The organism is Streptomyces sp. NPDC047982 (genome assembly GCF_043204165.1).
Classification (GTDB): domain Bacteria; phylum Actinomycetota; class Actinomycetes; order Streptomycetales; family Streptomycetaceae; genus Streptomyces.
In genome coordinates this window covers 230686-284066 of sequence record NZ_JBIDBS010000008.1, presented here as the reverse complement: position 1 = coordinate 284066, position 53381 = coordinate 230686, and the positions used below count along the sequence as shown (strand labels likewise).

The 53381-nt window shown below is 72.0% G+C and carries 46 protein-coding genes and 2 pseudogenes (1 of these 48 running past the window's edge); 18 read left to right on the top strand and 30 right to left on the bottom strand.

The annotated features are described in order from the left end of the window. Positions 1–662 precede the first annotated feature (662 nt). The 4 genes from proC to ACGF2V_RS13260 form a co-directional block, all read right to left on the bottom strand. A complete protein-coding gene (gene proC / locus ACGF2V_RS13275) occupies positions 663–1472 on the bottom strand; it encodes a pyrroline-5-carboxylate reductase (RefSeq protein ID WP_362629291.1) in 810 nt (269 codons plus the stop codon). Between the two features lie 115 nt (positions 1473–1587). Next, complete coding sequence (locus tag ACGF2V_RS13270) at positions 1588–2418, bottom strand: class I SAM-dependent methyltransferase (RefSeq protein ID WP_362629294.1); 831 nt, start codon at positions 2416–2418, stop codon at positions 1588–1590. A gap of 120 nt (positions 2419–2538) precedes the next feature. Beyond that, on the bottom strand, positions 2539–3120 hold the full coding sequence (locus tag ACGF2V_RS13265) for a hypothetical protein (RefSeq protein ID WP_392911921.1): 582 nt from the start codon (positions 3118–3120) through the stop codon (positions 2539–2541). A 95-nt stretch (positions 3121–3215) separates the two neighbouring features. After that, a complete protein-coding gene (locus tag ACGF2V_RS13260) occupies positions 3216–3548 on the bottom strand; it encodes an SH3 domain-containing protein (protein WP_389043255.1) in 333 nt (110 codons plus the stop codon). A gap of 151 nt (positions 3549–3699) precedes the next feature. On the opposite strand from ACGF2V_RS13260, the gene ACGF2V_RS13255 reads away from it, so the two are divergent. Then, positions 3700–6024: a serine/threonine-protein kinase gene (locus tag ACGF2V_RS13255; RefSeq protein WP_362709702.1), complete on the top strand. Its 2325-nt coding sequence runs from the start codon at positions 3700–3702 to the stop codon at positions 6022–6024. A 207-nt stretch (positions 6025–6231) separates the two neighbouring features. On the opposite strand, the gene ilvD is transcribed toward ACGF2V_RS13255, so the two are convergent. The 3 genes from ilvD to ACGF2V_RS13240 form a co-directional block, all read right to left on the bottom strand. After that, complete coding sequence (ilvD, locus tag ACGF2V_RS13250; protein ID WP_362709752.1) at positions 6232–8082, bottom strand: dihydroxy-acid dehydratase; 1851 nt, start codon at positions 8080–8082, stop codon at positions 6232–6234. 111 nt (positions 8083–8193) lie between these two features. Continuing rightward, positions 8194–9027 (bottom strand): sugar phosphate isomerase/epimerase, encoded by an 834-nt coding sequence (locus ACGF2V_RS13245; RefSeq protein ID WP_362629303.1) that lies wholly within the window; start codon positions 9025–9027, stop codon positions 8194–8196. A 454-nt stretch (positions 9028–9481) separates the two neighbouring features. Then, positions 9482–10531 carry a Ppx/GppA phosphatase family protein gene (locus ACGF2V_RS13240; RefSeq protein WP_362709705.1) on the bottom strand — a complete coding sequence of 350 codons (1050 nt, stop codon included), beginning with the start codon at positions 10529–10531 and terminating at the stop codon, positions 9482–9484. 40 nt (positions 10532–10571) lie between these two features. On the opposite strand from ACGF2V_RS13240, the gene ACGF2V_RS13235 reads away from it, so the two are divergent. After that, the gene (locus ACGF2V_RS13235; protein ID WP_362629309.1) at positions 10572–11465 is read left to right on the top strand and encodes a hypothetical protein; all 894 of its coding nucleotides are present in this window, start codon (positions 10572–10574) and stop codon (positions 11463–11465) included. Between the two features lie 192 nt (positions 11466–11657). Here the strand turns inward: ACGF2V_RS13235 and ACGF2V_RS13230 are convergent, their stop codons facing one another. Continuing rightward, on the bottom strand, positions 11658–13586 hold the full coding sequence (locus ACGF2V_RS13230) for a hypothetical protein (protein WP_362709708.1): 1929 nt from the start codon (positions 13584–13586) through the stop codon (positions 11658–11660). Between the two features lie 326 nt (positions 13587–13912). Between ACGF2V_RS13230 and radA the strand changes: the two genes are divergently transcribed. Both radA and disA read left to right on the top strand, forming a co-directional pair. After that, a complete protein-coding gene (gene radA / locus ACGF2V_RS13225; protein ID WP_362629315.1) occupies positions 13913–15325 on the top strand; it encodes a DNA repair protein RadA in 1413 nt (470 codons plus the stop codon). Between the two features lie 80 nt (positions 15326–15405). Continuing rightward, on the top strand, positions 15406–16530 hold the full coding sequence (gene disA / locus ACGF2V_RS13220; RefSeq protein ID WP_362629318.1) for a DNA integrity scanning diadenylate cyclase DisA: 1125 nt from the start codon (positions 15406–15408) through the stop codon (positions 16528–16530). Positions 16531–16721: 191 nt separating this feature from the next. On the opposite strand, the gene ACGF2V_RS13215 is transcribed toward disA, so the two are convergent. Then, on the bottom strand, positions 16722–17525 hold the full coding sequence (locus tag ACGF2V_RS13215; protein ID WP_362629320.1) for a hypothetical protein: 804 nt from the start codon (positions 17523–17525) through the stop codon (positions 16722–16724). A 177-nt stretch (positions 17526–17702) separates the two neighbouring features. Between ACGF2V_RS13215 and ACGF2V_RS13210 the strand changes: the two genes are divergently transcribed. The 6 genes from ACGF2V_RS13210 to cseC all read left to right on the top strand — a co-directional run bounded on the left by ACGF2V_RS13210 (position 17703) and on the right by cseC (position 23291). After that, on the top strand, positions 17703–18362 hold the full coding sequence (locus tag ACGF2V_RS13210) for a phosphatase PAP2 family protein (RefSeq protein ID WP_362629323.1): 660 nt from the start codon (positions 17703–17705) through the stop codon (positions 18360–18362). 362 nt (positions 18363–18724) lie between these two features. Beyond that, positions 18725–19627, top strand: coding sequence for an A/G-specific adenine glycosylase (locus tag ACGF2V_RS13205; protein ID WP_362629326.1), 903 nt, complete (start codon positions 18725–18727; stop codon positions 19625–19627). A gap of 191 nt (positions 19628–19818) precedes the next feature. Next, positions 19819–20451 (top strand): SigE family RNA polymerase sigma factor, encoded by a 633-nt coding sequence (locus ACGF2V_RS13200; RefSeq protein ID WP_362629329.1) that lies wholly within the window; start codon positions 19819–19821, stop codon positions 20449–20451. Continuing rightward, complete coding sequence (locus tag ACGF2V_RS13195) at positions 20439–21215, top strand: hypothetical protein (RefSeq protein ID WP_362629332.1); 777 nt, start codon at positions 20439–20441, stop codon at positions 21213–21215. The genes ACGF2V_RS13200 and ACGF2V_RS13195 overlap by 13 nt, the downstream gene beginning before the upstream one ends. A 10-nt stretch (positions 21216–21225) precedes the next feature. Continuing rightward, entirely contained in the window at positions 21226–21927 is a 702-nt protein-coding gene (gene cseB, locus ACGF2V_RS13190) for a two-component system response regulator CseB (protein WP_362629335.1), read from the top strand. Beyond that, a complete protein-coding gene (gene cseC / locus ACGF2V_RS13185) occupies positions 21816–23291 on the top strand; it encodes a two-component system sensor histidine kinase CseC (RefSeq protein ID WP_389043661.1) in 1476 nt (491 codons plus the stop codon). Before cseB ends, cseC begins: the two co-directional genes overlap by 112 nt. 124 nt (positions 23292–23415) lie before the next feature. On the opposite strand, the gene ACGF2V_RS13180 is transcribed toward cseC, so the two are convergent. Further along, entirely contained in the window at positions 23416–24105 is a 690-nt protein-coding gene (locus ACGF2V_RS13180; RefSeq protein WP_362629341.1) for a M23 family metallopeptidase, read from the bottom strand. 560 nt (positions 24106–24665) lie between these two features. Continuing rightward, complete coding sequence (locus tag ACGF2V_RS13175; RefSeq protein WP_362630406.1) at positions 24666–27194, bottom strand: ATP-dependent Clp protease ATP-binding subunit; 2529 nt, start codon at positions 27192–27194, stop codon at positions 24666–24668. Between the two features lie 460 nt (positions 27195–27654). Between ACGF2V_RS13175 and ACGF2V_RS13170 the strand changes: the two are divergent. Beyond that, positions 27655–28265: pseudogene (locus ACGF2V_RS13170) on the top strand (SCO3374 family protein). On the opposite strand, the gene ACGF2V_RS13165 reads toward ACGF2V_RS13170, so the two are convergent. From ACGF2V_RS13165 to ACGF2V_RS13120, 10 genes are all read right to left on the bottom strand, one after another. Next, positions 28244–28579, bottom strand: a complete 336-nt coding sequence (locus ACGF2V_RS13165) for an Lsr2 family protein (protein ID WP_362630409.1) — start codon at positions 28577–28579, stop codon at positions 28244–28246. The pseudogene ACGF2V_RS13170 and the gene ACGF2V_RS13165 sit on opposite strands and share 22 nt — an antisense overlap. 144 nt (positions 28580–28723) lie before the next feature. After that, positions 28724–29281 (bottom strand): amino-acid N-acetyltransferase, encoded by a 558-nt coding sequence (locus ACGF2V_RS13160; protein ID WP_362630412.1) that lies wholly within the window; start codon positions 29279–29281, stop codon positions 28724–28726. A gap of 9 nt (positions 29282–29290) precedes the next feature. Then, a complete protein-coding gene (locus tag ACGF2V_RS13155; protein WP_392911939.1) occupies positions 29291–29935 on the bottom strand; it encodes a BlaI/MecI/CopY family transcriptional regulator in 645 nt (214 codons plus the stop codon). 203 nt (positions 29936–30138) lie between these two features. Continuing rightward, complete coding sequence (locus ACGF2V_RS13150; RefSeq protein ID WP_362630416.1) at positions 30139–30318, bottom strand: hypothetical protein; 180 nt, start codon at positions 30316–30318, stop codon at positions 30139–30141. Positions 30319–30402: 84 nt separating this feature from the next. Next, positions 30403–30993 (bottom strand): hypothetical protein, encoded by a 591-nt coding sequence (locus ACGF2V_RS13145; RefSeq protein ID WP_362709757.1) that lies wholly within the window; start codon positions 30991–30993, stop codon positions 30403–30405. Between the two features lie 139 nt (positions 30994–31132). Next, positions 31133–31930 (bottom strand): type III pantothenate kinase, encoded by a 798-nt coding sequence (locus ACGF2V_RS13140; protein ID WP_362630419.1) that lies wholly within the window; start codon positions 31928–31930, stop codon positions 31133–31135. Beyond that, a complete protein-coding gene (gene nadC, locus ACGF2V_RS13135) occupies positions 31930–33030 on the bottom strand; it encodes a carboxylating nicotinate-nucleotide diphosphorylase (RefSeq protein ID WP_362709712.1) in 1101 nt (366 codons plus the stop codon). The genes ACGF2V_RS13140 and nadC overlap by 1 nt, the downstream gene beginning before the upstream one ends. Beyond that, complete coding sequence (locus tag ACGF2V_RS13130) at positions 33027–35012, bottom strand: L-aspartate oxidase (protein WP_362709715.1); 1986 nt, start codon at positions 35010–35012, stop codon at positions 33027–33029. Before ACGF2V_RS13130 ends, nadC begins: the two co-directional genes overlap by 4 nt. Beyond that, complete coding sequence (gene panC, locus ACGF2V_RS13125; protein ID WP_362630435.1) at positions 35009–36043, bottom strand: pantoate--beta-alanine ligase; 1035 nt, start codon at positions 36041–36043, stop codon at positions 35009–35011. Before panC ends, ACGF2V_RS13130 begins: the two co-directional genes overlap by 4 nt. Before the next feature lie 101 nt (positions 36044–36144). Beyond that, positions 36145–37110, bottom strand: a complete 966-nt coding sequence (locus ACGF2V_RS13120) for a DUF2520 domain-containing protein (RefSeq protein ID WP_362709717.1) — start codon at positions 37108–37110, stop codon at positions 36145–36147. A 197-nt stretch (positions 37111–37307) separates the two neighbouring features. Here ACGF2V_RS13120 and ACGF2V_RS13115 point away from each other — a divergent pair, with 197 nt between their 5' ends. After that, positions 37308–38564: a beta-eliminating lyase-related protein gene (locus ACGF2V_RS13115; protein ID WP_362630429.1), complete on the top strand. Its 1257-nt coding sequence runs from the start codon at positions 37308–37310 to the stop codon at positions 38562–38564. Between the two features lie 36 nt (positions 38565–38600). On the opposite strand, the gene ACGF2V_RS13110 is transcribed toward ACGF2V_RS13115, so the two are convergent. Beyond that, positions 38601–38852 carry a hypothetical protein gene (locus ACGF2V_RS13110; protein ID WP_362709720.1) on the bottom strand — a complete coding sequence of 84 codons (252 nt, stop codon included), beginning with the start codon at positions 38850–38852 and terminating at the stop codon, positions 38601–38603. Between the two features lie 104 nt (positions 38853–38956). Here ACGF2V_RS13110 and ACGF2V_RS13105 point away from each other — a divergent pair, with 104 nt between their 5' ends. After that, positions 38957–40057 carry a DUF5937 family protein gene (locus ACGF2V_RS13105; RefSeq protein WP_362626458.1) on the top strand — a complete coding sequence of 367 codons (1101 nt, stop codon included), beginning with the start codon at positions 38957–38959 and terminating at the stop codon, positions 40055–40057. 113 nt (positions 40058–40170) lie between these two features. On the opposite strand, the gene ACGF2V_RS13100 is transcribed toward ACGF2V_RS13105, so the two are convergent. Together ACGF2V_RS13100 and ACGF2V_RS13095 are read right to left on the bottom strand one after the other, a co-directional pair. After that, positions 40171–40881, bottom strand: a complete 711-nt coding sequence (locus ACGF2V_RS13100) for a response regulator transcription factor (RefSeq protein WP_362626446.1) — start codon at positions 40879–40881, stop codon at positions 40171–40173. Positions 40882–40939: 58 nt separating this feature from the next. Further along, complete coding sequence (locus ACGF2V_RS13095) at positions 40940–41137, bottom strand: hypothetical protein (protein WP_362709722.1); 198 nt, start codon at positions 41135–41137, stop codon at positions 40940–40942. Between the two features lie 34 nt (positions 41138–41171). Between ACGF2V_RS13095 and ACGF2V_RS13090 the strand changes: the two are divergent. After that, positions 41172–41423: pseudogene (locus tag ACGF2V_RS13090) on the top strand (NUDIX hydrolase); the annotation flags it as partial. A 47-nt stretch (positions 41424–41470) separates the two neighbouring features. Here ACGF2V_RS13090 and ACGF2V_RS13085 read toward each other — a convergent pair. Next, positions 41471–42670, bottom strand: coding sequence for a sensor histidine kinase (locus tag ACGF2V_RS13085; RefSeq protein ID WP_362626441.1), 1200 nt, complete (start codon positions 42668–42670; stop codon positions 41471–41473). A 131-nt stretch (positions 42671–42801) separates the two neighbouring features. Here ACGF2V_RS13085 and ACGF2V_RS13080 point away from each other — a divergent pair, with 131 nt between their 5' ends. Both ACGF2V_RS13080 and ACGF2V_RS13075 read left to right on the top strand, forming a co-directional pair. Then, entirely contained in the window at positions 42802–43845 is a 1044-nt protein-coding gene (locus ACGF2V_RS13080; protein WP_362709725.1) for an SAM-dependent methyltransferase, read from the top strand. Positions 43846–44080: 235 nt separating this feature from the next. After that, a complete protein-coding gene (locus ACGF2V_RS13075; protein ID WP_362626436.1) occupies positions 44081–45223 on the top strand; it encodes an NADH-quinone oxidoreductase subunit D in 1143 nt (380 codons plus the stop codon). Between the two features lie 177 nt (positions 45224–45400). Here the strand turns inward: ACGF2V_RS13075 and ACGF2V_RS13070 are convergent, their stop codons facing one another. The 4 genes from ACGF2V_RS13070 to ACGF2V_RS13055 form a co-directional block, all read right to left on the bottom strand. Then, on the bottom strand, positions 45401–46414 hold the full coding sequence (locus tag ACGF2V_RS13070; RefSeq protein WP_362626433.1) for a hypothetical protein: 1014 nt from the start codon (positions 46412–46414) through the stop codon (positions 45401–45403). 140 nt (positions 46415–46554) lie between these two features. Next, on the bottom strand, positions 46555–47547 hold the full coding sequence (locus ACGF2V_RS13065) for an ABC transporter substrate-binding protein (RefSeq protein WP_362626430.1): 993 nt from the start codon (positions 47545–47547) through the stop codon (positions 46555–46557). Between the two features lie 192 nt (positions 47548–47739). After that, positions 47740–48420, bottom strand: coding sequence for an ABC transporter permease (locus ACGF2V_RS13060; protein WP_362709728.1), 681 nt, complete (start codon positions 48418–48420; stop codon positions 47740–47742). Between the two features lie 3 nt (positions 48421–48423). Then, positions 48424–49128 (bottom strand): ABC transporter permease, encoded by a 705-nt coding sequence (locus ACGF2V_RS13055; protein WP_362626424.1) that lies wholly within the window; start codon positions 49126–49128, stop codon positions 48424–48426. Positions 49129–49359: 231 nt separating this feature from the next. On the opposite strand from ACGF2V_RS13055, the gene ACGF2V_RS13050 reads away from it, so the two are divergent. Further along, a complete protein-coding gene (locus ACGF2V_RS13050) occupies positions 49360–50616 on the top strand; it encodes a betaine/proline/choline family ABC transporter ATP-binding protein (RefSeq protein ID WP_362709731.1) in 1257 nt (418 codons plus the stop codon). Between the two features lie 230 nt (positions 50617–50846). Here the strand turns inward: ACGF2V_RS13050 and ACGF2V_RS13045 are convergent, their stop codons facing one another. Continuing rightward, positions 50847–51968, bottom strand: coding sequence for an alpha/beta hydrolase-fold protein (locus ACGF2V_RS13045; RefSeq protein WP_362626418.1), 1122 nt, complete (start codon positions 51966–51968; stop codon positions 50847–50849). A 138-nt stretch (positions 51969–52106) separates the two neighbouring features. Between ACGF2V_RS13045 and ACGF2V_RS13040 the strand changes: the two genes are divergently transcribed. Next, positions 52107–53381: the 5' portion of a phosphatidylglycerol lysyltransferase domain-containing protein gene (locus tag ACGF2V_RS13040; protein ID WP_362626416.1), read on the top strand. Its footprint extends 567 nt past the window's final position; the window shows 1275 of its 1842 coding nt (coding positions 1–1275); it begins with the start codon at positions 52107–52109; its stop codon lies off the right edge, out of view.

Genomic DNA, 53381 nt, shown 5'->3' with positions numbered 1-53381 from the left:
CCAGGCTTTCCTCCGGGCATTTTCCCTTCGGTCTTGCGTTTCCGACTCTATCAGACTCTTTCGTGTCCGATTCCCGGTCGAAGCGGGTCCGCCTTCCAGTTCCACGCTTTCGCGTTTCCCTTTCCGGCGAGTCCGACTCTATCAGATCCTTTCGGGCCTGATTCCCAGTCGGCGGGATTTGCGATCGGGGCCGTCAGGCCCTTCAAGCAAGCGAGACTTTAGCGGAATCACGGGCCTCGACGCTAATCGGGGTTCGCGTTCCTCGGAGCGCGGATTCCTCATTTCACACATACACACAAACAGCACGGCGGCAGGTGCCGTCGACCGAATGTGGTTACTGCGGAATGGCTGTCCGGGGACCGACCAGGTCGGCGCTCGCTTCGGACAACTCGGAGCACCTTACGGATGTGGGAGCGGAGTGTCAACCTCCGGCTGGTCAAGGCGAGGAGGAAGGCCCGGCGGTAGTCACGCGGGCTCGTGGAGAGGTGGGGCGCGACGTACACCTTCGAACTGGTCGGGCCGTTTGGGGTGGCAGCTGGGGGCGGACGAGTTGGCGTGAACCCACCGCCGTGTCGTTGCACGGCGGTGGGTTCGCGGCGGTCGCGCGCGGCGCGGAGCTGATCGAGGCGGCCGGGCGGCCGTCGCCGTCGCCTGACGCGGGTTCAGCCGTTGCCCGAGGCGAGCTCGCGGCTGCGGTCGCGGGCGGCTTCGAGGGCGGCGATGAGCGCGGCGCGGACGCCATGGTTCTCCAGTTCGCGGATGGCGCTGATGGTGGTACCGGCCGGGCTGGTGACGGCCTCGCGGAGCTTGACCGGGTGCTCGCCGCTGTCGCGGAGCATCACCGCGGCGCCGATGGCGGCCTGGACGATCAGTTCGTGAGCCTGGGCGCGGGGCAGGCCGAGCAGGATTCCGGCGTCGGTCATCGCCTCGACGAGGAAGTAGAAGTATGCGGGGCCCGAGCCGGAGAGGGCGGTCGCCGCGTCCTGCTGGGACTCCGGGACCCGCAGGGTCTTGCCGACGCCGCCGAAAATCGCCTCGGCGGCGGCGAGGTGTTCGGGGGTGGCGTGGCTGCCCGCGGAGATGACGGACATGCCCTCGTCGACGAGGACGGGGGTGTTCGGCATGACGCGTACGACGGGGGTGTTCGCGGCGAGGCGGTCCTCGATGAACGCGGTGGTGATGCCCGCGGCGGCGCTGATGACCAGGCGGTCGGCGGTGACGTGCGCGGCCAGTTCGTCGAGGAGCCGGCCCATGTCCTGGGGCTTCACCGCGAGGATGAGGATGTCGGCGCGCTTGGCGGCCTCGGCGTTGCTGACGGAGTCGACGCCGTAGCGGTCGTGCAGTTCCCGGGCGCGTTCGGAGCGGCGGGTGGTGACCAGCAGGTCCGCCGGATGCCAGCCCGCCCGGATCATGCCGCTGAGGAGGGCCTCCCCGATCTTGCCGGTGCCGAGAACGGCGACTGTCTGGGTCATGTGGTTCACCCTCCGGGCTGTGCTCGCGGTGCTCGTCGCGTTCGTTCGTCGGTTCGCGGTGGTCGAGCTGGTCGTGGTGGTCCTGGCGCCATCCTCGCACCGTGGGCGGGGTTCGTTACGGGCGGACGGCCACGCTCAGGTCGACCACGTAGCTCTCCTCGACCGTGCGATCCGGGAAGATCTCCGCGAGCCGGTCGCGTTCCTCGTCGAGGAAGCGCCGCGCGGCCCCGTCGCCGAGGACGAGGAAGGCGGAGTGGCTGCCGAGGTTGGCGAGGTGGGTGTCGAGGGAGACCCGCCGCGTCCAGCCCACCGAGCGGTCCACGAAGCGGAGTCCGGGCGGCAGGTCCCGGGAGGGGACCGGGGATCCGTGCGCGCTGTCCTCGGCGCCGAAAAAGCGGCGCAGGCGAACGTCCTGCTCGGCGATCCACGGGACGGATCGGTCGGAGACGTTCCACCAGAGGGCGAGCGCGCCACCGGGGCGCAGGACGCGCAGGGCCTCGGGAACGGACAGGCCCGGGTCCGTCCAGTGCCAGGACTGGGCGTACGTGATCAGGTCGGCGCAGGCCGTGGCGATGGGCAGGCGGTTTCCGTCGCCGCGCACGACCGGGACGTGCGGGAGCGTCCGGTGCAGTTCGCCCGCCATGCCGGGGCCGGGTTCGACGGCGAGGACCCGGGCTCCCCGGTCGAGGAGCAGCCGGGTGGCGATGCCGGTGCCGGCGCCCACGTCGACGGTACGGGCGCCCCGCAGGGGGCGGCCGGCCAGTTCCTCGACGGCATCGAAGAGGGCGGCCGGATATCCGGGGCGGGCCGCTTCGTACTGGGCGGCGGCACGGTCGAAGGAGAGCGCGCGGGGCGCAGTGGCGCCCTCGCCGGTGCCTGCGGAAGTGCCCTCAAAGGTGCCTGTGGGCCGGTCCGTGGAGGTATGTGCGGTGTCGGAAGGCGGCATGGGGGAATCGTGGTCCATCCTGGCGTCGCCCGCCGGGGTTTTCGTGTACCCGCCGGATCGGACATGCGCACCGGGGTCGGTCGGGAGGTCCGTGCGCCGGGGCCGGGCCGGGAGCGCGGGCTACTTGCGCTTGGGGCGCTTGCCCTTGGCGCCCTTGCGTGCGGCCGGGTTTCCGGTACGGGTCGAACGGCGCTTCGCGTAGCGGGCCAGGGCCTCCTCGTACTCCGCGCGGCGCAGTCGCTCGCCCGGCGCCTCCATGAACGTGCGGAGAAAGTAGGCGAGCAGCGAACCGATGAAGCCGATCGTCTTCAGCCCCCGCAGGCTCGCCTCGCGCGCCGGGTCGGCGGGCCGTCGGCCGAATCCCTCCCAGGTCTTGCGGAAGGCGATGGCGCTGCAGATCGCGAACATCACGATCACCAGCATGCCGACGGTGTTGCCGACGTCGGCGATCTCCAGCCCCTGGTAGGCGAAGCGGAGCACGAAGCAGGCGGCGACCGTGGTGGCGAGCGAGCCGACCGCCGCCACGGCCCGGCGTAGCCCGTAGCCCCCGTCGTGCTCGACCCAGGTCGTGCCGAAGAAGGGCAGGGGCTCGGGCTGCGGGCCGGGCGCGGTGGACCCGGTGGACACAGTGGAACGGGGCTGCTCGGCGCCGCCGCACCTGGCGGCGGCGTCGGCGCCGGGGGCTTCGCTGTTGTCGCTCACGGAGTCGATTATCCCCGGGCCGTTTCCGGTTCGTCCGTCCCCGGGCCGCGCCCGCCCGGCCCGGCCGTGGTCGTGGTGAGTGGCCGGTGGTCGGGTCAGTCGCAGCGCGGGGCGATGTAGCCGTCGCTGCCCGTACGGACGTAGACGTCCGCCACGAACTGGCCGTTGGCGATGTTGTCCCAGATGTTCGAGGTGCCGTACGGGCCGCTGACACGCTCGCCCGCCTTCTGGCAGTAGACCGGGACCTTCATTCCGTACGGGAGCGTCCGGACGATGCCGTACTGGGTGCCCGGCCCCCTGCGGACGTTGACGCGGTGGCCGGGTGCGATCGGGTAGCGGGGGACGTCGTCGCCCGCGAGCGTCGCCATGTCCTCGGCCGTGCCCTCGGCCGCGGCGGCGTCCGTGGTCGTCCCGGTGTGCTCTTCCATGCGCTCTTCCATGGCCGTGCGGCCCTCCCCCGTCGAGAATCGATGTGTACGACGTGTACGACGCGCAGGCTACAAGCCCCCACCGTCATCGCACGCACCATCGACTAGGCTCCGTGCGTCGCGCTCGCGGACGAACACACGGGGGTGGGCGATGCCGCCGCTGCGAGGTGCCGGCGCCGATCCGGAAGCGGAGCATCCGGAGTACGCCGGCCAGTACCGCCTCGAAGCATGTCTCGGCGCGGGCGGCATGGGCGTCGTGCACCTGGCGCGCTCCGCCTCGGGACTCCAGCTCGCGGTCAAGGTGGTGCACGAACACTACTCCGCGGATCCCGAGTTCAGGGCACGTTTCCGGCAGGAGGTCGGGGCGGCGAGACGGGTCAGCGGGGCATTCACCGCGCCGGTCGTCGATGCCGATCCGGATGCCGCGCGGCCCTGGATGGCCACGCTGTACGTGCCCGGCCCCACGCTCTCCGACCAGGTGAAGCGGAACGGTCCGATGGCCCCCGCCGAGCTGCGCAGGCTGACGGCGGGGCTGGCCGAGGCGCTGCGTGACATCCATCGGGCCGGGGTGATCCACCGCGACCTCAAGCCGAGCAACGTCCTGCTCTCCGACTCCGGGCCCAAGGTCATCGACTTCGGGATCTCCCGTCCGTACGACAGCGATCTGCGCACCGAGACGGGCAAGCTGATCGGCTCGCCGCCGTACATGGCGCCCGAGCAGTTCCAGCGGCCGCGCGAGGTCGGGCCCGCCGCCGACGTGTTCGCCCTGGGGTCCGTGCTCGTCCACGCGGCGACCGGCCGGGGGCCCTTCGACTCCGACAGCCCGTACATCGTGGCCTACCAGGTGGTGCACGACGAGGCCGATCTAGCGGGGGTGCCCGAGGAACTGGCCCCGCTGATCGCCCGGTGCCTGGCGAAGGACCCCGCGCAGCGGCCCACGCCGGACGAGGTCATGGCGGCGCTGCGTCCTCCGTCGTACGACGCCGCCGCGTTCATACCGTCCCAGCGGCGTCGTACGGAAGGTCCTCCGGAGGGAGCGGCGGCGCGGGAGACCTCCGGGGTCGCCGGCTCGGGCGTCGCCGCGTGGGCCGGGGCCGAGGACGCCGGGGCGGGCACGGAGGCCGACACGCATGTGAGTGCGCGTACGGCCGGGCGGAAAGCCGACGCGGCTACCGGCGGGGGCAGGCGGTGGCGGTGGCCGGTGGTCGCCGCCGCGCTTATCGCCCTGGGCGCCGGCGGAGTGTGGGCGTTCGCCACGGCGGGCGGCTCGGGCGGGGCGGGGCGGGCGAAGGCTCCGGCGATGTCCGTGTCCGCGCCGTGGCGGACCCCGCTCCCGGCCACGCCCCCGGCCACGGGTGGAACGGGTGGTCCCACACCGGTCTGCCACGCGTACCCGGCCCAGAACGCCGAGGACACGAAGGGCGCGGGCGACGCCGGGGACACGAAGGGCGCCGGGGCGTCCGGCCCGTCCGTCGCGCTGTACTGCGCCGCGCACGGCGTCGCGGTCGCCCGGCTGGCCCCCGAGGACGGCCGCGTGCTGTGGTCCCGCCGCTCCGTCGGAACCGGCCCGGCCGCCTCCGTGGTGTCGGTCTCCGGCGGTCTGGTACACACGGCGGTGCCGGGCCGGAAGGTCCGGGCGTACGACCCCAAGAAGGGCGAACGGGTCTGGGAGGCGGACCTCTCCCCGTACCTCGGCGTCCCCTTCGCCGCGGGCGACACCCTGCTGCTGACCGCCGAGGACGGCACGACCGAGGCGCTCGACTCCGCGACCGGCGTGTCCCGCTGGCGGCACTCGGTCCCGGGCCACCAGCGCCCCGACTACGCGCTGTACGACGGCGGGCCGGAGCTTGCCTACGCCTTCGAGCACTCGGCCGACGGGGCGACCACGCTCGTCACCGCCGTCGACGCGACGACGGGGCACACGGCGTGGCAGCGGCGGCTGGACGGCATGCTCACCCCGGTGGGGACCGCGGACGGTTCGCTCGTCCTGACGTCGATGAACGGGGACGCCCAGACGGTCGGACTCGTCCGCTACGACCCGGAGCGGCGGCGCGTCACGCGGGTGGAACTGCCATTCCGGATGAACGAACCGGAGGCCGTGGTGGGAGGGGACAGCGCCTATCTGCTGGCCCGCGGCGGAAGCCTGGTCGCCGTCGACCTGCGTCCGGACGGTGGCGGAACGGTTCGCTGGCAGCTGGAGACCGCGGCAGGGCGGACGTCGGCGCCCGTGCTCGCCGCCGGAGACGGGCGCGGCCGACCGGACCGGCTGTACTTCTCGGCGGCCGACGGGCGCCTGCTCGCCGTGGACACCGAACACGGGAAGCTGCTGGGGCAGACGGGCCCCCGGCTGCGGAACGGCACGCTCACCTACGCGTCGGAGCTGCCCGCTCCCGTCGCCGTGGGCCGGGCGGTGTTCGGCACGGCGCCCGACGGGTCCGTGTTCGCCGTCGACGGCGAGGACCCCGCTCGCTGGTGAGCGGGGTCCTCTGGCCTTCCCGGCCTTCCCGGTCTTCCCAGTTTTCCCGATCTTCTCGGTCGCCCGGTCAAAGTCCCGGCCTTCCCGGTCCGCCCGGTCGTCCCGGTCTTGGCCGCCTTGGCCGCCTTGGCGATTCTTTTGGGCGCTCCCGGTGTTCTCGGGCCTCTCGGCCGTCCGACCCGTGCCCGTACGCGGACGGCGCCCGGCTCAGCCGAGCTTGGACACGTCCCGCACCGCGCCCCGGTCCGCGCTCGTCGCCATCGCCGCGTAGGCGCGAAGCGCCGCGCTGACCTTGCGGTCCCGGTTCCTCGGCGCGTACGCACCGTTCAGCGCCTCGCGTCGGGCGGCCAACTCGGCCTCGGGGACGAGGAGTTCGATCGACCGGTTCGGGATGTCGATCCGGATCCGGTCGCCGTCCTCGACGAGCGCGATCGTGCCGCCGGAGGCGGCCTCCGGCGACGCGTGCCCGATGGACAGGCCCGACGTACCGCCGGAGAAGCGGCCGTCGGTCACCAGGGCGCAGCTCTTGCCGAGGCCGCGGCCCTTGAGGAAGGACGTGGGGTAGAGCATCTCCTGCATGCCAGGGCCGCCGCGCGGGCCCTCGAAGCGGATGACGACGACGTCGCCCTCCTTGACCTCCTTGCGGAGGATCTTGTCGACGGCCTCCTCCTGCGACTCGCAGACGACCGCCGGGCCCTCGAAGGTCCAGATCGACTCGTCGACGCCCGCAGTCTTCACGACGCAGCCGTCCGCGGCGAGGTTGCCCTTGAGGACCGCGAGGCCGCCGTCCGCGGAGTACGCGTGCGCCAGGTCGCGGATGCAGCCGCCGGCCGCGTCCAGGTCGAGGGTCTCCCAGCGCTCGGACTGCGAGAACGCGGTCGCGGAACGGACGCATCCGGGGGCCGCGTGCCACAGCTCGACGGCCTCGGGGGACGGAGAGCCACCGCGGACATCCCAGTCCTTCAACCACTGGGCGAGGGAGTCGGAGTGGACCGCGTGCACGTCCTCGTTGAGCAGACCGCCTCGGTGCAGTTCGCCGAGGATGGCGGGGATACCGCCCGCCCGGTGCACGTCCTCCATGTAGTACGTGCCGCCGGGGGCGACGTTGGGTGCGACCTTCGCGAGGCACGGAACGCGGCGCGAGATCGCGTCGATGTCGGCCAGGTCGTAGTCCAGCTCGGCCTCCTGGGCGGCGGCGAGCAGGTGCAGGATCGTGTTGGTGGAGCCGCCCATGGCGATGTCGAGCGCCATGGCGTTCTCGAACGCGACACGGGTGCCGATGGAGCGGGGCAGGACCGACGCGTCGTCCTGCTCGTAGTAGCGCTTGGTGATCTCGACGACCGTGCGGCCGGCCTCCTCGTACAGCGCCCTGCGGGCGGTGTGCGTGGCGAGGACGGAGCCGTTGCCGGGGAGGGAAAGGCCGAGGGCCTCGGTCAGGCAGTTCATCGAGTTGGCGGTGAACATGCCGGAACAGCTGCCGCAGGTGGGGCAGGCGTTCTCCTCGATGCGGAGGATGTCCTCGTCCGAGACGTTCTCGTTCACCGCATCGCTGATCGCGTTGATCAGGTCGAGCTTGCGGACCGTGCCGTCGACGAGCGTGGCCTTGCCGGCCTCCATCGGGCCGCCGGAGACGAAGACCGTCGGGATGTCGAGGCGCATCGCGGCCATCAGCATGCCCGGGGTGATCTTGTCGCAGTTGGAGATGCAGATCAGCGCGTCCGCGCAGTGCGCCTCGACCATGTACTCGACGGAGTCGGCGATCAGGTCGCGGGAGGGGAGGCTGTACAGCATTCCGCCGTGCCCCATCGCGATGCCGTCGTCGACGGCGATCGTGTTGAACTCGCGCGGCACGGCGCCCGCGGCCCGGATGGCCTCGGAGACGATCCGGCCGACCGGGGCGAGATGCGTATGACCGGGGACGAACTCGGTGAAGGAGTTGGCGACCGCGATGATCGGCTTGCCGATGTCCTCGCTCGCTACGCCCGAGGCCCGCATAAGGGCGCGTGCGCCCGCCATGTTGCGGCCATGGGTGACAGTGCGGGACCTCAGCTGGGGCATCGTCTCTCGCTCCTTCGACATGAAAAGACTATTCCGAGAGTACGCCCACGACTCCAAGATCTGGACATTCTGTCCGGAGTGCGAGACGGGCTGCTCGGTGCCCGGACCGGCTCACGGGCGGTGGCGCGGCACCTTGGTCGAGGAGGACGCCAGGTGGAGCCGGGTGAACGCGAGCGCCTCCGCCAGATCGGCCTCACGTTCGGCGGAGGACATCGCGCGGCGGGTGTTGACCTCGATGACGACGTGGCCGCCGAAGCCGGTGCGGGCCAGGCGCTCCAGGAGTTCGGCGCAGGGCTGGTCGCCGCGTCCGGGCACCAGGTGCTCGTCCTTGTTGGAGCCCTTGCCGTCGGCGAGATGGACGTGGGCGAGCCGGTCGCCCATCCGTTCGACCATGGCCATGCCGTCCGTGCGGGCCGTCGCGGTGTGCGAGAGGTCCACGGTGAAGTGGCGGTAGTCGTCGTCGGTGACGTCCCAGGCCGGGGCGTACGCGAGCATCTCGCGGTCCCGGTACCGCCACGGATACATGTTCTCGACTGCGAACCGGACATCGGTCTCGTCCGCCATGCGCCAGATCCCGGTGACGAAGTCACGTGCGTAGCCGCGCTGCCAGCGGAACGGGGGATGGACGACGACGGTCGTCGCCCCGAGCTTCTCCGCGGCGGCGCGGGCGCGCTGGAGCTTCACCCACGGATCGGTGGACCAGACGCGCTGCGTGATCAGCAGACAGGGCGCGTGAACGGCGAGGATCGGTACGCCGTGGTGGTCCGAGAGCCGCCGCAATGCCTCGATGTCCTGGCTGACGGGGTCGGTCCACACCATGACCTCGACGCCGTCGTAACCGAGACGCGCGGCGATCTCGAAGGCCGTCGATGTCGTCTCCGGGTAGACGGAGGCCGTGGACAGGGCGACCTTCGCATGCGGGATGCGCACCACTGGTTCTGCCACTGGGACAGCGTACGGGCACGCGTACGCGGCGCCGAGGGACCTCGGCGGAAAGTGACGAGAGACATGGCCGAACGCGGCGCACGGCCCGGTCCTCTTCACCCGGTTCGGCGCGGACCGGCACAGAACGTGGCGGCGGCGAGGGAACCGGCGCGGAACGTTGCCGAGGCGCAGGAACCGGCGGCGCGCGAGCCGGCACGGAACGTTTGCCGGGGCGCAGGAACCAGCAGCGCGCGGGACGGCGGGGGGCGGGGGAACTGGAACGGGCCGTGCGCCGGCCCGGTGGACTGCCGCCGACGCGGCGGTTTGCCACCCGGTGGACCGTTCGCCGCCCCGGTGGACCGTTCGCCGCCCCGGTGGACCGCCTGCCGAACCTGCCTCCGGGGCCCGCGCGGCCTCTGGGGCCCCACCTCCGGGCCGGATCCGCCCGCTCGGTTCAAGGTCCGGGGCGGGCCGCCTACCCGGCTTCCGAACCCGGACCGCCCTTGGACGGGATCAACCGGAGCCCGGGCTGACCGCTCCCCGCCGGGTCCGTCCTCCGGCGCGGCTCGCCCCCGGCGCTGCCCAGCGCGGCTCGTTCCGCCGGCAGGTGGTCCAGGCGGCGCAGGATGACGCCCTCGCGCAGCGCCCACGGACAGATCTCCAGCTCTTCGATCCCGAACAGATCCATAGCGCCCTCCGCGACCAGTGCCCCGGCCAGCAGCTGCCGGGCCCGGCCCTCGGAGACGCCGGGCAGTGTGACGCGCTGTTCGACGGTCATCTCCGCGAGCCGCGGCACCCACTCCTCCAGTGCCTTGCGGGTGAGCCCCCGCTGGATGTACAGGTCGTTGTTGGAACGCGCGGCGCCCGCGATCCTGGCGAGCTGCTTGAACGTCTTGGACGTGGCCACGACATGGTCGGGACGCCCGAGGCGGTTGAACTCCCCGACACTCCGGGCGATACCGGCCCGTACATGGCGGCGCAATACCTTCACGTCCGCCGGGTCCGGTGGATCGCCCGGCAGCCATCCCGTGGTCAGCCGGCCCGCCCCGAGCGGCAGCGACACCGCCGCGTCCGGTTCCTCGTCGATGCCGTACGCGACCTCCAGCGAGCCGCCCCCGATGTCCAGGACCAGCAGCCGGCCCGCCGACCAGCCGAACCAGCGGCGCACGGCGAGGAACGTGAGCCGCGCCTCCTCCGCACCGCTGAGCACGGCGAGGTCGACGCCCGTCTCGTTCCGCACCCGGGCCAGCACCTGGTCCGCGTTGCTCGCCTCCCGCACCGCGGACGTGGCGAACGGCAGGACGTCCTCGCACCCCTTGTCCTCGGCCGCCTGGAGCGCGTCGCTGATCGTGGCCACCAGCCGGTCCACGCCGCCGGGGCCTATCGCCCCGTCCTCGTCGAGGAGTTCGGCCAGGCGCAGCTCCGCCTTGTGCGAGTGCGCCGGCAGCGGGCGGGCTCCGGGGTGCGCGTCCACCACCAGCAGATGCACTGTGTTCGAACCCACGTCGAGGACTCCGAGTCTCATACCAGGAACGCTACCGGCACCGCGGACTTACTCTGGGCGCGTGCCAAAGACGAAAAAGGCGAAGCCGGGCAAAAACGCGAAGACCAAGAACACGAAGAAGCAGGACACGAAGCGGCAGGAAGCGAAGCAGGAGATGCGGCGGCAGGGAGTGGACGGACCGGTCCGGTCCGAGGACGAGGTCGACCTCGACTTCGCCCGCGCCTGGGTCGAGTTTCCCGACCCCGCCGACGACGAGCAGGTCTTCCGCTGCGACCTGACCTGGCTGACCTCCAGGTGGACCTGCGTCTTCGGCAGCGGCTGCCAGGGCATCCAGGCGGGCCGCGCGGACGACGGGTGCTGCACGCTGGGCGCGCACTTCTCGGACGAGGAGGACGAGGAGCGGGTGGCGGGCCACGTCGAGCGGCTGACACCCGAGCTGTGGCAGTTCCACGACGTCGGTACGGAGACGGGCTGGGTCCAGGTCGACGACGACGGGGAGCGCCAGACGCGGCGCTGGAAGGGTTCGTGCATCTTCCAGAATCGCCCGGGCTTCCCCGCCGGCGCGGGCTGCTCGCTGCACATCCTGGCGCTGCGGGAGGGCAGGGAGCCCCTGGAGACCAAGCCGGACGTCTGTTGGCAGCTGCCGATCCGGCGTACGTACGAGTGGATCGACCGGCCCGACGACACGCGTGTGCTCCAGGTGTCCATCGGTGAGTACGACCGCCGGGGCTGGGGGCCGGGCGGTCACGACCTGCACTGGTGGTGCACCTCGGCGACGTCGGCGCACGGCGCCGGGAAGCCGGTGTACGTGTCCTACCGCCCGGAGCTGACCGAGCTGATGGGCAAGGAGGGGTACGAGCGTCTGGTGGAGCTGTGCGAGGAGCGGATGGCCTCGCTGCTGCCGATGGCCCCGCACCCGGCGGACCCGGTGGATCGCCCGGCGGATCCCGCCTGACGGCCGCCGCGGCGGAGCACGGCAAAACGCGACGCGACCGCCCGGCCCCCGGGTGGAAGAGCCCGGGCGGTCCGGGGCGGCAGGGCCGTCGGGTCGGTCCCGGTCCGTCTTTCCTGGCATCTGCCGTCTTTCCTGGCATCTGCCGTCTTTCCTGGCATCTGCCGTCGGGTCGGTCCCGGGCCCGGGCTGCCCTCAGCGCCTCCGCGCGGAGCCGCCCGGTTCGGCGGACGGCGACGTACCGGTCGGGTCCGGGGTCGGCGCGGGTTCGGTGGGTTCCGGTTCCGTCGGTGACGGCGCGGGGTCGGTCGGCGTGGGTGTCGGGTCGGCCGGCCGCGTGGGCCCCGGCGAGGACGTGGGCTGCTGCGGGGGTACGGACGGTCCGGAGGAGGCGGACGCACCCGGACGGGCCGGGCCGCCGGGCGACGGCGCCGTCGCCCCGTTCCCCCGGATGGCCACGACGGAAGCCGAGGGGGCGAGAACGACGCGCGCGCTCCAGCGGCCGACGGGTTCGCGCGAGCGGTCCACCAGGACCCGTACGGTGACGCTCTCGCCCGCGGCGAGCGTGCCCGAGGAACTGCCGAGGCGCAGCCACGACACGTCCGCGCGGGCCGACCAGGCGACCGGGGCGCCACCCGAGGCGGTCAGGCGGATCAGGGTCGTGGCACCGTACGAACGCGCCTCGACGGTGAGCCCGCCGCCCCGGCCGGACACCGGGCCCACGTTGATCACCTCGGCCGAGACCTCCGCCGCGCCGCCGTCGCCGGAGCCGGGCCGGGACCGCATGCTTCCCGCGTTCTCGTAGTGGCCGCGCGGGTCGTCGAACTCGTGGTGGAGATCCGTCCCGGTCGCCGTGACCGAGGAGCCCTCGCGCCCCTCGCCGGTCTCCGGAGCGCCGCGATAGGCGGTCCACAGCGCGATCACCGGGGCGGCGACGACCGTGGCCACCACCGTCGTCGTCACGACCCTGGCCCTCAGCCGGTCCCTGCGCGCGGCGTGGTCCTTCGGGTGCAGGGGGAAGCCGGCCCGGTCGAACCGGGGCCCGCCGGACCGGTTCCGCCGGGCGTGGACCATCGCGACGTACGCGGAGGGCCGCGGGGCCGGCACGACCGGCAGCGCGGTGGCCTGGGCGACGGCCACGCCCGGCCAGGGGCCGTCGGCGCCCACCCGCTCGGCGGCCCGGCGGCAACGGGGGCAGTCGTCGACGTGACGGACGAGTTCCCGGCGCAGGGTCGCCGAGAGCAGGACGCGATGCCCCCCGGTGAGCCGGGCGACGGTGGGACAGTTGCCGGACTCGACGACGGCGAGGGCGGCACGGGTGCGCTCCACCTCGCAGGCGGCGGCGGCCAGGAGTTCACGGGCGGCCGCCGGTTCGAGCCCCAGCACGGAGGCGACGGCGCGCGGGCCGAGACGGTGGCGCACGGCGAGTTCGAGCGCCTCGCGCTGCTCGGGAGTGGTGCCCGCCGCCTCGGGCCAGGCCAGCTTGGCGAGTTCACGGCGGTGCGCCTCGGCGGCGGCCTCGGATTCGGCGGGGCGCTCCCGGCCCGTCGGCGCACCACCCGGCGCGAAGGGGGCGAGAGCGGGGTGGGGAACAGGGTCGAGGGCGGGGGCCGGGGCCGTCGTGACGACGGCGGGGGGCGTACGGCGCCCGGTGCGCGCCCCCTGTGTGGTCGGGCCGTCCGGCTGCTTGCCCGGAGGGCCGCCCGCCCGCTTCGACTCTCGCCCGGCCTCCCGTCCGCGCTTCGTCTCCTGCTGGGCCGATTGCCTCGCGGGCGGCTTCCCGGCCTTGTGCCGGCGCGCCCGGTGGCCCTGCTTCCGCTCGGCGAGCATGCGCAGGCACATCCACCTGGCCAGCGCGTACAGCCAGGATTTACGTTCCTCCTCCCCCTCCGGGCACCGCCCCTCCTGCCGTTCGGCGATCGCCAGCACACCACCGAGCGCCTCCGTGGCGGCGTCGTGGTCGCAGAGCACGGAGAGGCAGTAGGTGAACAGGCCGTCGAGATGCGGCTCGCAGCGCCCGGGGAGCCGCTGCGGCACAGGCTGCGTCGAGGAGTGGGGCGCACGGATCCGCGACCGGTGTGCGCCGGTGGTGTGCGTGGGGGGCTCCAGCCTGCTGCTCGTCATCCGGAGACCGTAGGCAGCAGGGAGCACGCCTTTGGCTTCCCTTCAGCACATTTAACCCTTACGGGTGAACGTATCGCTCGAAAGGGGACAGGAATCCCTGATTCGGCCCTGATTCGGCCGTGATTCCTCGTGCTCGAACCTGATATTCCGCCGGATATGACATTCATGCTGGTGAGCGCACGCCCGCGCACACCGCGTTTTCCGGACCGCGCCGGGCGCCGCCGCACCCGGCCGGACCGCCGCCGGGACACCGCGAACCGATGCCCGGCACCACGGCCCGGACCGCCCGCGGCGGCGCTGTCGTACCCCGCCTATACGGTTGCGTCATGGCTGCCCGTACGAAAACCGCGAAGGACCGGCCGTCCTACCGCTGCACCGAATGCGGCTGGACCACCGCCAAATGGCTCGGCCGCTGCCCCGAGTGCCACGCCTGGGGGACGGTCGAGGAGTTCGGCGGCGCCCCCGCCGTGCGGACCACCGCGGCCGGACGGGTCAGCACCGCCGCGCTGCCCATCGGCCAGGTCGACAGCCGGCAGGCCACCGCCCGGTCGACCGGCGTCAGCGAGCTGGACCGGGTGCTGGGCGGCGGCCTCGTCCCGGGCGCCGTCGTCCTGCTCGCGGGCGAGCCGGGCGTCGGGAAGTCGACGCTGTTGCTGGACGTGGCCGCCAAGGCGTCGAGCGGGGACCACCGCACGCTGTACGTCACGGCCGAGGAGTCCGCGAGCCAGGTGCGGCTGCGCGCCGACCGGATCCGGGCGATCAACGACCACCTGTTCCTCGCCGCCGAGACGGACCTGTCGGCGGTCCTCGGCCACCTGGACGCCGTCAAGCCCTCGCTCCTCGTCCTGGACTCGGTGCAGACCGTCGCATCCCCCGAGATCGACGGCGCACCGGGGGGCATGGCGCAGGTGAGGGAGGTCGCCGGGGCGCTCATCCGGGCATCCAAGGAGCGCGGCATGTCGACGCTCCTGGTCGGCCACGTCACCAAGGAGGGAGCGATCGCGGGGCCGCGGCTGCTGGAGCATCTCGTCGACGTGGTGCTGTCCTTCGAGGGCGACCGCCATGCCCGGCTGCGGCTCGTCCGCGGCGTCAAGAACAGGTACGGCGCGACCGACGAGGTCGGCTGCTTCGAGCTGCACGACGAGGGCATCACCGGCCTCGCCGACCCGTCCGGGCTGTTCCTCACCCGCCGCGACGAGCCCGTGCCCGGCACCTGCCTGACCGTCACCCTGGAGGGCAAGCGCCCGCTCGTCGCCGAGGTCCAGGCGCTGACGGTCGACTCGCAGATCCCGTCGCCCCGGCGCACCACCTCCGGACTGGAGACGTCCCGGGTCTCGATGATGCTGGCGGTGCTGGAGCAGCGCGGCCGGATCAGCGCGCTCGGCAAGCGGGACATCTACAGCGCGACGGTCGGCGGCGTGAAGCTCTCCGAGCCCGCCGCGGACCTCGCGGTCGCGCTGGCGCTGGCCAGCGCGGCGAGCGACACCCCCCTTCCCAAGAACCTCGTGGCGATCGGCGAGGTGGGCCTCGCGGGCGAGGTCAGGCGGGTCACGGGGGTCCAGCGCAGGCTCGCCGAGGCTCACCGTCTGGGCTTCACGCACGCGCTGGTTCCGACCGATCCGGGAAAGGTTCCGGCCGGCATGAAGGTCATAGAAGTCGCCGATATGGGTGATGCCCTGAGAGTCCTCCCGCGCCGGTCCCGCGCACAGGCCCCCCAGGAGGAGAACGCGCGCCGGTAGACTTTGCCCTGGTCTCGCCCGTCCGTACGAACGGTTTGAGGAACACAAGGGCACCGCCAACCCGCGACCGGAGGAGTGCAGTGGCAGCCAGCGACCGGGCAACATCGCCCGGAAAGTCCGGCCAAAGCACCGGTGGCGATGCGCTGATGCGCGCCTCGTTGTCCGCCGTCGCGCCCGGAATGGCGCTGCGCGACGGCCTGGAGCGCATCCTCCGCGGCAACACCGGCGGACTGGTCGTGCTCGGCATGGACAAGACCGTCGAGTCGATGTGCACCGGCGGGTTCGTGCTGGACGTGGAGTTCACCGCGACGCGCCTGCGCGAGCTGGCGAAGCTCGACGGGGCGCTCATCCTCGACAAGGACATGACCAAGATCCTGCGGGCCGGCGTGCAGCTGGTCCCGGACGCCTCCATCCCCACGGAGGAGACCGGCACCCGCCACCGCACGGCCGACCGGGTCTCCAAGCAGTGCAACTTCCCGGTCGTCTCGGTCTCGCAGTCGATGCGCCTGATCGCGCTGTACGTGAACGGGGAACGCCGGGTCCTGGAGGAGTCCGCCGCGATCCTCTCCCGGGCCAATCAGGCGCTCGCCACCCTGGAGCGGTACAAGCTCCGCCTCGACGAGGTCGCGGGCACACTGTCGGCGCTGGAGATCGAGGACCTGGTGACGGTCCGGGACGTGGCGGCCGTGGCGCAGCGGCTGGAGATGGTCCGCCTGATCGCGGCCGAGATCGCCGAGTACGTGGTGGAGCTGGGCACCGACGGCCGGCTTCTCTCGCTCCAGCTCGACGAGTTGATCGCGGGCGTCGAGCCGGAGCGCGAGCTGGTCGTGCGCGACTACGTCCCGGAGCCGACCGCGAAGCGGTCCCGTACGGTCGCCGAGGCGCTGACCGAGCTCGACGGGCTCACCCACACCGAACTGCTCGAACTCCCCGTGGTGGCAAGGGCGCTGGGGTACAGCGGCGCGCCGGAGACGCTTGACTCGGCGGTCTCGCCGCGCGGTTTCCGGCTGCTGGCAAAGGTGCCGCGGCTGCCCGGCGCGATCATCGACCGGCTGGTGGAGCACTTCGGCGGGCTTCAGAAGCTGCTCGCCGCCAGTGTGGACGACCTCCAGACGGTCGACGGAGTCGGCGAGGCCCGGGCGCGCAGCGTGCGCGAGGGGCTTTCACGGCTGGCCGAGTCGTCGATCCTCGAACGATACGTCTGAGTTCGGTCCGCCTGAGTACGGTCCCCCAGACCAGTACGCCTGTGGACGTACACCTGGGATGGTCCGCCCAGGGACGGTCCGCTCGCAAGCACGGCCCGGCCGAGAACGATCCCGTCCCGCCCCGGCGCCTCGTGGGGCCGCCTGGCCCCTCGGGTGGGACCGCTTGATCCCTCGGTGTCCCGGTGACCGCCTCAGTCCTTCGCGAGGACGAACGAGGCCCGCTGCACCGGCTCGCCCGGCGCCTTCGCCTCGACCAGGTACGTACCGGGGTGCGCGGAGCGGGCGGGCGAAGTCACGCACCGCGCGTCGCTCTTCTTGCGGTCCCACTCCACGGTGTGGACGACGGTCGCACCCGCCGGGACCCGCAGCAGCACGCTTCCCGGGGCGCGCGGGCAGTCCTTGGACGACCACACCTGGTTGTCGTCGCCACCAGCCTCGGTGATGGTGAGCACCGTGTTCTTCGGCCCGAAGTCGGCCTTGCAGTCGGTGGACGAGGTGTTCCTGGCGACCAGCCGGAACTTCGGCTTCTCATCGGGGGCGTAGCTGATCTCGGTGTTCAGGCTCAACTGGAATGCGCCCGGCGTGCAGGCGGGGAGCGGGGAGTTCGCCGGGACCTGCTGGGCGCTCGCCGCACCGCCGTCGCCCCCGGTCCCGGCGTCCGGGCCGCTACCGCTGTCGCCGGTGCCGCTCGTGCCGTTCTCGGTGCCCGTGCCCGTACCGCCGCCGTCCGATCCGCCGTCCGAGTCGCTGGACTCGTCGCGTCCGCCCGGCTGTTGGGTGATGGCCGAGCCCGACGGGGTGGGTCCCGGCGTGATCGACCGGACAGGAGACGAACCGCCGGACCGCGAGTCGTCCGTGTTCCCCTTGCTGCCGTTGGAAGTGACGGCCCACACGATCAGCAGCACGAGCAGCGCGACAAGCGTCAGCGCCACAGCCCTCCGGCGCCAGTAGATGGAGGAGGGAAGCGGCCCGATCGGATTACGCAAAGATCCCACGCCGCAAACTGTACGAGAGATCCGCGCCGACTCCCGCCCCACCCGCCGCCGGACCACGAAGTTTTACGGATCATCATCTCGGTTCGTCCCCTTCTTCCCCGTCCTAGGGGTCGCCTTCTTCCTCGTCCAGGGATCACCGGGGAAGAGCACCTCGTCCGGTTGACTACCCTCTGTCACATGGATAGTTCAGCCACTGCCCCGCTCTACCGGGACGTCACCGACTTCGCTCATGACATGCCGTCATGGGTGCAACATCTGGCCGAGATATGGACGGAGTTCGGTCTCCTGGTCTTCGGCGTCCTGTTCATCACCGGGTGGTGGCGGGCCCGCCGCGCCGACGAGGGTGCCCTCGCGCTGGCGGTGCTCGCACCCGTCGCGACCGCCTTCGGCTATGTGGTCAGCGAGTCACTGAAGTCGGTGGTGACCGAGGAACGCCCCTGCCGCGCGGTGGCGGGGGCGGCGGCCTCACTGGTGCCGTGTCCGCCGGTGGGCGACTGGTCGTTCCCCAGCAACCATTCCGCGATCGCGGGTGCGGCGGCCGTCGCCCTGGCGATGTGCCGGCCCCTGCTGGCCTGGCTCACCGTGCCCATGGCCCTGCTGATGGCCTTCTCCCGGGTCTTCGTCGGGGTGCACTATCCGCACGACGTGGCGGTGGGGCTGGTCATGGGCGCACTGGTGGCGGCGGCGGTGATGCTCGTGCTGCGCCGCCCGACGCGGTCGCTCGCCCTGACGGTACGGGGCAGCGGAGCACCGGTGGCCGCCCTGCTCTCCGGCCCGGGCACGGGCGCCGTACAGCGCGGCGGCGGCCGGGGGCGGCGGCACGCCAGGCGGCGCTGACGGCACCGGCTGAACCGGTCCCGCCGGGCGGACCCGGGCGGACCCGCGCGGACCGGGATGCGCGGTCGGACCGCGGCACCAGGACGGACCCGGACGGACCCCGGAACACCGGACGGCCCCGAACGGACCGGGGCGCCTGGGCGGTTCCGGGCGCCCGCTGGCCCGGTCCACCCCGCACCCGCGCCCGGGGCGGTCCCGGGTCCGCCCGAGTGACCCCGGCCCGCCCCGCACCCCCTTGGGCCGGTTGCCGGACACCGGGGGGACAAGACGGGTGGCATTATCACCCCAAGGGCCCTCCCGCGGAGCGACACCACCGTGCGCGGGACCATCGTCTGTTCTTCCGTGCCAGGATCGTCCGTGCGATGACTGCCATGACTGCGACACAGACGTCCCCCGCCTCCCTCCACACTCCCGTCATCGGGTGGTTCGAACAGCACGCCCGCGATCTGCCCTGGCGCCGCCCCGAAGCGGGCGCCTGGGGTGTGATGGTGAGCGAGTTCATGCTGCAGCAGACCCCCGTCAACCGGGTCCTCCCCGTCTACGAACAGTGGATGAACCGCTGGCAGCGCCCGGCCGATCTGGCCGCCGAGCCGCCCGGCGAGGCGGTCCGCGCCTGGGGCCGGCTCGGCTACCCGCGCCGGGCCCTGCGCCTGCACGGCGCCGCCCAGGCCATAACGGAACGGCACGGCGGCGACGTACCGCGCGAGCACGCCCAGTTGCTCGCGCTGCCCGGCATCGGTGAGTACACCGCGGCGGCCGTGGCCTCGTTCGCGTACGGCCAGCGTCACGCCGTACTCGACACGAACGTCCGCCGGGTGTTCGCCCGGGCCGCGACCGGCATCCAGTACCCGCCGAACGCCACCACCGCCGCCGAGCGCAAGCTGGCCCGCGCGCTGCTGCCCGAGGAGGACGAGCGGGCCGCACGCTGGGCCGCCGCGACGATGGAGCTCGGCGCCCTCGTCTGCACCGCCAAGAACGAGGACTGCACGCGCTGCCCGATCGCCTCGCAGTGCGCCTGGCGGCTGGCCGGGAAGCCCGCCCACCAGGGGCCGCCGCGACGCGGCCAGACATACGCCGGAACGGACCGGCAGGTACGCGGGCGGCTGCTCGCCGTGCTGCGCGAGGCCGTGACACCGGTTCCGCAGTCGGCGCTGGACGCGGTCTGGGACGAACCGGTGCAACGCGCTCGCGCGCTGGACGGCCTGGTCTCGGACGGCCTGGTCGAACCGCTGGCCGGCGGCCTCTACCGGCTGCCGCTGAGCTGAGCCCCCGCCCCTCCCCGCTCGCCCCCACCCCGTAGGCCCGCTGTTACACAACCGATGGACAGCCGTGCGTCCGCGTATGGCTGCCGCGCACAACCTCGTGACAACCGCTCCGTAACGTCGTCGACGTCGCCCCGACCGATCGATGGGCGACGGCGGTCGAGCAGGGCTCCACGGGGACGGAGGCGGTTGGAATGGCACAGGGCGAGGTACTCGGGTTCGAGGAGTACGTGCGTACGCGGCAGGACGCGCTGCTGCGCAGCGCGCGACGGCTGGTCCCCGACCCGGTGGACGCGCAGGACCTGCTGCAGACCGCCCTGGCCCGTACGTTCGGCCGCTGGGACGGCATCGCCGACAAGTCCCTCGCCGACGCCTACCTGCGCCGCGTCATGATCAACACCCGTACCGAGTGGTGGCGGGCCCGCAAACTGGACGAGGTCCCCACCGAGCAACTGCCCGACGCGAGCGTCGAGGACGGCACCGAGCAGCGGGCCGACCGGGCCCTGCTGATGGACGTGCTGGGCGTCCTGGCTCCCAAGCAGCGCAGCGTCGTCGTGCTGCGACACTGGGAGCAGATGAGTACGGAGGAGACGGCTGCCGCGCTCGGCATGTCGGCCGGTACGGTGAAGAGCACGCTGCACCGTGCGCTGGCACGCCTGCGCGAGGAGCTGGAGAACCGTGAGGCGGCGAGCAGGGAGGCCCTGCTCGCCGAGAAGCGGCCGACGGCCGACCGCGGTCCGGCCTCCAGCGCCGCGGTGCGCACCCGGGTACGGGAGCGGGCGGGCAGGCGTATGGACGAACGGGGGCGGGAGCGGTGCGCGGCCTGACAGCCGGGGACGGCGACGACGACGGCAGAAGCAGCGGTGACGGCGGTGGGGACGAGGCCGGTCGGGCCGCCGTCCGCCGCGTCCGGTCCCTGAGCGGTCGTACGGCGGGGACCCGGCGGACCGGAGGGACCGGCTGGGCGGCGGGCGCCACGACCCTGGCCGGATTCACCGCCCTCGCGCTGCTCGCGACCGGCTGTTCCAGTGGCGGCACCGGCACCCGGGACGAGGGCCCGGCGGGCACCCAGCCGGTCGCCCAGGTCACGCCGAGCCCCGGCGCGTCCACGGCGAAGCCCACGTTCCGGGTGGACCCCGTGCGGCTGGTCAAGACGGACACCAAGGTCAGCGAGCGGGTGAAGGCGGATCTGAAGCCCTGCGCCGGCTCCGAGTACCCGGTGGACACCTCGTACGGAACGCTGACCGGCGGATCCGCCGCCGATGTCGTGGTGAACGTGATGACCTGCGCCGATTCGGTGGGGGTCGGCACATACGTGTACCGCAGGGAGGCCGGCGGCCTCTACCGGAACGTGTTCGCGATGGAGCAGCCCGCCGTGTACGGCACCATCGACCGCGGCGATCTCGTGGTGACGGCCCAGGTGTACGGGAAGAAGGACGCGGTCGCGTACCCCTCGGGCGAGGATGTGATCACCTACCGCTGGTCGGGCGACCGGTTCAACGAGCACGACCGCGTGCACAACGACTTCAACCGTGCCGTCGGCAGCGGAACAGCCGGACTTCCGGAATCCGCCGAGCCGGCGGGGAACTGAGAGCAGTCCGATGGCCGAGACCCACGTCCTGTTCGTCGAGGACGACGACGTCATCCGCGAGGCCACCCAGCTCGCGCTGGAGCGCGACGGCTTCACGGTCACCGCGATGCCCGACGGCCTGTCGGGCCTCGACGCGTTCCGGACCGACCGTCCCGACATCGCCCTGCTCGACGTGATGGTGCCGGGCCTGGACGGGGTCAGTCTCTGCCGCCGCATCCGCGACGAGTCGACGGTCCCCGTGATCATGCTGTCGGCCCGTGCGGACTCGATCGACGTGGTGCTCGGTCTGGAGGCCGGCGCCGACGACTACGTCACCAAGCCCTTCGACGGGGCGGTCCTGGTCGCCCGGATCCGCGCCGTGCTGCGGCGCTTCGGCCACGCCTCGGGCGGGCAGCCGGGCGGCGAACCGGAGTCCCGGCCCGTCGGCGGGGTGCATGTCTTCGGCGACCTGGAGGTCGACACCGAGGGCATGGAGGTCCACCGGAGCGGCGAGCAGGTGGCGCTGACGCCGACCGAGATGCGGCTGCTGCTGGAGTTCTCCGCCGCGCCGGGCACGGTGCTCTCCCGCGACAAGCTCCTGGAGCGCGTCTGGGACTACGGCTGGGGCGGGGACACCCGGGTCGTGGACGTCCATGTGCAGCGACTGCGTACCAAGATCGGCCAGGACCGGATCGAGACGGTCCGCGGGTTCGGCTACAAACTCAGGCCATGAGGCGGCCTGCGCTGCGGACGAGCGTCCGCTGGAAGATCAGCATCGCCATCGCCGCGGTCGGCGCGCTGACCGCGGTGGCGCTCAGCTTCGTCGTCCACAACGCCGCCCGGGTCTCGATGCTGGAGAACGCGCGCGAGGTCCAGCTGACACGGCTGACGTACGCACAGCTGCTGTACGAGGCGAAGAAGCCGCAGAGGGCCGACCCCCGTTTCGGCGCCAAGCTCAACGATCCGACGATGCCGGGCAGTCTGCGCGCGGAGGTCAGGAAGAACCGCCGGGCCACGCACGTCGAGATACTGCGCAACGGGGTACCCGACGTGTGGGCGGCGGTCCCGGTCGGCAACGACGACGTGCTCTCGCTGCACACGCGCTTCACCGGCCGCAGTGCCAGGATCATGGGCGACCTCGACCGGGCGCTGATCATCGGCTCGGTGTCGGTGGTGCTCGGCAGCTGTGCGCTGGGCGTGCTGATCGGCGGGCAGCTGTCGCGCCGGCTGCGCAAGGCCGCCGCCGCGGCGGGCAGGGTCGCCCAGGGCAATACGGACGTACGGGTGCGGGAGGCCGTCGGCGGAGTCGTCCAGGACGAGACCGACGAGCTGGCCCGCGCGGTGGACGCGCTGACCGACGCGCTGAACGAGCGGATCGAGGCGGAGCGCCGGGTCACCGCGGACATCGCGCACGAGCTGCGCACGCCGGTGACCGGCCTGCTGACGGCGGCCGAGCTGCTGCCGCCCGGCCGCCCCACCGAACTGGTACGGGACCGGGCGCAGGCGTTGCGCACCCTGGTCGAGGACGTGCTGGAGGTGGCCCGGCTGGACAGCGCGTCGGAACGCGCCGAGCTCCAGGAGATCGCGCTGGGCGAGTTCGTCAGTCGGCGCGTCGCACTGCTGGACCCGGACGTGCGGGTGCGGGTCGTCCACGAGTCGTGGGTCAGTACCGATCCGCGCCGCCTGGAGCGCATCATCGGCAATCTGCTGGGGAACGCCGCGAAGCACGGCGCCACCCCGGTGGAGGTCACGGTCGAGGGCCGGGTGGTACGGATCCGTGACCACGGACCCGGGTTCCCGGCGGCCCTGCTGCGCGAGGGCCCGAGCCGGTTCCGCACCGGGAGCAGCGACCGGGCCGGACACGGCCACGGCCTCGGCCTGACCATCGCCGCCGGTCAGGCGCGGGTCCTCGGGGCCCGGCTGACCTTCCGCAACGCGGCCCCGGAGGGCGCGGCGAAGGGGACGGGCGGGGCGATTGCCGTCCTGTGGCTGCCCGAGCACGCGCCGACGAACACCGGCAGCTTCCCGGTCCTGCGCCTGTCCGAGCAGCGCGCGGCGGACGGCGACGCGGCGGGGCGGACGCGGTCCGGCGCCTGAGACCGGGCCCGCGGTGACCGGGCCGTGACCGGACCGGACGCGGCGGGCCCCCGAGGTGTGTGCCCCGGGAGCCCGCCGCGCGAGAGGTCCGTGGGACCCGGTTCCGGGCCCGGTGGTGGTCGGGTCAGACCCCGACGCCCTTCGTGTGCAGGAACGAGACCGGGTCGACCGCGGAGCCGTAGTCGGCGGTGTGACGGACCTCGAAGTGCAGGTGCGGACCGCTGGAATTGCCGGTATTGCCGGAGAGCGCGATCCGCTCGCCGGTCGTCACCTTCTGGCCGACGTGCACGTCGATCTGCGACAGGTGCGCGTACTGCGAGTACGTACCGTTGCCGTGCTTGATCACGACGGCGTTGCCGTACGCCGGGCCGTCGCCGCCGCCGTTCGGGCCGGCCTTCACGACGACGCCGCTGTGCGCGGCGCCGACCTTCGTGCCGACCGGAACGGCGAAGTCCTGGCCGGAGTGCTTGTGGGCCCAGCGGCTGCCGTCGTTGCCGAAGCTCGCGCTCAGCACGTAGCGGCTCACCGGCTTCTCCCAGGCGGCCGCCCTCTTCGCCGCCGCCTTGACGGCCGCCACGCGTTCGGCCTCGGCGGCCTTGGCCGCCTTGCCCTGCACGGCCGCCTGCTTGGCGACCGACTGGGCGGCAGTGCCGTCGACCAGGTGGACGACGTTGGGGGAGCCCATCGTGTCGGCCGCGAACGCAGCACCCGCGCCGAGCACCATCGTCGTCCCCAGACCGGCTGCCACCACGGCGCCACGGACACGGGACAGGGACGGGCGGCGGGAGTGCTGGAACAGAACGCGCTTCGACATATGCGGAAATCCTCCGGGGATGACGGGACCCGACGCTTCGGCCGGGCTGGCCGTTCCTTGGTAACCCGCGCCCCCGCCGCTGCTCAAACCCCCTATCTACGAACAAAAGCCGTAGAAGGCGGCCCTCAAAACCCCCGGAACACACCCTGTCCGCCATCGAATCCCACCCCGCCGGGACCACCACCCGGAGCGCGCTCAACCGCAGCCCAAAACCCCTGTAAACGGACTAAACATACTTATCCGCGTTTCTTTCTCTCCGGCTCCGGACAACCCTCCTCACGCGGGGACCCGGACCATCACGGCGATCACGGCCTGCTCGCCTATCGGTCGTAGTAGGCCCGAATCGCGCTGTGCGCCTTCTCACCCCGGCAGGCCCGAAGTCCGTCCGTTTCGGGACCTTCGGCTCACCGCCCGACCGGCACACTGGCGACGCACCGGCGCGTGCCGTCTCTCGTCGAAGGCGCGGAAAAGGGGCTGCCCCGGACCGTTCGGTCCGGGGCAGCCCCTGTGGGTTCGTTCAGACGCCCGATCGCGTCCTCACGGCGTTCTCACGCGTCCCGTCACACGTCCTTCGACAGGTTCGGACCCGTGCCGCCCGCCGCCTGCTCGATCGGCGGGACGTCAGGCAGCGCCGACTTCTCCTCGCCGCGGAAGGTGAACTTCTTCTCCTCGCCCTCGCCCTCGGTGCCGACGACCACGATGTGGCCGGGGCGCAGTTCGCCGAAGAGGATCTTCTCGGAGAGGACGTCCTCGATCTCGCGCTGGATCGTCCGACGCAGCGGCCGGGCGCCCATCACGGGGTCGTAGCCCTTCTTCGCCAGGAGCAACTTGGCCTCCGAGCTCAGCTCGATGCCCATGTCGCGGTCCTTCAGGCGCTCGTCCACCTTGGCGATCATGAGGTCGACGATCTGGACGATGTCTTCCTCGCTGAGCTGGTGGAAGACGACCGTGTCGTCGACACGGTTGAGGAACTCGGGGCGGAAGTGCTGCTTGAGCTCTTCGTTGACCTTGTTCTTCATCCGCTCGTAGCCGGTCTTGACGTCGCCCTGAGCGGCGAAGCCCAGGTTGAAGCCCTTGGAGATGTCCCGGGTCCCGAGGTTGGTCGTCATGATGATGACCGTGTTCTTGAAGTCCACGACCCGACCCTGGGAGTCGGTCAGACGACCGTCCTCCAGAATCTGGAGCAGGGAATTGAAGATATCGGGGTGGGCCTTCTCGACCTCGTCGAAGAGAACGACGGAGAACGGCTTGCGACGCACCTTCTCGGTGAGCTGGCCGCCCTCTTCGTAACCCACGTAACCGGGGGGAGAACCGAAGAGGCGGGAAACCGTGTGCTTCTCGCTGAACTCCGACATGTCGAGAGCAATCAGCGCGTCCTCGTCGCCGAAGAGGAATTCGGCGAGTGTCTTGGAGAGCTCGGTCTTACCGACACCGGACGGGCCGGCGAAGATGAACGAACCACCGGGGCGCTTCGGGTCCTTCAGGCCGGCCCGCGTACGGCGGATCGCCTGCGAAAGGGCCTTGATGGCGTCCTTCTGACCGATGACACGCTTGTGGAGCTCGTCCTCCATGCGCAGCAGACGCGAGGACTCCTCCTCCGTCAGCTTGAAGACGGGAATGCCGGTCGCGGTGGCCAGGACCTCGGCGATCAGCTCGCCGTCGACCTCGGCCACGACGTCCATGTCGCCGGCCTTCCATTCCTTCTCGCGCTTGCTCTTCGCGGCGAGGAGCTGCTTCTCCTTGTCGCGCAGGGACGCGGCCTTCTCGAAGTCCTGCGAGTCGATCGCGGACTCCTTGTCGCGGCGGACGCCCGCGATCTTCTCGTCGAACTCGCGGAGGTCCGGCGGCGCGGTCATCCGGCGGATGCGCATCCGGGACCCGGCCTCGTCGATCAGGTCGATCGCCTTGTCCGGCAGGAAGCGGTCCGAGATGTACCGGTCGGCCAGCGTCGCGGCCTGGACCAGCGCCTCGTCCGTGATGGAGACGCGGTGGTGGGCCTCGTAGCGGTCGCGCAGACCCTTGAGGATCTCGATCGCGTGCGGCAACGACGGCTCGGCGACCTGGATGGGCTGGAAGCGGCGCTCCAGCGCGGCGTCCTTCTCCAGGTGCTTGCGGTACTCGTCGAGCGTCGTGGCCCCGATGGTCTGCAGCTCGCCGCGGGCCAGCATCGGCTTGAGGATGCTGGCGGCGTCGATCGCGCCCTCGGCGGCACCCGCGCCCACCAGGGTGTGGAGCTCGTCGATGAACAGGATGATGTCGCCGCGGGTACGGATCTCCTTGAGGACCTTCTTCAGGCGCTCCTCGAAGTCACCGCGGTAGCGGGAGCCGGCGACCAGGGCGCCGAGGTCCAGGGTGTAGAGGTGCTTGTCCTTGAGGGTCTCGGGCACCTCGCCCTTGACGATGGCCTGCGCCAGGCCCTCGACGACCGCCGTCTTGCCGACGCCGGGCTCGCCGATGAGCACGGGGTTGTTCTTGGTACGGCGGGACAGCACCTGCATGACCCGCTCGATCTCCTTCTCGCGCCCGATGACCGGGTCGAGCTTGGACTCGCGGGCGGCCTGGGTGAGATTCCGGCCGAACTGGTCGAGCACCAGGGACGTGGAAGGGGTTCCTTCCGCGGGTCCGCCCGCGGTGGCCGCCTCCTTGCTGCCGGAGTAGCCGGAGAGCAGCTGGATGACCTGCTGCCGCACCCGGTTCAGGTCGGCTCCGAGCTTCACGAGGACCTGGGCGGCGACGCCCTCGCCCTCGCGGATCAGGCCGAGCAGGATGTGCTCGGTGCCGATGTAGTTGTGGCCGAGCTGGAGGGCCTCGCGGAGCGACAGCTCCAGGACCTTCTTGGCCCGGGGCGTGAAGGGGATGTGCCCGGACGGGGCCTGCTGGCCCTGGCCGATGATCTCCTCCACCTGCTGGCGGACCGCCTCGAGCGAGATCCCGAGGCTCTCCAGGGCCTTAGCGGCGACACCCTCACCCTCGTGGATCAGGCCCAGGAGGATGTGCTCGGTGCCGATGTAGTTGTGGTTGAGCATCCGGGCTTCTTCCTGAGCCAGGACGACAACCCGCCGCGCGCGGTCGGTGAACCTCTCGAACATCGTTAATCGCTCCTCAGAGCGGTCAGGCAGTAAGGGGTCGGTCCCCTCCCTGTCCTTCCGCAGCTTAGTCCCGCAAGCGGGGACCGCTCATTCCAACTGCCGACACCGGTCGGATCACCCCGCTCCCGCGAGGACGGAGTTGCCGCCTCCCCGTCGCCCGAACGCCGACATCTGCTCCAACCCGATGGTGCGAGACGATGTTCCCGCAGGCCAGACAGATACGCCTTTCGCCACTACGCCGTTGGCGAACGGGAGATGTCCGGGCCCGCGTGTCGCCCCTCCCCACTAGGGATGTCATACCCGCAATTACAGACGGTCCATGCGACGCGCGGCGGTTCCCTCCGCTATGGGCGAACATTTTTGCGCCGCCTGACCCGTACTCACACCCCGTCCCGCACACATGCCGCATCCGGTCGCGGACAATGCGTAACGCCGGAGGGAGGCCGGGCGTTCCACCGGCATGGCCGACACCTCCCCGCCTCCCCCGCCCTCGCCCGACGGCGGGCGGGAAGGGCACGACGAGGGCGCGCGCTGGGCGCGGTGGTACGAGCGCGAGCTCGGCCGGGCGACCGAGGGCGTCGCACCGGTGCGGCTGCCGACCGGACTGCTGATCGATGTTCTCGAAGTGCCCGCAGCCGTGGGCCGCGCGGTGCTGCGGCGGGTGGGTCGCACCGACGGGCCGGTGGCCTCGACCGGCTCCCGGACGAGCCTGCTGGTGGCCGCAGGAAGCGCCGAGGAACTGCCCGGGTTGCTCGACTGGCTGGAGTGGGGCGGGGTCACCCTCTCGCTGACCGCCGTCGGCAGGGGCGGCCGGATCGACGCTCCGGCACCGCCCGGTGGGGCGGCGGGCCGGTCAGGGGCCGCGGTGTGGTTGCGGCCCCCGGGCTGCCGCGCGAGGGAGGGCCGGGGCCTTTGGACCTCACCGGGCTCGGGAGCAGGGGTGGGGATGCTCCCGATCTCGTGCGGCTCGTGGACGCGTTGGCCACCGAGAGCCACCGGGCCAGGTTGATGCGTGCCCGAGCGGGGCGGTCGACCGACGGGTCGACCGCTCAGCTGTTGGCCTTCTCGTAAGCCTCACGGATCTCGGCGGGGACACGGCCGCGGTCGTTCACGTTGTGACCGTTCTCGCGCGCCCACTTGCGGATCTCCGCGGTGTCCTTGTTACCGCCGGCCACGGCGCGACCCCTGCCACGACCGGACGTCGCGCGACCACCCGTGCGCCGGCCGCTCTTGGTGTACGGCTCGAGAAGGCTGCGGAGCTTGTCCGCGTTGCTCGTGGTGAGGTCGATCTCGTACGTCTTGCCGTCGAGAGCGAACGTGACCGTCTCGTCCGCCTCGCCGCCGTCGAGGTCATCGACAAGAAGGACCTGAACCTTCTGTGCCACCGGATTTCCTTTCATCGAAAATGCAGTACGCGGAAAGGAAACCGCTTTTCTTCGGAAAACACAAACCCTCGGCAGAGGTTCAGGATCGCGAGAAGCCGGGAAACGTGCGCGATTCGGACATAGGGCCACGGCTTCTTGTGACGGTCACAGGTGCAGAAGCATCCGACTGTTGCCCAAGGTGTTCGGCTTCACTCGCTCGAGACCCAGGAACTCCGCGACACCCTCGTCATAGGAACGCAGCAGCTCGCTGTAGACATCTCCGTCGACCGGTGTCTCTCCGATCTCCACGAAGCCGTGCTTCGCGAAGAAGTCGACTTCGAAGGTCAGACAGAAAACCCGGCGTACGCCCAGCCAACGGGCGGTCTGCAACAACTTGTCCAGTACTTGATGGCCGACTCCGGCTCCCCTGATGCTGTGATCGACCGCGAGAGTACGCACTTCGGCCAGGTCTTCCCACATCACGTGCAGCGCACCGCATCCGATGACACGAGCGTCCTCGTCGCGTTCCGCGATCCAGAACTCCTGGATGTCCTCGTAAAGTGTCACCGTCGCTTTGTCGAGCAGGATGCCTTCACGTACGTACCCGTCGAGGAGACGGCGGACCGATGTCACATCACTGGTCCTGGCACGCCGGACGGTGACGGCCGCGTTTATAACCGACGGCTCGGTATGGAAATCGCTATGCGGAAGCTCTGAGGACATACCCCGACGCTATCGCCCGGAGGCGGGTCCGGCGTCATCGGCCGGAACACCGGCCCGCTCTCCCGGCCGTCGTCCGCCCCCTCGTGCGGGCCGGCCCCCGGCTTCTTGTACGGCCTGGTCGGCGGGCTGCCGCGCGGGGCGGCCCGCGGCCGACTCTCCGCCCTCCCCGGCCTCGCGCCCGCCCGCGGGCCCGTTCGCGGGTTCGTCCGCGGGCCTGTTCGCGGGTTCGCTCTTCGGTTCGCCCGCCGGGGGCCGGGCCGGAACGTCGGACGGGATATCGGGCCGTTCGTCCGGCGCCTCACGCTCCGGAAGCGGCGAAGTCTCCGGCCGGCCCGGGCGAACGATCCTCATGGCGTCCCGGAGTGCCTCGCGCTGTTCGGCCGACATCATGCCGAAGAAGGCGACCAGGGCGGCCGCCGGGTTGTCGCTGCGCGACCATGCTTCGTTCATCAGTGCGGCCGAGTAGGCGGCGCGGGTGGAGACCGCCGTATATCGATATGCGCGGCCGTCGACTTCCCTGCGCACCCAGCCCTTCTGATGGAGATTGTCCATTACCGTCATGACGGTGGTGTAGGCGATGGAGCGTTCCCGTTGAAGGTCTTCGAGGACTTCTCGCACGGTCACCGGACGGTTCCATTGCCAGACCCGTGTCATCACGGCGTCTTCCAGTTCTCCCAATGGACGGGGCACAGTGGCATTTTAGTGCTCATTGTCCGAAATGCGCGCTTATTCGTGCGATACGAAAGGGCGCACGGTCCATGACGAGCCGTACGCCCTTTCGCGCAGCACCGCATGCGCACCGCCGGACGCGGAGTGGCGGGTGCGGGGTACCGGTCGAGGAGTGCGGACGGAAGCGCTCAGGCGCCACCGCTCCGCGGAGCCTGCTGGACCGACTCGGCGCGGCTCATCGCCGCGTCCACGGCCGCGTCCTCCTTGGCCTTGTTGGGACCACCCTGGCTCTTGATGATCGTCATGACGATGCCGATGAAGAAGATCGCCATTACCACGGGGGGCACGAGCGCCGATACATAGTCCATGACTTCCAGAGTAGCGAGGCCGGTACGGACGTCCACGCGCGCCCTCGGGGTGGCGAAGCGGCCGTCCGGCCTCGCGTCGCGCGGTTACCCGACGGCCCGCTGCTTCGGCGGCGACGGCGGGGCCGGGCGGCGGCGCGGCGGGAACACCTCGGAGGGCTTGGGCGCCGCCGGACGCTCGGACGGCGGGACGGGCCGGGGCGGCTTCTCCGGGGTCCTGGGCCGTTCGGGTTCGGCGTCACCCGCCCGGCCGCCGGGCAGGGCGAGGAGGTGGCTCCGGGGCGCGGGGGGTGCCGCGGAGACCGCGCGCCCGGCGAGGCGGGCCCGTACCGACCGCTCCGCGAGCACCTGACAGCGCCCCAGGAGCGCGGCCGCCGCAGGCCGGTGCCGCAGGGCGCGCAGCGCGGCGAGATCGTCGGGGCATGGGTCGTACCCGCCCGCGAGGGCGTCCTGGAGGAGGTCCAGGTAACCGCTGGCGGAGCCGGGAAGGGCGTCGCGGTAGCGGGCGAGGTCGGCGAGGAGGAAGGCGCGCAGCCGTCCCGCCTCGCCCACCGCCTCGTCGACCGCGCCCGCCAGCCGCAGGCAGTCCTGGACATCCTCGTCGGGCAGGGGGGCGGGGTGCAGGGCGACGGCGAGGGCGCGTCGGAGCACACGCAGCTCGTCCGCGCCGAACGCCATACCGCCGCGTGATCCGTAAGGCGTGGGCATGATGCGACAATACGTGCTAAACGGACAAAATCCGCTTAATTGGGCGTCGGCGGCGCGGCGGCGGCCCCCGTTGCGCCGCACCGTTCCCGCAGGTGGGCCCGGTGGCCCGCTACATCCGGGAGATGTTCCGCTCGTACACCAGCCGCAGGCCGATGAGAGTCAGCCACGGCTCGTGCTCGTCGATGACGGAGGACTCGCCCAACACCATCGGAGCAAGGCCGCCCGTCGCGATGACCGTGACGTCGTCGGGGTCGGCCGCCAGCTCCTTCTTCATCCGGGCGACGACACCGTCGACCTGGCCGGCGAAGCCGTAGATGATCCCGGCCTGCATCGCCTCGACCGTGTTCTTGCCGATGACGCTGCGCGGCCTGGCCAGCTCGATCTTGCGGAGCTGGGCGCCCTTGACGCCGAGCGCCTCGACCGAGATCTCGATGCCGGGCGCGATGATCCCGCCGGTGTACTCGCCACGCGCGGAGACCGCGTCGAAGGTGGTGGCCGTGCCGAAGTCGACGACGATCGCCGGACCGCCGTACAGGTCGACGGCGGCCACCGCGTTGATGATGCGGTCCGCGCCGACCTCCTTCGGGTTGTCCATCAGGATGGGCACACCGGTCTTGATGCCCGGCTCCACGAGGACCGCGGGGACGTCGCCGTAGTAGCGGCGGGTCACCTCGCGCAGCTCGTGCAGGACGGCGGGGACCGTGGAGCAGATCGCGATGCCCTCGATGCCGTCGCCGAGCTCCTCGCCGAGCAGCGGATGGGCGCCCATGAGGCCCTGCAGCAGGACCGCGAGTTCGTCGGCGGTGCGGCGGGCGTCGGTGGAGATCCGCCAGTGCTCGACGATCTCGTCCCGGTCGAACAGGCCGAGGACGGTGTGGGTGTTGCCGACGTCGATGGTGAGCAGCATCAGGCGTCGGTCCCGTCGGTGTCGGCCGCCGGGGCGTCGGTGCCAGTGGGGCGGCGGGCGTCGGTGTCGGTGGTGTCGCGGAAGTCGAGGCCGATGTCGAGGATCGGCGAGGAGTGGGTGAGCGCGCCGACGGCCAGGTAGTCGACGCCCGCCTCCGCGTAGGCGCGCGCGGTGTCGAGGGAGAGGCGCCCGGACGACTCCAGGACCGCGCGTCCGGCGACCAGGGCGACGGCCTCGGCGGTCTGGAGAGGCGTGAAGTTGTCCAGCAGGATCAGGTCGGCCCCCGCGTCGAGGACCTCCCGGACCTGCTGGATGGTGTCGACCTCGACCTCGATCGGTACGTCCGGGAACTCGTCCCGTACCCGCTTGAACGCCTCGGCCACCCCGCCCGCCGCGATGACGTGGTTGTCCTTGACCAGTGCGGCGTCCGACAGGGACATGCGGTGGTTGACGCCACCGCCGCAGCGCACCGCGTACTTCTCCATGGCGCGCAGGCCCGGAGTGGTCTTGCGGGTGTCGCGGACCTTGGCCTTCGTCCCCTCCAGCACGTCGGCCCAGGCACGGGTGGCGGTCGCGATGCCGGAGAGCCGGCACAGCAGGTTGAGCGCGCTGCGCTCACCGGTCAGCAGGTCGCGGGTGCGGGTGGTGACGGTCAGCAGCTTCTGGCCGGGGGCGACCCGGTCGCCGTCCTCGACGTGCCGCTCGACCGTGAACTCCTCGGTGCACACGATCGACAGGACCGCCTCGGCGATGCGCAGGCCGGCCACGACACCGGCCTCGCGGGCGGTGAAGTCCCCGGTGGCCACGGCGTCCTCGGCGACCGTGGCGACGGTGGTGACGTCGACCCCGCCGTCGAGGTCCTCCGCGAGGGCGACGTGCGCCACGTCCTCGACCTGGACCGGGTCCAGGCCCGCGTCGGCGAGGAGCCGGGCGAGGTCGGCGTCGAGGCCGCACTCCCATCCGTCGGTGTCCTGGGCCCCGTCGGCGCCGCAGCCGCAGCCGTCACCGCAGCCGCCGCCCGCGGAGGGGGCGGGCACACCGATCTGGATCAGCGGTACGTCCACGGGGGTGGGGCGCGGATTGTCTTCGGGCGTGCTCACGGTTGCGACTCCTTGGTCACGTCGGCGGGGTGGTCGTCGGGGCGGATCGGCGGTACTGCCGCGCAGTCTGGCGCCTGCGCGGAGCGTACGGGCCCGAATGCCGCGGTCTGCGTCCGACGAAGGACGAGCCGGCGTTCCGGGGTGAGCCGGACGACGAGGTGGCGGCGCCAGTTCTCGTCGTCGCGCTCGGGCCGGTCCTCGCGCCAGTGGCAGCCGCGGGTCTCCTCGCGGCGGCGGGCGGCGGCGACCAGGACGCGCGAGACGAGCAGCAGGTTGGTCGCCTCCCACGCCTCGACACCGGGCTCGGCGGGCTTGGGATGGTCGGTTTCCGGGGCGGCGGCGCCGGGCGGACCGGCGTCCGGTGCGGCGTAGCCCGGGAGACCGGTGTCCGCGGCGGCGGCGCGGGCGGCGCCGTCGTGCAGGGCTTCGAGCGCCTCGGCGGCGGCGGCCAGGCTCTCCGCCGAGCGGAGGACACCGGCGCCCCGAGTCATGATCCGCTGGACCGTGCCGCGTTCCTCGGGGCCGAGCAGCGGGGACGGGACGGGGACGTCCGGGTTCGCGGCAGCGGCGAGGGACTGGCCGTCGCTCCCTTCGCCGGTGGTGGTCCCCTCAGTGGTGAGGGCCCGCGTGGTGAGGGCCTGCGCGGCAGTGGGGGCCTGCTCGGCGCCGCCCGTCTCCTCGATGGCGTCGATGCCGTTCGTCCGCTCGGCGCCGTTCGCCCGCTCGACGATGTCCGCCGCGATGCGTTCGGCGAAGACGAGACCCTCCAGGAGGGAGTTGGATGCCAGCCGGTTCGCGCCGTGCACGCCGGTGCAGGCGACCTCGCCGCAGGCGTAGAGGCCAGGGACGGTCGTGCGCCCGCGCAGGTCGGTGCGTACGCCGCCGGAGGCGTAGTGCGCGGCGGGTGCGACCGGGATGGGCTCGGTGACCGGGTCGATGCCATGGGCGCGGCAGGCGGCCAGGATCGTGGGGAAGCGCCGCTCCCACATGGCGGCCCCGAAGTGGCGGGCGTCGAGATACATGTGCTCGGTGCCGTGCAGCTCCATGCGGCGCGTGATGGCCTTGGCGACGATGTCGCGCGGGGCCAGTTCCGCCAGTTCGTGCTGCCCGACCATGAACCGCGTACCGGACGCGTCGACGAGATGGGCGCCCTCGCCTCGTACCGCTTCCGACACCAGGGGCTGCTGGCCCTCGGAGTCGGCGCCGAGGTAGAGGACCGTGGGGTGGAACTGGACGAATTCGAGGTCGGAGATCTCCGCTCCGGCCCGCAGCGCCAGGGCCACGCCGTCCCCGGTGGAGACGGCCGGGTTGGTGGTGGCCGAGAAGACCTGGCCCATTCCGCCGGTGGCGAGCACCACGGCGGGGGCTCGGACCGCGCCGACGCCGTCGTGCCGGCCCTCGCCCATGACGTGCAGGGTGACGCCGGCGGTACGGCCGTCGGCGTCGGTGAGGAGGTCCAGGACGAGGGCGTTCTCGATGGTGCGCAGGGCGGCCTCGCGGACCGCCGCGACCAGGGCCCGGGAGATCTCGGCGCCCGTCGCGTCGCCGCCCGCGTGGGCGATGCGGCTGCGGTGGTGGCCGCCCTCGCGGGTCAGCGCGATGTCGCCGCCGTCCGTCGTGTCGAAGCGGGCGCCGGTCGCGATGAGCCTGCGTACGGCGTCGGGGCCCTCGGTCACCAAGGTCCGTACCGCGTCCTCGTCACACAGGCCCGCGCCCGCGACCAGGGTGTCGTCCAGGTGCTGCTCGGGGGTGTCGCCCTCGCCGAGGGACGCGGCGATGCCGCCCTGCGCCCAGCGGGTGGAGCCGTCGTCGAGACGGGCCTTGGTGACGACGACGGTGGCGAGGCCCGCGGCGGCGCAGCGCAGCGCGGCGGTGAGACCGGCCACGCCGGAGCCGACCACCACGACATCGGCGTCGATGGACCAGCCGGGGGCGGGGGCGGTCAGCCGTATGCCGGTCGCGGGGTGGCGTATTCCGGTCACGGGGTGGCTCCGAAGGTCAGCGGGATGTTGTCGATGAGGCGGGTGGCGCCGACCTTCGCGGCGACCGCGAGGATCGCGTCGCCGGTGGTGCGGTCGTCGGGGACCTCGGTGAAGTCGGACGGGTCCACGAGCGCGAGGTAGTCCAGGACCAGCGGCGGCTGCTCGGCAGCGGCGTCGTCGAGGACCAGCCGCGCCGCGGCCCGTACCGCCGCGGGTCCGTCCACGGGACGGGCGAGGGCCACCGCCTGCGTGTCGGCGGCGGCGCGGGCCTCGCCGAGCTCGGTGAGCGCGGCGGCCCTGTCGGTGGTCGCCGCGGTGGCCTGGGCGCGGGCATGCAGCGCCTGCTGGGCGACGAGCCGGTCCCGCGCCGCGAACAGGGCCCGGGACAGGGCGAGGGCGGTGCGCCTCTCCTCGGCGTCCAGGAAGCGGTTGCGGCTGGAGAGCGCGAGGCCGTCCGGCTCGCGGACGGTCGGTACGCCGACGATCTCCACCGGGAAGTTCAGGTCGCGCACCATGCGGCGGATCAGCGCCAGCTGCTGCGCGTCCTTCTGCCCGTAGAACGCGAGGTCGGGGCGGGTGAGATGAAGGAGCTTGGCGACGACGGTGAGCATGCCGTCGAAGTGCCCGGGGCGGAAGGCGCCTTCGAGGCGTTCGCCCATGGGGCCCGCCGAGATCCGGACCTGCGGTTCGCCGCCGGGGTAGACCTCGTCGACGGACGGCGCGAAGACGGCGTCCGCCCCCGCCGCGCCCGCCACGGCGAGATCGGCTTCGAGGGTGCGGGGGTAGCGCTCCAGGTCGGCCGCCTCGCCGAACTGGAGCGGGTTGACGAAGACGGTGACGACGACCTGTCCGTCCGGACCCACCGCCGCACGCGCGGTACGGATCAGGGTGGCGTGGCCCTCGTGCAGGGCGCCCATGGTCATGACGACGGCCCGGGGGCCCTTGAGCGGGGCGAAGGCGCCGAGTTCGGCGGCGGTACGCAGGAGGGTGGCCGAGGGGGCGGGCGCGGAGGTGCGGGCAGTGGTGGGCATGGCGATGTCGGGGGATGTGTCGTGGGCGACGGGGGTTTCGGGGGTGGTGGTGGTTCCGGGCACGGTGGCGGGGGTTCCGGATTCGCCGGGCGTGGTGATCATCAGGGCTCCCGTGGTCCGCTGCCGCCCGTGCCACCCGTGCCGCCCGTGCCGCCCGAGTCGTCGGCCAGGACTCCCAGCAGGTTTTCGGCCGGTTCCGGCTTGAGCATGCCGTGGGCGAGGGCACGGTCGGCGGTGGCGCGGGCCATCGCGACGTAACCGGCCACGGCCTGCGGCGCGTGCCTGCGCAGCTCGTCGATGTGCGCGGCGACCGTGCCCGCGTCGCCGCGGGCCACCGGGCCGGTCAGGGCCGCGTCGCCGGAGCGCAGGGCGTTGTCGAGCGCGGCGCCGAGGAGCGGCCCGAGCATCCGGTCGGGGGCGGCGACACCGGCCGTGCGCAGCAGCTCCATCGACTGCGCGACCAGAGTGACCAGGTGGTTCGCGCCAAGGGCGAGCGCCGCGTGGTAGAGCGGGCGGGCCTCCTCCGCGATCCACTCGGGCTCCCCGCCCATCTCGATGGCCAGGGCCTCGGCGGCGAGCCGTAGCTCCTCCGGGGCGGTCACGCCGAAGGAGCAGCCGGCCAGCCGCTGGACATCGACGGAGGTGCCGGTGAACGTCATCACGGGATGCAGGGCGAGCGGCAGCGCCCCGGCCCGCAGCGCGGGGTCCAGCACCTTCGCCCCGTACCGCCCCGATGTGTGGACGAGCAGTTGTCCCGGCCGCACCGCGCCGGTCGCGGCCAGTCCCTCGACCAGGCCGGGCAGGGCGTCGTCGGGCACGGTCAGCAGCACCAGCTCGGCGCGCGCGAGCACCTCGGCGGGCGGCACCAGCGGGACGTCGGGAAGCAGCTCGGCGGCCCGGCGCACGGACGCGTCGGAGACGCCCGACACGGCGACGGGACGGTGCCCGGCGAGCCTCAGCGACGCGGCGAGAGCGGGGCCGACGCGGCCCGCGCCCACGACGCCGACCGTGAGTCGGGCAGGGCGGTCCCTCGCGTCGAGGGGTTCCTTGGGGGATGTTGCGTTCACTCGGCGATGGCCTTCCGTTCCAGTCCGCAGGGGGTACCGGACGATTCCTCTGCATGCTACGCCAGCGTCGCGTCCGCGCTCCCGGCCGTCCACAGCCTGTGGGAATACCGCGCGGGGCGCGGCCGGGCGGCCCACGCGTACGAAGGCCGTGCGAAAACCATGCGGGGCCGGGCCGTGCCCTGCGTGATGATCGCCCCATGACGGATACAGCGGGCGCGGCGACGGACGCGACGGACACGACAGACCTGACACGCACGGCACACGCGGCGGACACGACGGAGGCGGCGGACACGGCGGGCGCCGGCGAGCAGCCTTCGGCGCAGGAGCGACGGCTGCGCAGGCTACGGGCCTGGCGCCGCGCCGAGCGGGTCCTGGACCGGCCGCCCATGCACCTCCCGGTCGGTGAACGGCTGGCCGCGCTGGTGGCGGGGGCCGGAGGCGTCACCGATCTCGACCGGCCCGCGGACATGTACGGCGACGGCGTGGTCGCCGAGCTGGAGGAGCGGGTCGCGGAGCTGCTGGGCATGGAGGCGGCGGCGTTCTTCCCGACCGGGACGATGGCGCAGCAGGTCGCGCTGCGGTGCTGGGCCGGGAGGACCGGCGACTCGACGGTGGCGCTGCACCCCCTGGCCCATCCGGAGCTGCACGAGCGTGACGCGCTGGGGGTGGTGAGCGGGCTGCGTACCGTCCACCCGACGTCCGCGCCCCGTCAGCCCACGGCGCAGGAGATCCGTGACCTCTCCGAGCCGTTCGGCACGCTGATGCTGGAGCTGCCGTTGCGCGAGGCCGGTTTCGTCCTGCCCACGTGGGAGGAGCTGGAGGCCGTGGTGGCGGCGGCGCGGGAACGCGACGCGGTGGTGCATGTCGACGGCGCGCGGCTGTGGGAGTGCACGCCCCACTTCGGACGGGAGCTGCCGGAGATCGCGGCGCTCGCGGACAGCGTGTACGTCTCGTTCTACAAGACCCTGGGCGGACTCTCCGGGGCCGCGCTGGCCGGTCCCGAGTCCCTGATCGAGGAGGCCCGAGCCTGGCGGCACCGGTACGGCGGGCAGCTCTTCCAGCAGTTCCCTGCGGCGCTCGCCGCGCTGATCGGCCTGGACCGGGAGCTTCCCCTGATCCCGTCGTACGTGGCTCAGGCGAAGGTGGTGGCGGGGGCGCTGGCCGAGGGCCTCGCGGCGGCGGGCGCCGGCTGGTTCCGGGTACATCCGGAACCGCCGCACACACACCAGTTCCAGGTGTGGCTGCCGTACGGGGCGGACGCCCTGACGGCGGCGTCGGTGCGGCAGGCGGAGGAGACGGGCGTGGCGCTCTTCCACGCCTGGCGCTCCGCGCCCGGCGGGCCGCCCGGGGTCGCGTTCACCGAGGTCACGGTGGGACGGGAAGGGCTGGAGTGGACGGCGGCCGACGTCCGGGAGACGGTGGCCGCGTTCCTGGACCTGGTGGCGTCCTCGTAGCGTCTCCCCGCACCCCGTGCCCCGCGCCCGGCCGGATCACCGCACCGGCCGGGCGCGACGGCGGGCGGACAGCGCGCGCAGGGCCCGCAGGGCCGTCCACCGGCGTCCGCGCACGGCGCGCACGGACCGGGCACGCGCCGGACGGCCCGCGGTCACGGCCTCGAACCGTTGCCGGTCGCGGACCTCACGCAGCACCTCCCCGTCGTGCCGGGCCGGCAGTGGCGGCGGCTTCTCGCCCCTCGCGAGCGCACGGTGGCTGTCGAGCATCTGCTGCTGGATGGCGTCCATCGCCTCAGCATGGGCCTGCCCAGCCCGTACGGCCCGTCATTTGACGACCGCCGTCAAACGGACGGAGGACTTCCGGGCGCACCCCGCACCATGGAGGGGTGAGCGTGCACATCGACATCAAGGGCCTGGCCCCCGAACGCATCGTCTTCGAGACCTCTCCCCTCGCCGAACTGGGCCTGGCCCTGCACGCCCTCTCCGAGCCCGGGCACCACCCGGGTCTGCACGGCTGGGCGACGGCGACGGCCAGCGCGCTGGAACCCGACCTCGCCGACCGGCTGCACGAGGCGGACTTCCTGTGGCGCCACACGTTCTCGGACGTCTTCATGGCGTTCGCCGGGGTACGCGGCGGGAGCGGCAGCACGGGCGCGGACCTGGCCGAGGACCTGGACACCCTCGACCGGCTGGACGACGAGCGGTTCGTCTCCTCCGCCCTGGAGTTCACCTGCACCAGCCTGTACGGGCTCGGCGCGCCCTCCCCGCTCGGAAACCCGACGATGCGTGCCCGGGCCCTGGAGATGGCGGCGGCGCGCGGCCCCCGGCAGGTGGAGTTCACCCAGCAGCTGCTGGCCGACCCCGCCCCCGTGCGCCGCTGGGTGCGGCGCCTCTTCGAGGACTGCGACCAGGCGTTCTTCGCCGACACCTGGCAGCGGGTACGGGTCCAGCTCGTCGCCGACGCCCGGCACAAGACGGATCTGCTGCGCCGCAAGGGGCTCGGCGAGGCGCTGAGCGCGGTGTCCCCGGCGCTGTCCGTCGACGAGGCCGGGACCCGGATCAGTGCCGACAAGCTGTCCGACGGCCGGACCAGCGCCGTCGGCCCCGGGCTCACCCTCATCCCGTCCACTTTCGGCTGGCCGCACCTCAACCTGCTGCACGCGCCGGGCTGGCGCCCGGTGATCCACTACCCGGTGCACCAGCCCCAGCTGCCGTCCCCGGCCTCCGTGGAACTGCTCCAGCTGCGCATGGAGGCACTGGCCCACCCGATGCGGATGCGGCTGTGCCGCCACCTCGCCCGTTCCGCGCACACGACCGGCGAACTCGCCGACACGCACAGCATCACGGCCCCCGAGGTCTCCCGGCATCTCGCGGTGCTGAAGAGGGCGGGCCTGGTCACCACCCGTCGGCGCGGCCGTTACGTGCTGCACCAGCTGGACCTGACCACGGTGGCCCGGCTCGGCAGCGACTTCCTGGAGGGCGTCCTGCGCTGAGCCGGTCGGCGGAGCGGCCGGACCGTCCCACGCGCCCCACCGGCAGGGCAGCCCCGTCCCACCGGTTCAGGCAGCAGCCCCGGCGCACCGGTCGGGCAGCCCGCCCCGCCGGTTCAGACCGCCCCGGCCCCGCCGCCGGCCCGGACCAGCCCCGTCTCGTACGCGAGGACGACGACCTGCACCCGGTCGCGCAGGTTCAGCTTCGTGAGAATGCGGCCCACGTGTGTCTTCACGGTCGCCTCGGAGAGCACCAGGCGTGCCGCGATCTCGCCGTTCGACAGGCCCTGTGCGACCAGCAGCATCACCTCGCGCTCGCGTTCGGTGAGCTTGGCGATGCCCTGGTGATTCGGTTCGCTCCTACCGCTCGGCAGCATCGGGGAGAAGCGGTCGAGCAGACGGCGGGTGGTGGACGGGGCTACTACGGCGTCACCGCTGTGCACGGCGCGGATGGCGCTGAGCAGTTCGGCGGGCGGCACGTCCTTGAGCATGAAGCCGCTGGCCCCGGCCTTCAGCCCGGAGAAGGCGTACTCGTCGAGGTCGAACGTGGTCAGGATGAGCACCTTGGGCGCGCCCGGCTGGGCGCAGATGCGCCGGGTGGCCTCCACCCCGTCCAGCCTCGGCATCCGGACGTCCATCAGGACCACGTCGACGGCGGTGGCGCGCAGGATCTCGATCGCCTCGGCGCCGTCACCGGCCTCGGCCACGACCTCCATGTCCGGCTGGGCGGCGAGCACCATCCGGAAGCCGGTGCGCAGCAGCACCTGGTCGTCGACGAGCATGACTCTTACGCACCCTATCGGGTTCGGGCTTTCTGAGGCAGTCATGCAAGCCAGGGTACGCAGCACAGAACTCCGCTCACGGCGTTGTGAACGAGGCCAGGGCTCAGGCGGGTTTCACGGCACCGGGCGAGACCAACCCCTCGCGTCCGCCGCCCTCCGGCCGCAGGAAGGCAACCGCTCGCTTGCGGCGCTCCGCCGGAAGGTCGGACGGGTCCTCATAGTCCTTGATCACGTCACGCAAGATGCCGACCCGCCCGGCTTCGTCCGTGACCCGCTTCCCGAGGTCGGCGCGCGTGACCATCAGTGCCCCTCGGGATCCACCGGGGTCGGTTCCAATCAAGGAAGAAACGGGGCTGGACGTAGAGATCACGGGGCTTGTCGGTACGTACACAGACCCCCGGCATGTCATCGCGTACAGCGATGGAGAGGTACGTCGGCAGTTCGACGTGTGCTTTACGGCACGCGTCATCGGCGGGGCCCTGGCCATCTCGGAGGAGAGCACGGAACTCCGCTTCGTCGAGCGCGAGGAACTCGACTCGCTCCCCATGCACCACACACAGCGGCTACGACTCCAGCATTTCAGCGAACCACCGGGACCGAGGCAGGGGCCGGGACTGAGGCAGGGGCTGGAACATCAGCGGGACGGCTTGAGCGGCAGCAGCGCGCTGATCCGGAAACCGCCGCCCGGGCGCGGCCCGGCGTCCAGCGTCCCGCCGACCATGCCGACCCGCTCGCGCATCCCGATCATCCCGTGTCCCGCCCCGTCGGCGCCCCCGTCCTCGTACATCTCGTGCGCGGCGCCCCGCCCGTCGTCCTCGACCAGCAGCCCGAGCCCGTCGTCGAAGTAGACCAGCCGCACGCTGGCCCCGGCTTCCGGGCCGCCGTGCTTGCGGGTGTTGGTCAGCGCCTCCTGCACGATGCGGTACGCGGTCAGCTCGACCCCGCTGGGCAGCGGGCGCGGCGTTCCCTCGATCTTGAAGTCGACGGTCAGACCGGTCTGCCGCACCTGTTCGACCAGGTCCTCGATCTGGCCGACGTCGGGCTGCGGGACGTACTCCCCGCTCTCCTCGGCGTCCCCGGTCCTGAGCACCCCGAGCAGCCGCCTCATCTCGGCGAGGGCCTGCCTGCCGGTGCTGGAGATGGTCTCCAGGGCCTGCTTGGCCTGGTCGGGCGCCGCGTCCATGACGTACGCCGCCCCGTCGGCCTGCACCACCATCACCGACACGTTGTGCGCGACGACATCGTGGAGTTCGCGGGCGATACGGGCCCGCTCGGCGGCCACCGCGACCTTCGACTGCGCCTCGCGCTCCCGCTCCAGCCGGGCCGCCCGCTCCTCCAGCTGGTTGAAATAGGCACGCCGGGTCCGCATCGAGTCGCCGAGCACCCAGGCCAACACGAACGGCACGGTCATCACGATGGCGACGAAGACCTGCTGGAACCAGCCCATCTGTCCGGTCTCCGCCGGCCAGCGCAGCTGGGCGACTCCCGCCGCACCCAGGCTGCACACCAGCGCGAGCCGCGAGGCCCAGCGCTCCCCCACGGTCGCCACGGTGAACACGATCACCAGCATCGCGAAGTTGGCGGTGCCCGGCTCGACCCCGGTCACCAGCTGCGCCACGCCCATCACGATGGCCAGCAACAGCATCTTCTCCGGGGCACGTCGGCGCAGCGCGACGACGGTGCTCAGGCCGACGGCTGTCAGCACCCCGGCCAGTAGTCCTCCGCCACGCTCCACGGTCGCCGCCGACAGCACGGAGAGCCCGAGGAGGAAGACAGCCCAGAAGGTGTCGACGCCCGTCGGGTGTCTGCGGAGGAAGGCGTAGAGGCGCTGCACGTGATCCAGCGTAGGGAAGGCGGAAGGCACCCGGGTCACCCGAAGGGCCGATCCGGCCTGCGGGACCGTACTCCCCAAGGTGGAGACTTGGAATGGTGACGGGTGGGACGGGCGAAACGGGTACGACTGGCATGGCTGACGCGACAGGCGCGACGGGCGGGACGGGCGGTGCGACGGACGAGTGGCGTGGGTGGCGTGAGGCGGCGCAGACCGCTCTGTACGGGGACGGAGGGTTCTATCGGAGGCCCGAGGGGCCTGCCGGTCACTTCCGTACCTCCGTCCACGCGTCCCCGCTGTTCGCCTCCGCCGTCGCCCGGCTGCTGGTACGGACGGCACGCGACCTGGGCACCGACGAAGTCGATCTGGTCGACCTCGGGGCGGGGCGCGGCGAGCTGCTGACGGGGGTGCTGGCGGCGCTGCCGGCCGAGGGCGCCGACGGGCTCGTCGTACGGACGTACGCCGTGGAGATCGCCGCCCGGCCGGACGGTCTCGATCCCCGGATCGAGTGGTGCGCCCGGCCGCCGTCGGGGGCCCGCGGACTGCTGTTCGCCAACGAGTGGCTGGACAACGTGCCGACCGACGTCGCGCAGACCGACGCGGACGGCGTCGACCGTTACGTCCTGGTCCGGCCCTCGGACGGGGCGGAACGGCTGGGCGAGCCGGTGGCCGGGGCCGACGCGGAGTGGCTGCGCCGCTGGTGGCCGTCCGCCGGGCCGGGCGGGCGGGCGGAGATCGGTCGCCCGCGCGACGAGGCGTGGGCGCGGGCGGTGTCCACGCTGGACGGCGGGCTCGCGGTGGCGGTGGACTACGCCCACACGCGCGGGACGCGGCCGCCGTTCGGCACGCTCACCGGCTTCCGGTCCGGGCGCGAGGTACGGCCGGTGCCGGACGGCAGCTGCGACCTCACTTCGCACGTGGCGCTGGACGCGTGCGCGGCGGCGGTGGACGCCGGGGGCGGCTCAGGGGCCGGCCCCGGGAACGTCATGGCGTCCGAGGTGCTGACGCAGCGCGAGGCGTTGCACCGGCTCGGCGTCGCCGGCGGGCGCCCGCCCCTGTCCCTGGCGTCGGCCGATCCGGCCGGGTACGTACGGGCCCTGGCCTCGGCCGGAGAGGCGGCCGAGCTGACGGCCCGGGGCGGTCTGGGCGACTTCGGGTGGCTGATGCGACGCGTGTGACGGCCGGCGCCCGGCGCACGAACGGGTCGGGCAGCGTCGCGAGCGCCGCCCCGTGCCCGTGCGGGCGCCCCCTGCCCCGTACCCGCGCCTCGTGCCGGTGCCCGTGCGGGCGCCCCGTGCCCCGTACCCGTGCCTCGGTGCCCGGTACCCGCGCCTCGTGCCCGTGCCCCGTACCGCTGGGGCACCCACCGCCCCACCGCCCCCGTCACCCCACCGTTCAGGGAATACTGGCCGCATGACGGAGACGACGGTCGGCATCGGCGGCGCGGCGGAGAGCACCGACATGGTGCTCAACATCGGTCCTCAGCACCCCTCCACCCACGGCGTGCTCCGACTGCGCATCGTCCTCGACGGCGAACGCGTCCAGCGCGCCGAACCGGTCATCGGCTACATGCACCGCGGCGCGGAGAAACTGTTCGAGGCCCGCGACTACCGGCAGATCGTGATGCTCGCCAACCGCCACGACTGGCTGTCGGCGTTCTCCAACGAACTGGGCGTCGTCATGGCCGTGGAGCGCATGCTCGGCATGGAGGTCCCGGAGCGGGCGGTCTGGACGCGCACCCTGCTCGCCGAGCTGAACCGGATCCTGAACCACCTGATGTTCCTCGGCTCGTACCCGCTGGAACTCGGCGGGATCACGCCGGTGTTCCACGCGTTCCGCGAGCGCGAGGAGCTCCAGGCCGTGATGGAGGAGGTCTCCGGCGGCCGGATGCACTACATGTTCAACCGGGTCGGCGGCCTCAAGGAGGACCTCCCGGCGGGCTGGCTCGGCCGCGCCCGGGACGCCGTCGCGGCGGTCCGGGCCCGGATGGACGTGTACGACGACCTGGTGCTCGGCAACGAGATCTTCCGGGGCCGCACCCGCGGAGTGGGCGTGCTGCCCGCCGCGACCGTGCACGCGTACGGGGTGTCCGGGCCGATCGCCCGCGCCTCGGGCGTCGACTTCGACCTGCGGCGCGACGAGCCGTACCTCGCGTACGGGGAGCTGGGTGACACCCTCAAGGTGGTCACGCGCGCCGAGGGCGACTGCCTGGCCCGCTTCGAGTGCTTGCTGGAGCAGTCGCACAATTGCCTGGACCTGGCGGACGCGTGTCTGGACCGGATGGCCGACCTGGCGCCCGGCCCGATCAACCAGCGCCTGCCCAAGGTTCTGAAGGCCCCCGAGGGCCACACGTACACCTGGACCGAGAACCCGCTCGGCATCAACGGCTACTACCTGGTGTCCAAGGGCGAGAAGACCCCGTACCGGCTGAAGCTGCGCGCCGCCTCGTACAACAACATCCAGGTGCTCGGCGAGCTGCTGCCGGGCACCCTGGTCGCCGACATGGTGGCGATCCTGGGCTCGCTCTTCTTCGTCGTCGGCGACATCGACAAGTAAGGGGCAAGCAGCCGAAGGACAGCGGTCCGGACCGCCCGCGCACGAACACGCGGGCAACGGTCCCGGACCGCCCGTACGCATACGCCGCACACACGGACACGGCATACACGCGGACAACGGTCCGGGCCGCCCGTACGCGAACGACGGGCGGCCCGGGAGAACGGCGCGAGAGCGCGACTACGAGATCGCGGTGCGCAGCTCCACCATGTCCATCTGCTCCGTCTCGTCGTGCGCGGTCAGGTCGATGACCTCGCCGACGGCGCCGTTCTCGTCCGTGCCCGTGCGGTGCGCGGCCAGCGCCTCCTCGCCCACCACGTCCGCGAGGTCCTCGTTCTGCACGGACTCGATCGCGGCGCGCGTCTTCTGCGTGCCGAAGAAGTCGAAGCTGCCCTGCGGCACGAGCTGACGTCGGGGCGTGGCCTCCGGGGCGACCGTACTGGCGGCCGGCACCGGACTCGCCGGGGGCAGCGCGGCGGACGGCCGGGACGCGAGAAGGGCCGTGGGCGGACTCGGCTGCCGCTCCGAGAAGGCGTCGCCCTCGGCCACCGGGTGACCGTCCCGCTGTTCCTCCGCCTCCCGGGCCCGCTGCGCGAACTCGCGCTTCCGGGCCTTCTCGGCGTTGCTCCGGGCCTCCTGGAGCGCCCTGTTGCGCGAGAGGTCCTCCAGCGCCTGGGCGGCACGCAGATAGGCGGCCGAGGTCGGGGTGCTGCCCGCGGCCGGCAGCTCCCGGGGGGCCGCGGTTTCGAGTTCGAGACGCCTGCGGCCCTCCAGCGCGCTGGCGCGCTCCGTCTCGGCGTTGGCGTACCGGCGCAGCAGTGCGGCGTGCTCCCCGCGCAGATTGGCCAGCTCCACCCGCTTGCGCCGCAGTTTCGTCTCCAGGCGGGTGCGCAGCTCGCGCGACTGCTCCAGGTCGCACTCCAGCTCGGCCACGCGCTCCTCGGCCCGCCACGCGTCACCGGCGCGGGCACGCGTCAGCTCCGCCACACGCCGGCCGGCCTCCCGGTCCCAACTGCGCATCAGATACGCGCCGGTCACCGCGGCGGCCGCCGTGGCGGCCACCAGACCGCGCAGGACCAGGGGTTCGGCGAGCAGCCAGGCGCCCGCAGTGCAGAGGACCGAGACCCCGGCGACGGCCGAAGGCGGAAGGATTCTGTGCAGCGGTGTCGAATGGCGATGACGTCCACGTGGCATGGCCTGAAATTTACCGTGTGCGGGAGGAACTTGGGGGGTCGCCCGGCAATCTGTTCCCGGCCGGTTACCTGACGGCCTCCTTCCCGTCCCCAATCCCGCCCTGCTTCTTCCTGCTTCTTCCCGCTCCCGGATGAGAACGTTCACTTCCGGATGAGCCCCTTCGACCGCAGATAGTCCTTGGCCACATCGGCGGGCTTTGCGCGCTCCGCGTCGACCTTGCGGTTCAGTTCCGCGAGATCCTCGGTGGTCAGCGCCTTGGTGATCTTGCCGAGAGCGTCGGCGACGTCCGGCGAACCCGCGTCCTTCGCATTGACGACCGGCAGTACGTTGTCCGCGTTCTGGAGCTTCTTGTCGTCCTCCAGGAACACCAGGCCGTAGCTGTCGAGCACCGCGTCCGTGGTGGTGGTGAGGACCAGTTGGTCCTTGCCGTCCTTGACCGCCTGCTTGGACTGCGGTGTACCGACTCCCTTGGGGTCGACGCCGGTGACATTGATGCCGTACGTCTTTTTCAGACCCGGCGCGCAGAACGTCCGCACCTCGCACTCGTCACCTGCGGCGATCTTCACCGCCGCCTTCGATCTGCCGAGATCCGAAAGCGACCTGAGCTTGTGTTCGGCGGCGAATTCCTCGGTCACCGCGAAGGCGTTCTGGTCGACGGCCGCGCCGACCGGGAGCACCTTCAGCCCGCGCGGGGCGGCGAGCTTCTCCAGCGCCGCGACCGTGGCGGCGGCGTCGCCGGAGGCCACCGGCTTCTGCGCGGCCTCCTTCGCGCCGTTCACCTCAGCATTGAGGAATTCCGCGAGCGTCGCGGCATATTCGGGGACGACATCGATCTCGCCCTTCTCCAGGGAAGGTTCGTAGAGTTCGCGGTTGGCCACGGTGGTGACCGAGGTGCTGTACCCGGCGTCGTCCAGGATCTGCGCGTACAGCTCCGCGAGCACCTTCGACTCGGTGAAGGAGGCCGCCCCGACGACGAGCGGGCCCTTCTTGCCGCCACCGGAGTCACCGGAACCGCCGGAGGACGCCGAGCCGCCCTTGTTCTTCTCCAGGCTCTCGCCACCACAGGCGGCGAGCGAGCCCGCCAGCGCGACCATGCCGATGACCGCGCCGGCTATGCGCGAGGTCTTGCTCATCGTGTTCTCCGTCCACAGCGACAAGGGCTGTTCGAGTACGAAATGGATCAGGACTGTTCGGATGGAGATGGGGCGCTCCGGTGGGCGGGGCACACGACGTTCCCCCGCTCGGGTACGGGCTGCGGGAGTGGGGCGCGCCCCGGCGGGCAGGGCGCACGCTGCCCCGCTCCGGGTCCGGGCTGCGGCCGGTCCTCATGCCGCCGTCCCGCGACGGCGGCGCAGCGGCGACAGCGCCCTCCCGAGCACCACCAGCACCGCCTCCACCAGCAGGGCGAGCACCGCGACCAGCACCGCCCCGGCGACCACCTGCGGGGTGTCGTACGTGTGGAAACCGGCCGTGATGATCCGGCCGAGACCGCCCTGGCCGGCCATCGCCGCGATCGTGCCCGTGGCGACCACCTGGACCGCCGCCGAACGCAGCCCGGTCATGACCATCGGGTAGGCCAGCGGGAGCTCGACCCGTACGAACAACTGCCCGCCGGACATGCCCATGCCCCGCGCCGCCTCGGTCACCGAACGGTCCACCTGGGCCATTCCGACGTAGGCGTTGGTGAGCAGCGGCGGCACGGCGAACAGCACCAGTGCGACGATCGTGGGCACGTACCCTGCGTTGCGCAGCGGCGAGACCATGAAGAGGGCCAGCACCGCGAAGACCGGGACCGCCCGCCCCACGTTGGAGAGGTTGACCGCGACCACGCCCCCCTTGCCGATGTGGCCGAGGTACAGCGCGACCGGCAGCGCGATCGCGCAGGCCGCGGCGAGCGCGACGCCGCTGACCCAGAGATGCTCGACGAGCCGGTGGGCCGCCCCGCTCTCCCCCGTCCAGTTCGCCCCGGTGGTGAGCCAGGCCCACGCCTGACCGAGAACCCCCATGGTTCAGACCGCCTTCGCCGTGGCACGTGCGGGAGTGGCGCGTATTCGGGTCCAGGGGGTCAGCAACCGCTGAAGACCCAGCAGCAGCAGATCGGCGACGACCGCGAGCAGCACGCACAGGACCGAGGCGGTGAGCACCTGCGCCTTGAAGAAGCTGGGCAGGGCGTCCGCGATCAGGTTGCCGAGGCCGCCCCTGCCGATGATCGACCCGACCGTCGTCAGGGCGATCGTCGAGACCGTGGCGATCCGGACGCCCGCCATCAACGCGGGCAGCGCGAGGGGGAGCTCGACCTCCCAGAGCAGTCGGACCGGTCCGTACCCCATGCCCTTCGCGGCTTCCCTGGCCTCCTGCGGAACCGATTCGAGGCCCGCCAGGACGTTCCGGACGAGGATGGTCAGCGAATACAGCACCAGGCCGGTGACCACCAGCGCGGTGGACAGTCCGAAGAACGGCAGCAGCAGCGAGAACATGGCGAGCGAGGGCACGGTGTAGAGCACCGTCGTCAGCCCGAGGACCGGACCGGCGAATCGAGGACCGCGACGGGCGAGCAGCGCCAGCGGAAATGCCACCAGCAGTCCGATCAGCACCGATACCGCCGTGATCCAGATGTGCTGGACCGTCGCGTCCGTCAACTCCTGGCTGCGGGAACGGAGATACTGCCCACAGATCCAGTCATTCGTCACCAGGCAGTTCTGTGCGACAGCCATCCGCCCCCACCTCCCTTTTACCGCCTCTTACCGCCTCACGCCGAAACGCCGGGACGTCCCGCACATCGAAGCACCGAAGTACCCGAAGCGCCTGAGCATTCGACGTACCGAAGAGTTCGAAGCACCGAAGTACCGGACCTCCGAGACCCTATCCCCGAGCACTGACAGTCGCCGAGATCGTCGTATTCCAGCAACATGACCTCCACACAACGCCCGCGACAATGGGGAACCATGATCCGTTTCGAGCATGTCACCAAGCGGTACGCGGACGGCACCACCGCCGTCGACGACCTTTCCTTCGAGGTCGCCGAGGGCGAACTGGTCACGCTCGTCGGACCATCGGGCTGCGGCAAGACGACCACCATGAAGATGGTGAACCGGCTGATCGAACCGACCGAGGGCCGGATATTCCTCGACGGTGACGACATATCCGCCATCGACCCCGTCCGGCTGCGCCGTCGTATCGGATACGTGATCCAGCAGGTGGGCCTGTTCCCGCACCGTACGATCCTGGAAAACACCACGACGGTCCCTCATCTCCTGGGATGGAAACGGGGAAAGGCCCGCGCCCGCGCGGCGGAACTCCTCGACCTCGTCGGACTCGACCCTTCCGTCCATGGCGACCGCTATCCTGAACAGCTCTCCGGTGGCCAGCGCCAACGCGTGGGCGTGGCGAGGGCGCTGGCCGCGGACCCGCCGGTACTGCTGATGGACGAGCCTTTCGGCGCGGTCGATCCCGTCGTACGGGAGCGGCTGCAGAACGAATTCCAGAGACTCCAGGCGCAGGTCCGCAAAACGGTGTTGTTCGTCACGCACGACATCGAGGAAGCCGTCCGGCTCGGTGACCGGATCGCCGTCTACGGGCAGGGCACCATCGAGCAGTTCGACTCCCCGGCGACCGTGCTGGGCGCGCCCGCCACCCCCTATGTCGCGGACTTCGTCGGCGCCGACCGCGGTCTCAAGCGGCTCTCCGTGACCCCCATCGAGGCGGGCGACCTCGACCAGCCCCCCGTCGTCCATCTCGACGACTCCCTGGAGCGGGCGACCGAGCGGCTGCGGGCCGAGAGGGCGCGTTGGGCGGTCGTCCTGGACGGTGAGGACAATCTGCACGGCTGGATCCCGGCCGGCCAACCCGGCACCGCGCACACCCCCGGGTCCGCAACCGGATCCGATTCCGCCCCCGGCCCGGAGGCCGCCGCGTCCCCGTCCGGCGGCACGGTCCGCGCCCACGCCCGGCGGATGGAGGCGTGGCTTCCGGTCGGCGCCCCGCTGAAGCAGGCGTTCGCCACCATGCTCCAGCACGACGCGGGCTGGATCGCCGTCATCGACGAGGAGGCGAACGGCCGGTTCCTCGGCGTGCTCACCCCGGCACGGCTGCACGAGGCGCTGCGCCGCTCCATCGACGCCGACGCCCAGGACGTGCCGCGCGCCGAGGTGGCCGTCGAGTCCGTGGAGCGTCTGGGCGGACCGCTGAGGACTGTCCCGTAGTCCCTGGCGGGCGTGCGATCGCAAGGCGGCCGGAAGCTCTCGGACGGGGTCTCCCCCGCTCGAGCGCAGTCGCGAGCCCGGGCAAGGGCTGCGTGGGCTCTCGGGCGAAGCCGAGGGCTCAAGGAAGCGCCGGGCGGCGCGACGGGACACACGTGCCGGGAGGGGCACGCGGTCCCGGCGGCCGAACGACCTCCCCCGACGGCTGTCGGCCGGCCCGGCGTCCGGGCCGCTCAGTTCTCGCTGAGCCGGCTGCTCATCCAGTCCAGGGCCGGGGGGATCTCCCGCCGCCAGGTGTTGAAGTTGTGCCCGCCGCTGTCGAGCACGATCGACGAGACCTGGGCGGGCGCCTTCACCTTCGCGATGAACTTCTGCGTGGACCGGTAGTTCCCCTCTCCCTGCCTGGAGGTCGTGACCAGGAAGGACGCGTCGGGCTGCGGGAGGTGGTCCAGACTCCACATCAGGTTCGCCCGGTCGCGAGCCCGCTGGTCGCCGTGGAAGAGGTCGCCGGTCGTCGGGTCCTCGGCCGCCTTGTAGTACGCGGAGAGTCCCGCGCTCGCGGCGAACCGGTCCGAATGGTGGAGACCCACCTTCAGCGCGCAGTAACCCCCGGTCGAGTTGCCCATGATGCCCCAGTTGCGGGCCCGTGTGCCGACCCGGTACATCTCCGAGACCGCCCGCGGCAGGTCCTCGGCGAAGAACGTCTCGGTCTGCGGTCCGCCCTTGATGTCCACGCATTCGGTGTCCCTCGGCGGCGCGACCGTGGGCCGCAGCATCACCAGGATCATCGGCTGCGCGCGCCCGGCCTTCACCCGCGCGTGTGCCGTCTGCGGGTACTTCAGGCCCTTGAGGAGGTTCTCCGACGTGCCCGGATAACCCGTCAGGACGACGACCGCGGGGAATGCGCGACGGGCGAACTCGGGCCGGAAGTACTCCGGCGGGAGGTACACGTACGCCGGGCTCTCTATCCCGGACTTCCGGCCCGCGATCACGACCTTGTCTATTCGCCCGGCCACGGTCGGGCGCGCAGCACCCGGCACCCCTGAGTGCCGCGTCCCGACCCGGACGATGTTCCTGGAGGCCGATGCCCCGTCCGCGTGGTCGGTGACCACGCCCGATTCCTGTTCCTGGCCGAACAGATCCGCCCAGGAACCGTAGAAGAGGAACGAGTTGTTGGCCGCCAGGGCGACCGAGGCGAAAAGCATCACCTGGGTCACGAGCAGCAGCCCGACCCTCCCGAACACCACGGCGACGCCACGCCGGGCCAGGCGCGGCCAGAGCCAGACCGTGGCGGCGAAGGAGACCACGGCCAGCGCGATGACCACGACCAGAAGCGTCGTGCTGGTAAGACCCATGGGGGTGAGCTTTCTTGTCTGGGAATTTCCGGTGCGCGGATAAACCCTCCGCGCGGAAGTCTCGTCCTACAGTGCGCACATCGTCCGAAATCCTTCGGACGAAGGACTCAGGAATCTCTCGCGGAACCACGGGAAGCGATGTCTGTCACGCTAGATGGGGATAAATCAGGATCGGTTCCGAGTCCCGTACGCAAGTTCGTACGGGGCCCGCGCCCCGAGGCCGTCCCGACGCTGATCGGTACCGCCTGCACCGTCGTCGGCCTGATCGATGTCACCGCGGGCGTGTTCCCACGCTTCCGGCACAGCCGGATGCACGCACTCGCCGAGGTGCTGCCCGGCGCGTTCGGACCGTTCGCCGCCGCCCTCTCACTGAGCGCGGGCGTCCTGCTGCTGCTCCTCGCCCACGGCCTCAAACGGCGCAAGCGGCGGGCCTGGCGGGCCGCCGTCGTCCTGCTGCCGGTCGGAGCGCTGGCGCAGTTCCTCTACCGGCACTCGATCACCGGCACGCTCGTCTCACTGGCCCTCTGCGCGCTGCTGGTCCGCCACCGCGGCCAGTTCTCCGCGCTCCCCGACCCGAGGAGCCGCTGGTGGGCACTGGCCAACTTCGTGGTGCTCGGCGCGGGTTCGATGGGCCTGGGCCTCGTCATCGTCAGCTCCCACCCCCGCCGGATCCTGGGCAGCCCCAGCATCGCCGACCGGCTCCAGCACGTGCTGTACGGGCTGTTCGGCGTGGAGGGCCCCGTGGACTACAGCGGGGACACCTCCTGGACCGTGGGGTACTCGCTCGGCGCCCTCGGCCTGCTGACCGCCGTCACCACCATCTACCTGGCCTTCCGCCCCGAGCACCCGGCCGCGCGCCTGACCGGGGACGACGAGGCGCGGCTTCGCGCCCTGCTGGAGAAACACGGCGGCAGGGACTCGCTCGGCCATTTCGCGCTCCGTCGCGACAAGGCCGTCGTCTTCTCACCGAGCGGCAAGGCGGCCGTCTGCTACCGGGTCGTGTCCGGGGTGATGCTCGCGAGCGGCGACCCGATCGGCGACGTGGAGGCGTGGCCCGGCGCCATCGAACGCTTCATGGACGAGGCAAGGGCCCATTCCTGGACCCCCGCCGTGATGGGCTGCAGCGAGACCGGCGGCGAGGTCTGGACCCGCGAGACCGGGCTCGACGCGCTGGAACTCGGCGACGAGGCGGTGGTGGACGTCGCGGATTTCTCGCTCGCCGGGCGCCCGATGCGCAACGTACGCCAGATGGTGAAGCGCATTGAGCGCCTCGGCTACGAGACCCGGGTCCGGCGCGCACACGACATCGGCGAGGCCGAACTGGACCGCATCCGCCGGGCCGCCGACGACTGGCGCGGCACCGACACCGAGCGCGGCTTCTCCATGGCTCTCGGCCGGATCGGCGACGCGGCC

Coding starts and splice junctions, on each gene's coding strand:
- panC (WP_362630435.1), bottom strand. CDS start 36,043: ATGCCCACCACTGCCCGCACCTCCGCGCCCGCCCCCTCGGCCACCCTC.
- ACGF2V_RS13210 (WP_362629323.1), top strand. CDS start 17,703: ATGGATAGTTCAGCCACTGCCCCGCTCTACCGGGACGTCACCGACTTC.
- ACGF2V_RS13045 (WP_362626418.1), bottom strand. CDS start 51,968: ATGGGTCTTACCAGCACGACGCTTCTGGTCGTGGTCATCGCGCTGGCC.
- ACGF2V_RS13065 (WP_362626430.1), bottom strand. CDS start 47,547: ATGAGCAAGACCTCGCGCATAGCCGGCGCGGTCATCGGCATGGTCGCG.
- ACGF2V_RS13070 (WP_362626433.1), bottom strand. CDS start 46,414: ATGCCACGTGGACGTCATCGCCATTCGACACCGCTGCACAGAATCCTT.
- ACGF2V_RS13145 (WP_362709757.1), bottom strand. CDS start 30,993: ATGGCGTTCGGCGCGGACGAGCTGCGTGTGCTCCGACGCGCCCTCGCC.
- ACGF2V_RS13180 (WP_362629341.1), bottom strand. CDS start 24,105: ATGTCGAAGCGCGTTCTGTTCCAGCACTCCCGCCGCCCGTCCCTGTCC.
- proC (WP_362629291.1), bottom strand. CDS start 1,472: ATGACCCAGACAGTCGCCGTTCTCGGCACCGGCAAGATCGGGGAGGCC.
- ACGF2V_RS13050 (WP_362709731.1), top strand. CDS start 49,360: ATGATCCGTTTCGAGCATGTCACCAAGCGGTACGCGGACGGCACCACC.
- ACGF2V_RS13075 (WP_362626436.1), top strand. CDS start 44,081: ATGACGGAGACGACGGTCGGCATCGGCGGCGCGGCGGAGAGCACCGAC.
- ACGF2V_RS13200 (WP_362629329.1), top strand. CDS start 19,819: ATGGCACAGGGCGAGGTACTCGGGTTCGAGGAGTACGTGCGTACGCGG.
- ACGF2V_RS13095 (WP_362709722.1), bottom strand. CDS start 41,137: ATGGTCACGCGCGCCGACCTCGGGAAGCGGGTCACGGACGAAGCCGGG.
- ACGF2V_RS13100 (WP_362626446.1), bottom strand. CDS start 40,881: ATGACTGCCTCAGAAAGCCCGAACCCGATAGGGTGCGTAAGAGTCATG.
- radA (WP_362629315.1), top strand. CDS start 13,913: ATGGCTGCCCGTACGAAAACCGCGAAGGACCGGCCGTCCTACCGCTGC.
- ACGF2V_RS13060 (WP_362709728.1), bottom strand. CDS start 48,420: ATGGGGGTTCTCGGTCAGGCGTGGGCCTGGCTCACCACCGGGGCGAAC.
- ACGF2V_RS13270 (WP_362629294.1), bottom strand. CDS start 2,418: ATGCCGCCTTCCGACACCGCACATACCTCCACGGACCGGCCCACAGGC.
- ACGF2V_RS13140 (WP_362630419.1), bottom strand. CDS start 31,930: ATGCTGCTCACCATCGACGTCGGCAACACCCACACCGTCCTCGGCCTG.
- ACGF2V_RS13260 (WP_389043255.1), bottom strand. CDS start 3,548: ATGGAAGAGCACACCGGGACGACCACGGACGCCGCCGCGGCCGAGGGC.
- ACGF2V_RS13150 (WP_362630416.1), bottom strand. CDS start 30,318: ATGGACTATGTATCGGCGCTCGTGCCCCCCGTGGTAATGGCGATCTTC.
- ACGF2V_RS13240 (WP_362709705.1), bottom strand. CDS start 10,531: ATGAGACTCGGAGTCCTCGACGTGGGTTCGAACACAGTGCATCTGCTG.
- ACGF2V_RS13160 (WP_362630412.1), bottom strand. CDS start 29,281: ATGTCCTCAGAGCTTCCGCATAGCGATTTCCATACCGAGCCGTCGGTT.
- ACGF2V_RS13055 (WP_362626424.1), bottom strand. CDS start 49,128: ATGGCTGTCGCACAGAACTGCCTGGTGACGAATGACTGGATCTGTGGG.
- ACGF2V_RS13110 (WP_362709720.1), bottom strand. CDS start 38,852: ATGGACGCCATCCAGCAGCAGATGCTCGACAGCCACCGTGCGCTCGCG.
- ACGF2V_RS13175 (WP_362630406.1), bottom strand. CDS start 27,194: ATGTTCGAGAGGTTCACCGACCGCGCGCGGCGGGTTGTCGTCCTGGCT.
- ACGF2V_RS13255 (WP_362709702.1), top strand. CDS start 3,700: ATGCCGCCGCTGCGAGGTGCCGGCGCCGATCCGGAAGCGGAGCATCCG.
- cseB (WP_362629335.1), top strand. CDS start 21,226: ATGGCCGAGACCCACGTCCTGTTCGTCGAGGACGACGACGTCATCCGC.
- ACGF2V_RS13205 (WP_362629326.1), top strand. CDS start 18,725: ATGACTGCCATGACTGCGACACAGACGTCCCCCGCCTCCCTCCACACT.
- ACGF2V_RS13080 (WP_362709725.1), top strand. CDS start 42,802: ATGGCTGACGCGACAGGCGCGACGGGCGGGACGGGCGGTGCGACGGAC.
- ACGF2V_RS13230 (WP_362709708.1), bottom strand. CDS start 13,586: ATGACGAGCAGCAGGCTGGAGCCCCCCACGCACACCACCGGCGCACAC.
- ACGF2V_RS13115 (WP_362630429.1), top strand. CDS start 37,308: ATGACGGATACAGCGGGCGCGGCGACGGACGCGACGGACACGACAGAC.
- ilvD (WP_362709752.1), bottom strand. CDS start 8,082: ATGCCCCAGCTGAGGTCCCGCACTGTCACCCATGGCCGCAACATGGCG.
- ACGF2V_RS13155 (WP_392911939.1), bottom strand. CDS start 29,935: ATGACACGGGTCTGGCAATGGAACCGTCCGGTGACCGTGCGAGAAGTC.